The sequence below is a fragment of the Burkholderia sp. BCC1972 genome (assembly GCF_905339605.1).
Taxonomy (GTDB): domain Bacteria; phylum Pseudomonadota; class Gammaproteobacteria; order Burkholderiales; family Burkholderiaceae; genus Burkholderia.
Genome location: NZ_CAJPGH010000041.1, coordinates 1 through 44,077, shown reverse-complemented (window position 1 = coordinate 44,077; position 44,077 = coordinate 1). Strand labels below are relative to the sequence as shown.

The 44,077-nt window shown below is 61.7% G+C and carries 49 protein-coding genes, 4 tRNA genes and 1 pseudogene; 52 read left to right on the top strand and 2 right to left on the bottom strand.

Annotated elements, in window-relative coordinates; all coding sequences use genetic code 11:
• Positions 1–539 precede the first annotated feature (539 nt).
• The 49 genes from U5798_RS34920 (at position 540) to dsbD (ending at position 38,593) form a co-directional block, all read left to right on the top strand.
• Positions 540–625: transfer RNA gene (locus tag U5798_RS34920), tRNA-Tyr, on the top strand.
• 43 nt (positions 626–668) lie between these two features.
• Positions 669–742: transfer RNA gene (locus U5798_RS34915), tRNA-Gly, on the top strand.
• A gap of 24 nt (positions 743–766) precedes the next feature.
• Positions 767–841 (top strand) — tRNA-Thr (locus tag U5798_RS34910).
• Positions 842–907: 66 nt separating this feature from the next.
• Positions 908–2,098 (top strand): elongation factor Tu, encoded by a 1,191-nt coding sequence (gene tuf / locus U5798_RS34905; protein WP_011350666.1) that lies wholly within the window; start codon positions 908–910, stop codon positions 2,096–2,098.
• A 59-nt stretch (positions 2,099–2,157) separates the two neighbouring features.
• A tRNA-Trp gene (locus U5798_RS34900) sits at positions 2,158–2,233 on the top strand.
• Positions 2,234–2,276: 43 nt separating this feature from the next.
• Positions 2,277–2,657: a preprotein translocase subunit SecE gene (secE, locus tag U5798_RS34895; protein ID WP_006482892.1), complete on the top strand. Its 381-nt coding sequence runs from the start codon at positions 2,277–2,279 to the stop codon at positions 2,655–2,657.
• A 1-nt stretch (position 2,658) separates the two neighbouring features.
• The gene (gene nusG, locus U5798_RS34890) at positions 2,659–3,216 is read left to right on the top strand and encodes a transcription termination/antitermination protein NusG (RefSeq protein WP_006400672.1); all 558 of its coding nucleotides are present in this window, start codon (positions 2,659–2,661) and stop codon (positions 3,214–3,216) included.
• A 141-nt stretch (positions 3,217–3,357) separates the two neighbouring features.
• A complete protein-coding gene (gene rplK, locus U5798_RS34885; protein WP_006477201.1) occupies positions 3,358–3,789 on the top strand; it encodes a 50S ribosomal protein L11 in 432 nt (143 codons plus the stop codon).
• Positions 3,790–4,485, top strand: coding sequence for a 50S ribosomal protein L1 (gene rplA, locus U5798_RS34880; protein WP_124456905.1), 696 nt, complete (start codon positions 3,790–3,792; stop codon positions 4,483–4,485). It begins immediately after the preceding gene.
• Positions 4,486–4,793: 308 nt separating this feature from the next.
• Positions 4,794–5,291, top strand: a complete 498-nt coding sequence (rplJ, locus tag U5798_RS34875; RefSeq protein WP_059232621.1) for a 50S ribosomal protein L10 — start codon at positions 4,794–4,796, stop codon at positions 5,289–5,291.
• A 63-nt stretch (positions 5,292–5,354) separates the two neighbouring features.
• Positions 5,355–5,729: a 50S ribosomal protein L7/L12 gene (gene rplL, locus U5798_RS34870; protein ID WP_006477198.1), complete on the top strand. Its 375-nt coding sequence runs from the start codon at positions 5,355–5,357 to the stop codon at positions 5,727–5,729.
• A 380-nt stretch (positions 5,730–6,109) separates the two neighbouring features.
• The gene (gene rpoB / locus U5798_RS34865; protein ID WP_124456904.1) at positions 6,110–10,216 is read left to right on the top strand and encodes a DNA-directed RNA polymerase subunit beta; all 4,107 of its coding nucleotides are present in this window, start codon (positions 6,110–6,112) and stop codon (positions 10,214–10,216) included.
• A gap of 21 nt (positions 10,217–10,237) precedes the next feature.
• Positions 10,238–14,479 carry a DNA-directed RNA polymerase subunit beta' gene (gene rpoC, locus U5798_RS34860; RefSeq protein ID WP_322084668.1) on the top strand — a complete coding sequence of 1,414 codons (4,242 nt, stop codon included), beginning with the start codon at positions 10,238–10,240 and terminating at the stop codon, positions 14,477–14,479.
• Between the two features lie 267 nt (positions 14,480–14,746).
• Positions 14,747–16,594: a DNA helicase RecQ gene (gene recQ, locus U5798_RS34855; RefSeq protein ID WP_322084667.1), complete on the top strand. Its 1,848-nt coding sequence runs from the start codon at positions 14,747–14,749 to the stop codon at positions 16,592–16,594.
• Between the two features lie 227 nt (positions 16,595–16,821).
• Positions 16,822–17,202 (top strand): 30S ribosomal protein S12, encoded by a 381-nt coding sequence (gene rpsL / locus U5798_RS34850; protein WP_006400662.1) that lies wholly within the window; start codon positions 16,822–16,824, stop codon positions 17,200–17,202.
• Between the two features lie 172 nt (positions 17,203–17,374).
• Positions 17,375–17,845, top strand: a complete 471-nt coding sequence (rpsG, locus tag U5798_RS34845) for a 30S ribosomal protein S7 (RefSeq protein WP_006477195.1) — start codon at positions 17,375–17,377, stop codon at positions 17,843–17,845.
• Between the two features lie 123 nt (positions 17,846–17,968).
• A complete protein-coding gene (gene fusA, locus U5798_RS34840; protein WP_124456900.1) occupies positions 17,969–20,071 on the top strand; it encodes an elongation factor G in 2,103 nt (700 codons plus the stop codon).
• Positions 20,072–20,110: 39 nt separating this feature from the next.
• Positions 20,111–21,301 carry an elongation factor Tu gene (tuf, locus tag U5798_RS34835; protein WP_011350666.1) on the top strand — a complete coding sequence of 397 codons (1,191 nt, stop codon included), beginning with the start codon at positions 20,111–20,113 and terminating at the stop codon, positions 21,299–21,301.
• 287 nt (positions 21,302–21,588) lie between these two features.
• Entirely contained in the window at positions 21,589–21,900 is a 312-nt protein-coding gene (gene rpsJ / locus U5798_RS34830) for a 30S ribosomal protein S10 (RefSeq protein ID WP_004199280.1), read from the top strand.
• 178 nt (positions 21,901–22,078) lie between these two features.
• The gene (rplC, locus tag U5798_RS34825; RefSeq protein WP_006482922.1) at positions 22,079–22,729 is read left to right on the top strand and encodes a 50S ribosomal protein L3; all 651 of its coding nucleotides are present in this window, start codon (positions 22,079–22,081) and stop codon (positions 22,727–22,729) included.
• The gene (gene rplD / locus U5798_RS34820) at positions 22,729–23,349 is read left to right on the top strand and encodes a 50S ribosomal protein L4 (protein WP_011350675.1); all 621 of its coding nucleotides are present in this window, start codon (positions 22,729–22,731) and stop codon (positions 23,347–23,349) included. The genes rplC and rplD overlap by 1 nt, the downstream gene beginning before the upstream one ends.
• Positions 23,346–23,660 carry a 50S ribosomal protein L23 gene (rplW, locus tag U5798_RS34815; RefSeq protein ID WP_004199275.1) on the top strand — a complete coding sequence of 105 codons (315 nt, stop codon included), beginning with the start codon at positions 23,346–23,348 and terminating at the stop codon, positions 23,658–23,660. The genes rplD and rplW overlap by 4 nt, the downstream gene beginning before the upstream one ends.
• A 2-nt stretch (positions 23,661–23,662) precedes the next feature.
• Positions 23,663–24,490 carry a 50S ribosomal protein L2 gene (gene rplB, locus U5798_RS34810; RefSeq protein ID WP_124456899.1) on the top strand — a complete coding sequence of 276 codons (828 nt, stop codon included), beginning with the start codon at positions 23,663–23,665 and terminating at the stop codon, positions 24,488–24,490.
• A gap of 10 nt (positions 24,491–24,500) precedes the next feature.
• Positions 24,501–24,776, top strand: a complete 276-nt coding sequence (rpsS, locus tag U5798_RS34805; RefSeq protein WP_004199273.1) for a 30S ribosomal protein S19 — start codon at positions 24,501–24,503, stop codon at positions 24,774–24,776.
• Between the two features lie 12 nt (positions 24,777–24,788).
• Positions 24,789–25,118 (top strand): 50S ribosomal protein L22, encoded by a 330-nt coding sequence (rplV, locus tag U5798_RS34800; RefSeq protein ID WP_004199272.1) that lies wholly within the window; start codon positions 24,789–24,791, stop codon positions 25,116–25,118.
• A gap of 11 nt (positions 25,119–25,129) precedes the next feature.
• Complete coding sequence (rpsC, locus tag U5798_RS34795) at positions 25,130–25,930, top strand: 30S ribosomal protein S3 (protein WP_006482899.1); 801 nt, start codon at positions 25,130–25,132, stop codon at positions 25,928–25,930.
• Between the two features lie 2 nt (positions 25,931–25,932).
• Positions 25,933–26,349 (top strand): 50S ribosomal protein L16, encoded by a 417-nt coding sequence (gene rplP, locus U5798_RS34790; RefSeq protein WP_006752927.1) that lies wholly within the window; start codon positions 25,933–25,935, stop codon positions 26,347–26,349.
• Positions 26,350–26,358: 9 nt separating this feature from the next.
• Complete coding sequence (rpmC, locus tag U5798_RS34785; RefSeq protein WP_006400652.1) at positions 26,359–26,553, top strand: 50S ribosomal protein L29; 195 nt, start codon at positions 26,359–26,361, stop codon at positions 26,551–26,553.
• Positions 26,550–26,822, top strand: a complete 273-nt coding sequence (rpsQ, locus tag U5798_RS34780; RefSeq protein WP_006752928.1) for a 30S ribosomal protein S17 — start codon at positions 26,550–26,552, stop codon at positions 26,820–26,822. Before rpmC ends, rpsQ begins: the two co-directional genes overlap by 4 nt.
• Before the next feature lie 309 nt (positions 26,823–27,131).
• Positions 27,132–27,500 carry a 50S ribosomal protein L14 gene (gene rplN, locus U5798_RS34775; protein WP_006752929.1) on the top strand — a complete coding sequence of 123 codons (369 nt, stop codon included), beginning with the start codon at positions 27,132–27,134 and terminating at the stop codon, positions 27,498–27,500.
• A gap of 9 nt (positions 27,501–27,509) precedes the next feature.
• Positions 27,510–27,818, top strand: a complete 309-nt coding sequence (rplX, locus tag U5798_RS34770; protein WP_006477187.1) for a 50S ribosomal protein L24 — start codon at positions 27,510–27,512, stop codon at positions 27,816–27,818.
• 16 nt (positions 27,819–27,834) lie between these two features.
• Positions 27,835–28,374, top strand: a complete 540-nt coding sequence (gene rplE / locus U5798_RS34765; RefSeq protein ID WP_006477186.1) for a 50S ribosomal protein L5 — start codon at positions 27,835–27,837, stop codon at positions 28,372–28,374.
• Positions 28,375–28,381: 7 nt separating this feature from the next.
• On the top strand, positions 28,382–28,687 hold the full coding sequence (gene rpsN, locus U5798_RS34760; protein WP_006482884.1) for a 30S ribosomal protein S14: 306 nt from the start codon (positions 28,382–28,384) through the stop codon (positions 28,685–28,687).
• A gap of 14 nt (positions 28,688–28,701) precedes the next feature.
• Complete coding sequence (gene rpsH, locus U5798_RS34755; protein ID WP_006477185.1) at positions 28,702–29,097, top strand: 30S ribosomal protein S8; 396 nt, start codon at positions 28,702–28,704, stop codon at positions 29,095–29,097.
• Between the two features lie 18 nt (positions 29,098–29,115).
• Entirely contained in the window at positions 29,116–29,646 is a 531-nt protein-coding gene (rplF, locus tag U5798_RS34750; protein WP_006477184.1) for a 50S ribosomal protein L6, read from the top strand.
• 12 nt (positions 29,647–29,658) lie between these two features.
• Complete coding sequence (rplR, locus tag U5798_RS34745) at positions 29,659–30,024, top strand: 50S ribosomal protein L18 (protein ID WP_006477183.1); 366 nt, start codon at positions 29,659–29,661, stop codon at positions 30,022–30,024.
• Positions 30,025–30,038: 14 nt separating this feature from the next.
• Positions 30,039–30,557, top strand: a complete 519-nt coding sequence (gene rpsE, locus U5798_RS34740; protein WP_006752931.1) for a 30S ribosomal protein S5 — start codon at positions 30,039–30,041, stop codon at positions 30,555–30,557.
• 15 nt (positions 30,558–30,572) lie between these two features.
• Positions 30,573–30,755 (top strand): 50S ribosomal protein L30, encoded by a 183-nt coding sequence (gene rpmD, locus U5798_RS34735; RefSeq protein ID WP_006400644.1) that lies wholly within the window; start codon positions 30,573–30,575, stop codon positions 30,753–30,755.
• 26 nt (positions 30,756–30,781) lie between these two features.
• The gene (rplO, locus tag U5798_RS34730) at positions 30,782–31,216 is read left to right on the top strand and encodes a 50S ribosomal protein L15 (protein WP_006482880.1); all 435 of its coding nucleotides are present in this window, start codon (positions 30,782–30,784) and stop codon (positions 31,214–31,216) included.
• A gap of 42 nt (positions 31,217–31,258) precedes the next feature.
• Positions 31,259–32,608, top strand: coding sequence for a preprotein translocase subunit SecY (gene secY / locus U5798_RS34725; protein WP_006482915.1), 1,350 nt, complete (start codon positions 31,259–31,261; stop codon positions 32,606–32,608).
• 7 nt (positions 32,609–32,615) lie between these two features.
• On the top strand, positions 32,616–32,834 hold the full coding sequence (infA, locus tag U5798_RS34720) for a translation initiation factor IF-1 (protein ID WP_004521905.1): 219 nt from the start codon (positions 32,616–32,618) through the stop codon (positions 32,832–32,834).
• 20 nt (positions 32,835–32,854) lie between these two features.
• A complete protein-coding gene (gene rpmJ / locus U5798_RS34715; RefSeq protein WP_004199844.1) occupies positions 32,855–32,971 on the top strand; it encodes a 50S ribosomal protein L36 in 117 nt (38 codons plus the stop codon).
• Between the two features lie 38 nt (positions 32,972–33,009).
• Positions 33,010–33,375, top strand: coding sequence for a 30S ribosomal protein S13 (gene rpsM, locus U5798_RS34710; RefSeq protein WP_006477178.1), 366 nt, complete (start codon positions 33,010–33,012; stop codon positions 33,373–33,375).
• Between the two features lie 28 nt (positions 33,376–33,403).
• Complete coding sequence (rpsK, locus tag U5798_RS34705) at positions 33,404–33,805, top strand: 30S ribosomal protein S11 (RefSeq protein ID WP_004197937.1); 402 nt, start codon at positions 33,404–33,406, stop codon at positions 33,803–33,805.
• Between the two features lie 154 nt (positions 33,806–33,959).
• On the top strand, positions 33,960–34,583 hold the full coding sequence (rpsD, locus tag U5798_RS34700) for a 30S ribosomal protein S4 (RefSeq protein WP_047899585.1): 624 nt from the start codon (positions 33,960–33,962) through the stop codon (positions 34,581–34,583).
• 124 nt (positions 34,584–34,707) lie between these two features.
• A complete protein-coding gene (locus tag U5798_RS34695) occupies positions 34,708–35,685 on the top strand; it encodes a DNA-directed RNA polymerase subunit alpha (protein ID WP_006477176.1) in 978 nt (325 codons plus the stop codon).
• Between the two features lie 138 nt (positions 35,686–35,823).
• A complete protein-coding gene (rplQ, locus tag U5798_RS34690; RefSeq protein WP_006477175.1) occupies positions 35,824–36,219 on the top strand; it encodes a 50S ribosomal protein L17 in 396 nt (131 codons plus the stop codon).
• 201 nt (positions 36,220–36,420) lie between these two features.
• The gene (gene cutA, locus U5798_RS34685; protein ID WP_034189858.1) at positions 36,421–36,747 is read left to right on the top strand and encodes a divalent-cation tolerance protein CutA; all 327 of its coding nucleotides are present in this window, start codon (positions 36,421–36,423) and stop codon (positions 36,745–36,747) included.
• A complete protein-coding gene (dsbD, locus tag U5798_RS34680; protein WP_322084666.1) occupies positions 36,740–38,593 on the top strand; it encodes a protein-disulfide reductase DsbD in 1,854 nt (617 codons plus the stop codon). The genes cutA and dsbD overlap by 8 nt, the downstream gene beginning before the upstream one ends.
• A 105-nt stretch (positions 38,594–38,698) precedes the next feature.
• Here the strand turns inward: dsbD and hemB are convergent, their stop codons facing one another.
• Together hemB and yihA are read right to left on the bottom strand one after the other, a co-directional pair.
• Positions 38,699–39,697: a porphobilinogen synthase gene (gene hemB, locus U5798_RS34675; RefSeq protein WP_124456897.1), complete on the bottom strand. Its 999-nt coding sequence runs from the start codon at positions 39,695–39,697 to the stop codon at positions 38,699–38,701.
• A 252-nt stretch (positions 39,698–39,949) separates the two neighbouring features.
• Positions 39,950–40,609, bottom strand: a complete 660-nt coding sequence (gene yihA / locus U5798_RS34670; RefSeq protein ID WP_322084665.1) for a ribosome biogenesis GTP-binding protein YihA/YsxC — start codon at positions 40,607–40,609, stop codon at positions 39,950–39,952.
• 214 nt (positions 40,610–40,823) lie between these two features.
• On the opposite strand from yihA, the gene U5798_RS34665 reads away from it, so the two are divergent.
• The 3 genes and pseudogenes from U5798_RS34665 to U5798_RS34655 form a co-directional block, all read left to right on the top strand.
• Complete coding sequence (locus U5798_RS34665) at positions 40,824–41,477, top strand: c-type cytochrome (protein WP_322084664.1); 654 nt, start codon at positions 40,824–40,826, stop codon at positions 41,475–41,477.
• A 216-nt stretch (positions 41,478–41,693) separates the two neighbouring features.
• Positions 41,694–43,910: a cytochrome c biogenesis protein ResB gene (locus U5798_RS34660; RefSeq protein WP_322084663.1), complete on the top strand. Its 2,217-nt coding sequence runs from the start codon at positions 41,694–41,696 to the stop codon at positions 43,908–43,910.
• Positions 43,911–43,914: 4 nt separating this feature from the next.
• Positions 43,915–44,077 (top strand): annotated as a pseudogene (locus U5798_RS34655) (c-type cytochrome biogenesis protein CcsB); the annotation flags it as partial.

The window sequence follows — 44,077 nt, the reverse complement described above, 5'->3', positions numbered from 1 at the left end:
CGGCGACCGGCGACCGGCGACCGGCGACCGGCGACCGGCGACCGGCGTCGACAGGGACGGGGGAGGTTGGCCCACATCTCGCGCGGACGCGATGGCGCCATTACAGGGCCCAAACACCCGAAAGTTCGGATAGCGCAGCGCACGGTACAGCCGCGAGCTCGAGCGGGCAGCCGCGCGACGGGACGCGCGAAATCCCGATTTCCCGCAAGCGGCAGGGCGCCGAAGCCGCCGAAAAATGCCGCAGGCGGGGCCGGCGAAGTCGTCCGGCACGAAATTTGCGGAAATTTTGCTTCTACCCGCTTGGCATTGTGCGAAAGAGGTCGTATCATGGCGGTCTTTCGTTTTTAGCGCAGATGCAGATCGGCGCTAAGGGCGGAGTCTGACGAAGATGTGGCGCCGGTCGGCAGCATCTCGTGCTTGCCTTAGCCGGGCGGGCGCGGGGATCGGTGGTAAAGCAGGAGTCAGGAAGAGAATGAAAATAATCTTCCGGATGTGCTTGACACGAGTGCGATGCACCCCCATAATCGTCAGTTCTCTACGGAGGGGTGCCCGAGTGGCTAAAGGGGGCAGACTGTAAATCTGTTGGCTTACGCCTACGTTGGTTCGAATCCAACCTCCTCCACCAAGATATCAGCGCAGTGAGCGGTAAGGAATCGTTAGTGGCCCGTGCGGGTGTAGCTCAATGGTAGAGCAGAAGCCTTCCAAGCTTACGACGAGGGTTCGATTCCCTTCACCCGCTCCAGACCGCTAAGTTGAAGCGTAAAACGCCCATGTGGCTCAGTGGTAGAGCACTCCCTTGGTAAGGGAGAGGTCGGCAGTTCGATCCTGCCCATGGGCACCAGCAGTAAAAAGTCAGTGTCTTGTTTGCGCGCGGCGCAACCTGTGAAATTCCTTTTGGGAGTCGAAAATGGCCAAGGGTAAATTCGAGCGGACCAAGCCGCACGTGAACGTTGGTACGATTGGTCACGTTGACCACGGCAAGACGACGCTGACGGCAGCGATCACGACGGTTCTGACGAAGAAGTTCGGCGGCGAAGCGAAGGCATACGACCAGATCGACGCGGCACCGGAAGAAAAGGCGCGCGGCATCACGATCAACACGGCACACGTCGAGTACGAAACGGCCAACCGCCACTACGCACACGTCGACTGCCCGGGCCACGCTGACTATGTGAAGAACATGATCACGGGCGCAGCGCAGATGGACGGCGCGATCCTGGTTTGCTCGGCAGCTGACGGCCCGATGCCGCAGACGCGTGAGCACATCCTGCTGGCGCGCCAGGTTGGCGTTCCGTACATCATCGTGTTCCTGAACAAGTGCGACATGGTGGACGACGCAGAACTGCTCGAGCTGGTCGAGATGGAAGTTCGCGAACTCCTGTCGAAGTACGACTTCCCGGGCGACGACACGCCGATCGTGAAGGGTTCGGCAAAGCTGGCGCTGGAAGGCGACACGGGCGAGCTGGGCGAAGTGGCGATCATGAGCCTGGCCGATGCGCTGGACACGTACATCCCGACGCCGGAGCGTGCAGTTGACGGCGCGTTCCTGATGCCGGTGGAAGACGTGTTCTCGATCTCGGGCCGTGGTACGGTGGTGACGGGTCGTGTCGAGCGCGGCATCGTGAAGGTCGGCGAGGAAATCGAAATCGTCGGTATCAAGCCGACGGTGAAGACGACCTGCACGGGCGTTGAAATGTTCCGCAAGCTGCTGGACCAAGGTCAGGCAGGCGACAACGTTGGTATCCTGCTGCGCGGCACGAAGCGTGAAGACGTGGAGCGTGGCCAGGTTCTGGCGAAGCCGGGTTCGATCACGCCGCACACGCACTTCACGGCTGAAGTGTACGTGCTGAGCAAGGACGAAGGCGGCCGTCACACGCCGTTCTTCAACAACTACCGTCCGCAGTTCTACTTCCGTACGACGGACGTGACGGGCTCGATCGAGCTGCCGAAGGACAAGGAAATGGTGATGCCGGGCGACAACGTGTCGATCACGGTGAAGCTGATCGCTCCGATCGCGATGGAAGAAGGTCTGCGCTTCGCAATCCGCGAAGGCGGCCGTACCGTCGGCGCCGGCGTCGTCGCCAAGATCATCGAGTAAGCCAGTTATTCGTTGATCGACAGTTTTGGGGCTGGCAACAGCCGGCCCCAACATGGTTTAGGGGTATAGCTCAACTGGCAGAGCGTCGGTCTCCAAAACCGAAGGTTGGGGGTTCGATTCCCTCTGCCCCTGCCAAAAAATAGCCACGTGTCCTACGTGGCATTTGTTTTAAGGTGTTATGGCGAATCCATCCGTCGAAACTGTAAATACCTCCGGCGATAAGCTGATGCTGGCCCTGGGCGTATTGCTGGTCTTGGCCGGATTCGTGGGCTTCTTCTGGCTGGCCAATCAGCAGTGGTATGTCCGCGGTGCCGCGTTGGCGGTGGGTATCATCGCCGGCGTGGCCGTCGGACTGATGTCCGCTCCTGGCAAGAGCCTCATCGCCTTTGCCAAGGATTCGTACAAGGAAGTCCGGAAGGTCGTTTGGCCCACCCGCAAGGAAGCAACGCAAACCACACTCGTCGTGTTCGGTTTCGTGCTCGTGATGGCGATTTTCCTCTGGTTGAGTGACAAATCGATCGAATGGGTGATTTTCTCGGCGATTCTGGGTTGGAAATGATATGAGCGATACTCCGGCATCCCCGAGCGGAAAGCGTTGGTACGTCGTGCACGCCTACTCCGGTATGGAGAAGAGCGTGCAACGTGCGCTTCAGGAGCGCATCGAACGTGCTGGCATGCAGGACAAATTCGGTCAGATCCTGGTTCCGACCGAAGAAGTGGTCGAAGTCAAGGGCGGCCACAAGGCCGTGACCGAGCGTCGTTTCTTCCCCGGCTATGTGCTGGTGGAAATGGAAATGACGGACGAAACGTGGCACCTCGTGAAGAACACCGCGAAGGTCACCGGTTTCGTCGGCGGTGCGCGTAACCGCCCGACCCCGATTTCCCCGAAGGAAGTCGAGAAGATCATGTCGCAGATGCAGGAAGGCGTCGAAAAGCCGCGCCCGAAGACCCTGTTCGAAGTTGGCGAGATGGTGCGTGTCAAGGAAGGCCCGTTCACGGACTTCAACGGCACCGTCGAAGAAGTCAACTACGAAAAATCGCGCGTGCGTGTGTCGGTCACCATTTTTGGCCGATCCACCCCGGTCGAGCTCGAGTTCGGCCAGGTCGAAAAAGTTTGACCCCGATTCGGTGGGCAGCCTCGGCTGCCCACCTTCGCGCTTACGGCCCGCGTCATGGCCGTTGAGGAGCGTCAGTAGCCAGCGGCGAACGCGCGTTATTACTCACCGAACGCCCTTCCGGCGTTCCAATGAGGTTCACAAATGGCAAAGAAGATTATCGGCTTTATCAAGCTGCAGATCCCTGCAGGTAAAGCCAACCCGTCGCCGCCGGTCGGTCCGGCACTGGGCCAGCGCGGCCTGAACATCATGGAGTTCTGCAAGGCGTTCAACGCGCAGACTCAAGGCATGGAGCCGGGTCTGCCGGTGCCGGTGGTCATCACGGCATTCGCTGACAAGAGCTTCACGTTCGTGATGAAGACGCCGCCGGCAACCGTCCTGATCAAGAAGGCGGCCAAGGTGGACAAGGGCTCGAGCAAGCCGCACACCGACAAGGTCGGTTCGATCACGCGCGCTCAAGCTGAAGAAATCGCAAAGACCAAGATGCCGGACCTTACGGCAGCTGATCTGGACGCAGCCGTTCGCACCATCGCTGGTAGCGCACGCTCGATGGGCATCACTGTGGAGGGCGTGTAAATGGCTAAGATCTCCAAGCGCCGTCAGGCATTTGCCGCCAAGGTTGATCGTCAGAAGCTGTACGCGATCGAAGACGCACTGAGCCTCGTGAAGGAATGCGCGAGCGCGAAGTTCGACGAGTCGATCGACGTCGCGGTCCAGCTCGGCATCGATGCAAAGAAGTCGGACCAGGTCGTTCGTGGTTCGGTCGTTCTGCCGGCCGGTACGGGCAAGTCGGTTCGCGTTGCCGTGTTCGCGCAAGGCGAAAAGGCCGAGCAGGCTCGTGCAGCAGGCGCGGAAATCGTCGGTATGGAAGACCTGGCTGAGCAGATCAAGGCTGGCCAGATGGACTTCGACATCGTGATCGCTTCGCCGGACACGATGCGTATCGTCGGTACGCTCGGCCAGATCCTCGGCCCGCGCGGCCTGATGCCGAACCCGAAGGTCGGTACGGTCACGCCGGACGTCGCAACCGCCGTCAAGAACGCGAAGGCTGGTCAGGTGCAATTCCGTGTCGACAAGGCCGGTATCATCCACGCGACCATCGGCCGTGCATCGTTCGAACCGACCGCACTGCGTTCGAACCTGTCGGCGCTGATCGAAGCGCTGCAGAAGGCCAAGCCGGCAACGAGCAAGGGCGTGTACCTGCGCAAGATCGCACTGTCGAGCACGATGGGCGTCGGCGTGCGTGTCGACCAGGCTACGCTGGCAGCGTAAGAAAGTATTCGGGCCGCTTCGTTCGCGAAGCGGCCTACATGGGCTTTGGGCGGTTGTTCGTGCAGCATGGCGGGCAACCGGTTATCAAAGACCGTTGGTGGGACGCAGCAGGCAGGTGATCCCTTAATTCAAGCCAACGCAGATGGCGAACCCGAAAAAGTTTTGCAGTGGTGAAGCCGCAGGCCGTGAAGCGATTCGCGGCGTGAGGTGGAAATACTCCTAACGAGGTCGGACGCCGTTGTTGAACGAGGTACGTGAGGTTTTGGCCATATCGGCCGCGCCGAACGTATCGTTTCTGGAGGCTAACCGTGCCGCTTAATAGAGAAGACAAGCAAGCCGTCGTCGCTGAGGTTTCCGCGCAAGTCGCGAAGGCCCAGACCGTTGTGCTGGCTGAGTATCGTGGAATTGCGGTTGGCGATCTGACCAAGCTGCGCGCGCAAGCGCGTGAGCAAAAGGTTTACCTGCGCGTGTTGAAGAACACGCTGGCGCGTCGCGCCGTTGAAGGTACGCCGTTTGCTCCGCTGGCAGAGCAGATGACTGGTCCGCTGATCTACGGCATCTCGGAAGATGCAATTGCTGCTGCTAAGGTCGTCAACGACTTCGGCAAGAGCAACGACAAGTTGATCATCAAGGCTGGTTCGTTCGATGGCAAGGTGATGGACAAGGCTGGCGTGCAAGCGCTGGCAAGCATCCCGAGCCGCGAAGAACTGCTCTCGAAGCTGCTGTTCGTTATGCAATCGCCTGTTTCGGGCTTCGCGCGTGCTCTGGCAGCGCTGGCCGAGAAGAAGCAAGCGGAAGCTGCGTAAGCGAACGTGCATCAGCGTCATTGATCGCTGGCTGTATCCGAATTCAATTTAGGAGTATTTCAAATGGCAATCGCAAAAGAAGACATCCTGGCAGCAGTCGAAGGGATGACCGTTCTGGAACTGAACGAACTGGTCAAGGCATTCGAAGAGAAGTTTGGCGTGTCGGCAGCTGCAGTGGCAGTCGCTGGCCCGGCAGGCGGCGGCGCTGCTGCTGCTGCAGAAGAAAAGACCGAATTCACGGTCGTGCTGGCTGAAGCCGGCGCCAACAAGGTTTCGGTCATCAAGGCCGTTCGCGAACTGACGGGCCTGGGCCTGAAGGAAGCGAAGGACCTGGTTGACGGTGCACCGAAGCCCGTCAAGGAAGGCGTCGACAAGGCTGCTGCTGAAGAAGCCAAGAAGAAGCTGGAAGAAGCAGGCGCGAAGGTCGAAGTCAAGTAAGTTTCGACGCGCTGTGCGAAGGCTGGCGGTATTTTCACCGCCGGCCTTTTTGTGCTTTGTGGGATCGTTATTCTGGCACTCATTCGGGAGCCCGAATAATCGGTCCCAGAAGCCAAAGAAAACCGCCTCATCGTTGTGAAAGGTCACGCACGATTGGCGGTTCTCTTTGTCTTCTGAAGCGACTGCAGAAGGCAAGTTTGGTCGGGTAGCGGGCAACACAGGCATCCGCTGCCGTCAGCCAGCGGTTGGTAGCGGCCAACCACCAAGCTTCTCGGCTCGTTCAAGCCGTCAACGGCCATCGGGTCTCAGTCGGTGAACACTCGGGTTTGAAACGTCCAGGTATTCCGCCTCGATAGCACCCGCCGTGATTCGGAGATCGTATGCAATATTCCTTCACCGAGAAGAAGCGCATTCGCAAGAGTTTCGCGAAGCGCCCCATCGTTCACCAAGTTCCGTTCTTGCTGGCTACCCAGCTTGAATCATTCAGCACGTTTCTGCAAGCCGATGTGCCGGCGACGCAACGCAAGCCTGAAGGTTTGCAGGCCGCGTTCACATCGGTATTTCCCATTGTTTCGCACAACGGTTTCGCGCGCCTCGAGTTCGTGAGCTATGCGCTGTCCTCGCCGGCATTCAACATCAAGGAATGCCAGCAGCGGGGCCTGACGTACTGCTCCGCGCTGCGCGCGAAGGTCCGCCTTGTCATCCTCGACAAGGAATCGCCGAACAAGCCGGTCGTCAAGGAAGTGAAGGAGCAGGAAGTGTACATGGGCGAAATTCCGCTCATGACGCCGACGGGCTCGTTCGTCATCAACGGCACCGAGCGTGTCATCGTCTCGCAGCTGCACCGTTCGCCGGGCGTGTTCTTCGAACACGACAAGGGCAAGACGCACAGCTCGGGCAAGCTGCTGTTCTCGGCACGGATCATTCCGTACCGCGGCTCGTGGCTCGACTTCGAATTCGATCCGAAGGACATCCTGTACTTCCGCGTTGACCGTCGCCGCAAGATGCCGGTCACGATCCTGCTGAAGGCCATCGGCCTGACGCCGGAACAGATCCTCGCGAACTTCTTCGTGTTCGACAACTTCACGCTGATGGACGAAGGCGCGCAACTCGAGTTCGTGCCCGAGCGCCTGCGTGGTGAAGTCGCGCGTTTCGACATCACGGATCGCGATGGCAAGGTCATTGTCCAGAAGGACAAGCGGATCAACGCGAAGCACATTCGCGACCTCGAAGCCGCGAAGACCAAGTTCATCTCGGTGCCGGAAGACTATCTGCTCGGCCGCGTGCTGGCGAAGAACGTCGTCGACGGCGACACCGGCGAAGTGATCGCGAGCGCGAACGACGAAGTCACGGAAAGCGTGCTCGAGAAGCTGCGCGAAGCGGGCATCAAGGACATCCAGACGCTCTACACGAACGACCTGGACCAGGGCCCGTACATCTCGTCGACGCTGCGTGTCGACGAAACGACCGATCGTACGGCCGCGCGCATCGCGATCTACCGCATGATGCGTCCGGGCGAGCCGCCGACCGAAGAAGCGGTCGAGGCACTGTTCAACCGTCTGTTCTACAGCGAAGAAGCGTACGACCTGTCGAAGGTCGGCCGCATGAAGTTCAACCGCCGCGTCGGCCGTGACGAGATCGTCGGCCCGATGACGCTGCAGGACGACGACATCCTCGCGACGATCAAGATCCTCGTCGAGCTGCGCAACGGCAAGGGCGAAGTGGACGACATCGACCACCTCGGCAACCGTCGTGTGCGTTGCGTCGGCGAACTGGCGGAGAACCAGTTCCGCGCCGGTCTCGTGCGTGTCGAACGCGCGGTCAAGGAACGCCTCGGCCAGGCCGAAAGCGAAAACCTGATGCCGCACGACCTGATCAACTCGAAGCCGATTTCGTCGGCGATTCGCGAGTTCTTCGGTTCGTCGCAGCTGTCGCAGTTCATGGACCAGACCAACCCGCTGTCGGAAATCACGCACAAGCGCCGTGTTTCCGCACTGGGCCCGGGCGGTCTGACGCGCGAACGCGCAGGCTTCGAAGTCCGCGACGTGCACCCGACCCACTATGGCCGCGTGTGCCCGATCGAAACGCCGGAAGGTCCGAACATCGGCCTGATCAACTCGCTCGCACTGTACGCGCACCTGAACGAATACGGCTTCCTCGAGACGCCGTACCGCAAGGTCGTGGACAGCAAGGTGACCGACCAGATCGACTACCTGTCGGCGATCGAGGAAGGCCGCTACATGATCGCGCAGGCAAACGCCGCGATCGACGAGAACGGCCAGCTGATCGACGAACTCGTGTCGTCGCGTGAAGCCGGCGAAACGATGATGGTCACGCCGGACCGTATCCAGTACATGGACGTCGCGCCGTCGCAGATCGTGTCGGTTGCAGCTTCGCTGATTCCGTTCCTCGAGCACGATGACGCGAACCGTGCACTGATGGGTTCGAACATGCAGCGTCAGGCCGTGCCGTGTCTGCGTCCGGAAAAGCCGGTCGTCGGGACGGGTATCGAGCGCACCTGTGCGGTCGACTCGGGTACGACGGTTCAGGCGTTCCGTGGCGGCGTCGTCGACTATGTCGACGCAGGCCGTATCGTGATTCGCGTGAACGACGAAGAAGCGGTCGCAGGTGAAGTCGGTGTCGACATCTACAACCTGATCAAGTACACGCGTTCGAACCAGAACACGAACATCAACCAGCGTCCGATCGTGAAGATGGGCGACAAGGTCTCGCGCGGCGACGTGCTGGCCGACGGCGCCTCGACGGACCTGGGCGAGCTCGCGCTCGGCCAGAACATGCTGATCGCGTTCATGCCGTGGAACGGCTACAACTTCGAGGATTCGATCCTGATCTCGGAGAAGGTCGTTGCGGACGATCGCTACACGTCGATCCACATCGAAGAGCTGAACGTCGTTGCACGCGACACGAAGCTCGGGCCGGAAGAAATCACGCGCGACATCTCGAACCTGGCGGAAGTCCAGCTCGGCCGTCTCGACGAATCGGGCATCGTGTACATCGGTGCGGAAGTCGAAGCAGGCGACGTGCTGGTCGGCAAGGTCACGCCGAAGGGCGAGACCCAGCTGACGCCGGAAGAGAAGCTGCTGCGCGCGATCTTCGGCGAGAAGGCTTCGGACGTGAAGGACACGTCGCTGCGCGTGCCGTCGGGCATGAGCGGCACCGTGATCGACGTCCAGGTGTTCACGCGTGAAGGCATCCAGCGCGACAAGCGTGCGCAACAGATCATCGACGACGAACTGAAGCGCTATCGTCTCGACCTGAACGACCAGCTGCGCATCGTGGAAGGCGACGCGTTCCAGCGTCTCGCACGCATGCTCGTGGGCAAGGTCGCGAACGGCGGTCCGAAGAAGCTCGCGAAGGGTACGAAGATCGACCAGGCTTACCTGGAAGACCTCGACCACTACCACTGGTTCGACATCCGCCTCGCGGACGACGAAGCAGCGGCGCAGCTCGAAGCGATCAAGAACTCGATCGAAGAAAAGCGTCACCAGTTCGACCTCGCGTTCGAAGAGAAGCGCAAGAAGCTCACGCAAGGCGACGAACTGCCGCCGGGCGTGCTGAAGATGGTCAAGGTGTACCTCGCGGTGAAGCGCCGTCTGCAGCCTGGCGACAAGATGGCAGGCCGTCACGGTAACAAGGGTGTCGTGTCGAAGATCGTCCCGATCGAAGACATGCCGTACATGGCCGACGGCCGTCCGGCAGACGTCGTGCTGAACCCGCTCGGCGTGCCGTCGCGGATGAACGTGGGCCAGGTTCTGGAAGTGCACCTCGGCTGGGCCGCGAAGGGTCTCGGCTGGCGTATCGGCGAGATGCTGCAGCGTCAGGCGAAGATCGAGGAACTGCGCGTGTTCCTGACGAAGATCTACAACGAGTCGGGCCGCCAGGAAGATCTGGAAAGCTTCACCGACGACGAGATCCTCGAACTCGCGAAGAACCTGCGCGAAGGCGTGCCGTTCGCGACGCCGGTGTTCGACGGTGCGACCGAGGAAGAAATGGGCAAGATGCTCGACCTCGCGTTCCCGGACGACATCGCTGAACAGCTCGGCATGAACCCGTCGAAGAACCAGGTCCGTCTGTACGACGGCCGCACGGGTGAAATGTTCGAACGTCGCGTGACGCTCGGCTACATGCACTACCTGAAGCTGCACCACTTGGTCGACGACAAGATGCACGCGCGTTCGACCGGTCCGTACTCGCTCGTCACGCAGCAGCCGCTGGGTGGTAAGGCGCAGTTCGGTGGCCAGCGTTTCGGTGAAATGGAAGTGTGGGCACTCGAAGCGTACGGCGCGTCCTACGTGCTGCAGGAAATGCTGACGGTGAAGTCGGACGACGTGAACGGCCGGACCAAGGTCTATGAGAACCTGGTCAAGGGCGATCACGTGATCGATGCAGGCATGCCGGAATCCTTCAACGTGCTCGTGAAGGAAATCCGCTCGCTCGGTATCGATATCGATCTCGACCGCAATTAATCGGACTACGGAGAGAAAGCAATGAAAGCTCTGCTCGATCTATTCAAGCAAGTCCAACAGGAAGAAGTTTTCGACGCGATCAAGATCGGTCTGGCCTCGCCGGACAAGATCCGTTCGTGGTCGTTCGGCGAAGTCAAGAAGCCGGAGACCATCAACTACCGTACGTTCAAGCCGGAACGCGATGGTCTCTTCTGCGCGAAGATCTTCGGGCCGATCAAGGACTACGAGTGCCTGTGCGGCAAGTACAAGCGTCTGAAGCACCGCGGCGTGATCTGCGAGAAGTGCGGCGTCGAAGTGACGCTGGCGAAGGTGCGTCGCGAACGGATGGGCCACATCGAGCTGGCCTCGCCGGTCGCGCACATCTGGTTCCTGAAGTCGCTGCCGTCGCGTCTGGGCATGGTGCTCGACATGACGCTGCGCGACATCGAACGCGTGCTGTACTTCGAAGCCTACGTGGTGATCGAACCGGGCATGACGCCGCTGAAGGCGCGGCAGATCATGACCGAAGAGGATTACTACAACAAGGTCGAGGAATACGGCGACGAATTCCGTGCCGAGATGGGCGCGGAAGGCGTGCGTGAACTGCTGCGCGCGATCAACATCGACGAGCAGGTCGAGACGCTGCGCACCGAGCTGAAGAACACCGGCTCGGAAGCGAAGATCAAGAAGTACGCGAAGCGCCTGAAGGTCCTCGAGGCATTCCAGCGTTCGGGCATCAAGCCCGAGTGGATGATTCTCGAAGTGCTGCCGGTGCTGCCGCCGGAACTGCGTCCGCTCGTGCCGCTGGATGGCGGCCGTTTCGCGACGTCGGACCTGAACGACCTGTATCGCCGCGTGATCAACCGTAACAACCGGTTGAAGCGTCTGCTCGAGCTGAAGGCACCTGAAATCATCGTCCGCAACGAAAAGCGGATGCTGCAGGAAGCCGTCGACTCGCTGCTCGACAACGGTCGTCGCGGCAAGGCGATGACGGGCGCGAACAAGCGTCCGCTGAAGTCGCTCGCCGACATGATCAAGGGCAAGGGCGGTCGTTTCCGTCAGAACCTGCTGGGCAAGCGCGTCGACTACTCGGGCCGTTCGGTCATCGTGGTCGGCCCGACGCTGAAGCTGCACCAGTGCGGCCTGCCGAAGCTGATGGCGCTCGAGCTGTTCAAGCCGTTCATCTTCAACAAGCTGGAAGTGATGGGCGTCGCGACGACCATCAAGGCTGCGAAGAAGGAAGTCGAGAACCAGACGCCGGTGGTGTGGGACATCCTCGAAGAGGTGATCCGCGAGCATCCGGTGATGCTGAACCGTGCGCCGACGCTGCACCGTCTCGGTATCCAGGCGTTCGAGCCGGTGCTGATCGAAGGCAAGGCGATTCAGCTGCACCCGCTCGTCTGCGCGGCGTTCAACGCCGACTTCGACGGTGACCAGATGGCCGTTCACGTGCCGCTGTCGCTCGAAGCGCAGATGGAAGCGCGTACGCTGATGCTGGCGTCGAACAACGTGCTGTTCCCGGCCAACGGCGATCCGTCGATCGTGCCGTCGCAGGATATCGTGCTGGGTCTGTACTACGCGACCCGCGAAGCCGTCAACGCGAAGGGCGAAGGCCTGTCGTTCACGGGCGTGTCGGAAGTGATCCGCGCGTACGAGAACAAGGAAGTCGAGCTGGCCTCGCGCGTCAACGTGCGGATCACCGAAATGGTCCGCAACGAAGACATGTCGGAAGGCGCGCCGGAATTCGTGCCGAAGATCTCGCTGTACGCGACGACCGTCGGCCGCGCGATCCTGTCGGAGATCCTGCCGCACGGCCTGCCGTTCTCGGTGCTGAACAAGCCGCTGAAGAAGAAGGAAATCTCGCGCCTGATCAACACGGCGTTCCGCAAGTGCGGTCTGCGCGCGACGGTGGTGTTCGCCGACCAGCTGATGCAGTCGGGTTTCCGTCTCGCGACGCGCGCCGGCATTTCGATCTGCGTGGACGACATGCTCGTGCCGCCGCAGAAGGAAACGATCGTCGGCGACGCCGCGAAGAAGGTGAAGGAGTACGACCGCCAGTACATGTCGGGTCTCGTCACCGCGCAGGAACGCTACAACAACGTGGTCGACATCTGGTCGGCAACGTCGGAAGCGGTCGGCAAGGCGATGATGGAGCAGCTGTCGACGGAGCCGGTGACGGACCGCGACGGCAAGGAAACGCGCCAGGAATCGTTCAACTCGATCTACATGATGGCCGACTCGGGCGCCCGGGGTTCGGCGGTTCAGATTCGTCAGCTGGCCGGTATGCGAGGCCTGATGGCGAAGCCGGACGGCTCGATTATCGAGACGCCGATTACCGCGAACTTCCGCGAAGGTCTGAACGTGTTGCAGTACTTCATCTCGACCCACGGTGCACGTAAGGGTCTGGCTGATACGGCACTGAAGACCGCGAACTCGGGTTACCTGACGCGTCGTCTCGTCGACGTCACGCAGGATCTGGTCGTGGTGGAAGACGATTGCGGCACGTCGAACGGCGTCGCGATGAAGGCGCTGGTCGAAGGCGGTGAAGTCGTCGAAGCGCTGCGCGACCGTATCCTCGGCCGCGTCGCGGTCGCGGACGTCGTGAACCCGGAAACGCAGGAAACGGTGTACGAATCGGGCATGCTGCTCGACGAAACGGCGGTCGAGGAAATCGAACGCCTCGGCATCGACGAAGTGCGCGTGCGCACGCCGCTGACCTGCGAAACGCGTTACGGCCTGTGCGCGGCCTGCTACGGCCGTGACCTCGGCCGCGGCTCGCTCGTGAACGTCGGCGAAGCAGTCGGCGTGATCGCGGCGCAGTCGATCGGTGAACCGGGCACGCAGCTGACGATGCGTACGTTCCACATCGGTGGTGCGGCATCGCGTGCGGCAGTGGCTTCGTCGGTCGAAGCGAAGAGCAACGGTATCGTGCGCTTCACGGCGACGATGCGCTACGTCACGAACGCGAAGGGCGAGCAGATCGTCATTTCCCGTTCGGGCGAAGCGATGATCACCGACGACTTCGGTCGCGAGCGCGAGCGTCACAAAGTGCCGTACGGCGCGACGCTGCTGCAGCTCGACGGCGCGACGATCAAGGCCGGCACGCAGCTCGCCACGTGGGATCCGCTGACGCGTCCGATCATCACCGAGTACGGTGGTACGGTGAAGTTCGAGAACGTCGAGGAAGGCGTGACCGTCGCGAAGCAGATCGACGACGTGACCGGCCTGTCGACGCTGGTCGTGATCGACGTGAAGCGTCGCGGTTCGCAGGCGTCGAAGAGCGTGCGTCCGCAGGTGAAGCTGCTCGACGCGAACGGCGAAGAAGTGAAGATTCCGGGCACCGAGCACGCAGTGCAGATCGGCTTCCAGGTTGGCGCACTGATCACCGTGAAGGATGGCCAGCAGGTGCAGGTCGGTGAAGTGCTCGCACGTATCCCGACCGAAGCGCAGAAGACGCGTGACATTACCGGCGGTCTGCCGCGGGTGGCGGAACTGTTCGAAGCGCGTTCGCCGAAGGATGCCGGCATTCTCGCGGAAGTCACCGGTACGACGTCGTTCGGCAAGGACACGAAGGGCAAGCAGCGTCTCGTCATCACGGATCTCGAGGGCAACCAGCACGAGTTCCTGATCGCGAAGGAAAAGCAGGTTCTGGTTCACGATGCACAGGTCGTCAACAAGGGCGAAATGATCGTGGACGGTCCGGCCGATCCGCACGACATCCTGCGTCTGCAGGGTATCGAGGCGCTGTCGCGCTACATCGTCGACGAAGTGCAGGACGTGTATCGTCTGCAGGGCGTGAAGATCAACGACAAGCACATCGAGGTGATCGTTCGCCAGATGCTGCGTCGTGTGCAGATCACCGACAACGGTGATACGCGCTTCATCCCGGGCGAACAGGTCGAGCGTTCCGACATGCTGGACGAGAACGATCGCATGATCGCCGAGGACAAGCGCCCGGCTTCGTACGACAACGTGCTGCTCGGTATCACGAAGGCGTCGCTGTCGACCGACTCGTTCATCTCCGCGGCATCGTTCCAGGAAACGACCCGCGTGCTGACCGAAGCGGCGATCATGGGCAAGCGCGACGATCTGCGTGGCCTGAAGGAAAACGTGATCGTCGGCCGTCTGATTCCGGCCGGTACGGGTCTCGCGTTCCACAAGGCACGCAAGGCGAAGGAATCGTCGGATCGTGAGCGTTTCGACCAGATCGCAGCGGAAGAGGCATTCGACTTCGGCACGCCGAGCGCGCCGGCAGAAGAGCCGCAACACCCGGCAGCCGAGTAAGTGCGGGCGGCGCGAGCCGCCTCACCTCGTTGTCACCGAAACCGCCCGGTTCCGCCGGGCGGTTTTTTTTCATCCGTCGTTCACGTGCATGACGTGCCTGCGCAGTGCCCGCGCGTGCCCCGCCATCATTGGCCGCGCAGCCGGGGCAGGCCCGTCATGCACGCGAACGAACCCTGACCGAATGGCCAACGTCGCACGATTCGCCACGCGCCGAGCGAGCGGGTTGTTAAAATCGCGGTCATCGTTTAGCCGTCCTTGTTCTCATTCATGTCCCGCGCCCTCGAAATTCTCGACGAAGTCTTTGGTTATTCCGCCTTTCGCGGCCAGCAGGGCGAGATCGTCGAGCACGTCGCCGGCGGCGGCGATTGTCTCGTGCTGATGCCGACGGGCGGCGGCAAGTCGCTGTGCTACCAGATCCCCGCGCTGCTGCGCCGCGAGACCGGGCAGGGCGCCGGCATCGTCGTGTCGCCCCTGATCGCGCTGATGCAGGACCAGGTCGCCGCGCTGCGCGAAGTCGGCGTGCGAGCGGCCTACCTGAATTCGACGCTGTCGGGCGCCGAGGCCGCGGCCACCGAGCGCGCGCTGCGCGAAGGCGAAATCGACCTGCTGTACGTCGCGCCGGAGCGGTTGATGACGGGGCGCTTCCTCGACCTGCTCGAGCGCGCGAAGATCGGCCTGTTCGCGATCGACGAAGCGCACTGCGTGTCGCAATGGGGGCACGATTTCCGCCCGGAATACATCCAGCTGTCGGTGCTGCACGAGCGGTTCCCGTCGGTGCCGCGCATCGCGCTGACGGCCACGGCCGACGCGATCACGCGCGACGAGATCATCCATCGCCTCGCGCTCGACGATGCACGCGTGTTCGTGTCGAGCTTCGATCGCCCGAACATCCGCTACCGGATCGTCGAGAAGGACAACGCGCGCTCGCAGCTGCTCGATTTCATCCGCGCCGAACACACGAATGCAGACGGCACGACGGACGCCGGCGTCGTCTATTGCCTGTCGCGCCGCAAGGTCGAGGAAACGGCCGAGTGGCTGAAGGCGCAGGGCGTGCGCGCGCTGCCGTATCACGCGGGAATGGAGTTCGAGGTGCGGCAGAAGCACCAGGAAATGTTCCAGCGGGAAGAGGGCATCGTGATGTGCGCGACGATCGCGTTCGGCATGGGCATCGACAAACCCGACGTGCGCTTCGTTGCGCACCTGGACCTGCCGAAGAGCGTCGAAGGCTACTACCAGGAAACCGGCCGCGCGGGCCGCGACGGGATGCCCGCGAATGCGTGGATGGCATACGGCCTCGGCGACGTCGTCCAGCAGCGCAAGATGATCGACGAGTCCGACGCGGACGACGCACACAAGCGCGTGCAGACGTCGAAGCTCGATGCGCTGCTCGGGCTGTGCGAGACGATCTCGTGCCGCCGCGTGCGGCTGCTGAACTATTTCGGCGAAGAGAGCCGGCCGTGCGGCAACTGCGACACGTGCCTCGAGCCGCCCGCATCGTGGGATGCCACGCGCGAGGCGCAGATGGCGCTGTCGTGCGTGTTCCGCGCGCAGCGCGCGAGCGGCTTCAATTTCGGCTCGAGCCACCTGATCGAGATCCTGCGCGGCGGGCGCACCGAGAAAGTGTTGCAGCGCGGCCACGACCAGCTCACGACGTTCGGGATCGGCGCATCGCTGTCCGAGCCCGAATGGCGCGCGATTTTCCGGCAGCTCGTCGCGTACGGCTACCTGGCCGTCGATCATGGCGGCTTCGGCGCGCTCGTGCTGACCGAGGCAGCGAAGCCCGTCCTGAAGAACGAGGAGAAGGTCACGCTGCGCCGCTACGTGAAGCCGCAGCGCACGCGGCAGTCGTCGGGCCGCAGCGGCACGCGCGTCGACCCGACGGCCGGCATGGATGCGCGCGAGCGCGCGCGGTGGGATGCGCTGCGTGCGTGGCGCGCGGAAACCGCCAAGACCGACGGCGTGCCGGCCTACGTGATCTTCCACGACGCGACGCTCGCGGAAATCGCGCGCAACGCGCCGGAGTCGATCGACGACCTGCGCCACATTCCCGGCATGGGCGTACGCAAGCTCGAGCGCTTCGGCGACGAGATCATCGACGTCGTCGAATCGGCCTGACACAGGTGTTCCGACCCTTCCGGTAAACCACGCGGTCGACGGGAAAATCACGCAAGCCGTTGACTTAGTTGGTATTTCCGGAATATGATGCTGGGTTCCGGTATTCGGTGGGCCGTGTCGCGTTCGAAAGCTCGCACCCGATTCGCCGGTTCGGAAGTCAACTGTGCGCCGATTCTCGCTTTGCCCGAAATCGGTGTGCAGATTTTGTTCAATTTCAGGAATAAACAATGCCAACCATCAACCAACTGGTTCGCAAAGGCCGTCAGTCGGAAACGACGAAGAGCAAGAGCCCGGCCCTGCAGGACTGCCCCCAGCGTCGCGGCGTGTGCACCCGTGTGTACACGACGACGCCGAAGAAGCCGAACTCGGCACTCCGTAAGGTCGCCAAGGTTCGTCTGACGAACGGCTTCGAAGTGATTTCGTACATCGGCGGTGAAGGCCACAACCTGCAGGAACACTCGGTTGTGCTGATCCGCGGCGGCCGTGTGAAGGACTTGCCGGGTGTGCGTTACCACATGGTTCGCGGCTCGCTGGATACCCAGGGCGTCAAGGACCGTAAGCAAGCGCGCTCGAAGTACGGCGCGAAGCGTGCAAAGGCTGCCAAGTAAGCAGTTTTTGATCAGGGATCGCCGCAGGGCGGTCAAGGCGGGAGTGCCGGATTGCCGGTGCTGTCGAGTAAGTGGTCACCCGGCCAAGCTGGTTAGTCGTGAAGATGTGATCGGGTTTGTTGGTGGCCGCGGAGCTGGAACCAGCTCCAACTGAACAAGTAAAGGAAGAATCATGCCGCGTCGTCGCGAAGTCCCCAAGCGGGAAGTGTTGCCGGATCCGAAGTTCGGTAACGTTGATGTTGCCAAGTTCATGAACATGCTGATGCTGTCCGGCAAGAAGTCGGTCGCAGAGCGCATCGTTTATGGCGCATTCGAACAGATCCAGACCAAGGGTGGCAAGGACCCGCTGGAAGTGTTCACGGTTGCGCTCAACAACGTGAAGCCGGTGGTTGAAGTGAAGAGCCGTCGCGTTGGTGGTGCCAACTATCAAGTTCCGGTCGAAGTGCGCCCGTCGCGTCGTATGGCATTGGCGATGCGCTGGCTGCGTGAGGCTGCGAAGAAGCGTAGCGAGAAGTCGATGGCCCTGCGCCTGGCAGGTGAACTCTCCGAAGCGGCCGAAGGCCGTGGCGGCGCGATGAAGAAGCGCGACGAAGTTCACCGCATGGCAGAAGCCAACCGCGCGTTCTCGCATTTCCGTTTCTAAGCGCCTGGCTGGGCTGTTAGCGGAAATAAATTCCGGGCGGGTGCGCTTTTCAGGCGCCTCGCCCGTTTGTGTTGAAGCATGATGCAGCTGGGCTGCATCGTGTCATCCCAGTAGAGGATCAAAGTGGCTCGCAAGACTCCTATCGAGCGCTACCGCAATATCGGTATTAGCGCTCACATCGACGCCGGCAAAACGACGACGACCGAGCGCATTCTGTTTTACACCGGTGTGAACCACAAGATCGGTGAAGTCCACGACGGCGCAGCCACGATGGACTGGATGGAGCAGGAACAGGAGCGTGGCATCACGATCACGTCCGCTGCTACCACGGCCTTCTGGAAGGGCATGGGCGGCAACTATCCGGAACACCGCATCAACATCATCGACACCCCGGGCCACGTCGACTTCACGATTGAAGTCGAGCGCTCGATGCGCGTGCTCGACGGCGCGTGCATGGTGTACTGCGCAGTGGGCGGCGTGCAGCCGCAGTCGGAAACGGTGTGGCGCCAGGCGAACAAGTACAAGGTGCCGCGTCTCGCGTTCGTCAACAAGATGGACCGTACCGGCGCGAACTTCTTCAAGGTCTATGACCAGCTCCGTCTGCGCCTGAAGGCGAACCCGGTTCCGGTCGTGGTGCCGATCGGCGCGGAAGAAAACTTCAAGGGCGTCGTCGACCTGATCAAGATGAAGGCGATCGTGTGGGACGAAGCGTCGCAAGGCACGAAGTTCGACTACGTCGACATCCCGGCCGAGCTCGCGGAAACCTGCAAGGAATGGCGCGAAAAGATGGTCGAGGCGGCTGCTGAAGCCAACGAAGACCTGATGAACAAGTACCTGGAAGAAGGCGATCTGCCGGAAGCCGACATCGTCAAGGCGCTGCGTGATCGTACGATCGCGTGCGAAATCCAGCCGATGCTGTGCGGTACCGCGTTCAAGAACAAGGGCGTGCAGCGTATGCTCGACGCCGTGATCGACTTCCTGCCGTCGCCGGTCGACATCCCGCCGGTCAAGGGCGAACTCGAAAACGGCGAGTCGGCAGAGCGCCGCGCGTCGGACGACGAGAAGTTCTCGGCACTCGCGTTCAAGATCATGACCGACCCGTTCGTCGGCCAGCTGATCTTCTTCCGCGTGTACTCGGGCGTCGTGAATTCGGGCGACACGCTGCTGAACTCGACGAAGGACAAGAAGGAACGCCTGGGTCGTATTCTGCAAATGCACGCGAACCAGCGCGAAGAAATCAAGGAAGTTCGCGCAGGCGACATCGCTGCTGCGGTCGGCCTGAAGGAAGCGACCACGGGCGACACGCTGTGCGACCCGGCGAACCCGATCATCCTCGAGCGCATGGTGTTCCCGGAGCCGGTGATTTCGCAGGCAGTCGAGCCGAAGACCAAGGCTGACCAGGAAAAGATGGGCCTCGCACTGAACCGTCTGGCTCAGGAAGATCCGTCGTTCCGCGTGCAGACCGACGAAGAGTCGGGCCAGACCATCATTTCGGGCATGGGCGAGCTCCACCTCGAAATTCTGGTCGACCGGATGAAGCGTGAATTCGGCGTGGAAGCAACCGTCGGCAAGCCGCAGGTTGCGTACCGCGAAACGATCCGTTCGACGGCGAAGGATGTCGACGGCAAGTTCGTCAAGCAGTCGGGCGGTCGCGGCCAGTACGGTCACGCGGTCATCACGCTCGAGCCGAACGAACAAGGCAAGGGCTACGAGTTCTTCGACGAGATCAAGGGTGGTGTGATTCCGCGTGAATACATCCCGGCGGTCGACAAGGGTATCCAGGACACGCTGAAGTCGGGCGTGCTGGCTGGCTTCCCGGTCGTCGACGTGAAGGTTCACCTGACGTTCGGTTCGTACCACGACGTTGACTCGAACGAAAACGCGTTCCGCATGGCCGGTTCGATGGCGTTCAAGGAAGCGATGCGCAAGGCGAACCCGGTCGTCCTCGAGCCGATGATGGCTGTCGAAGTCGAGACGCCGGAAGACTACATGGGCAACGTGATGGGCGACCTGTCGGGCCGTCGCGGTATCGTCCAGGGCATGGAAGACATGGTCGGCGGCGGCAAGATCGTTCGCGCCGAAGTGCCGCTGTCGGAAATGTTCGGTTACTCGACGTCGCTGCGTTCGCTGACGCAAGGTCGTGCAACGTACACGATGGAGTTCAAGCACTACGCTGAAGCTCCGCGCAACGTTGCTGACGCGATCATCAGCGCGAAGTCGAAGTAATTCGTTATCTCAATCGATAATTTTTGAAAGAAGAGAATCATGGCAAAAGGTAAATTCGAGCGGACCAAGCCGCACGTGAACGTTGGTACGATTGGTCACGTTGACCACGGCAAGACGACGCTGACGGCAGCGATCACGACGGTTCTGACGAAGAAGTTCGGCGGCGAAGCGAAGGCATACGACCAGATCGACGCGGCACCGGAAGAAAAGGCGCGCGGCATCACGATCAACACGGCACACGTCGAGTACGAAACGGCCAACCGCCACTACGCACACGTCGACTGCCCGGGCCACGCTGACTATGTGAAGAACATGATCACGGGCGCAGCGCAGATGGACGGCGCGATCCTGGTTTGCTCGGCAGCTGACGGCCCGATGCCGCAGACGCGTGAGCACATCCTGCTGGCGCGCCAGGTTGGCGTTCCGTACATCATCGTGTTCCTGAACAAGTGCGACATGGTGGACGACGCAGAACTGCTCGAGCTGGTCGAGATGGAAGTTCGCGAACTCCTGTCGAAGTACGACTTCCCGGGCGACGACACGCCGATCGTGAAGGGTTCGGCAAAGCTGGCGCTGGAAGGCGACACGGGCGAGCTGGGCGAAGTGGCGATCATGAGCCTGGCCGATGCGCTGGACACGTACATCCCGACGCCGGAGCGTGCAGTTGACGGCGCGTTCCTGATGCCGGTGGAAGACGTGTTCTCGATCTCGGGCCGTGGTACGGTGGTGACGGGTCGTGTCGAGCGCGGCATCGTGAAGGTCGGCGAGGAAATCGAAATCGTCGGTATCAAGCCGACGGTGAAGACGACCTGCACGGGCGTTGAAATGTTCCGCAAGCTGCTGGACCAAGGTCAGGCAGGCGACAACGTTGGTATCCTGCTGCGCGGCACGAAGCGTGAAGACGTGGAGCGTGGCCAGGTTCTGGCGAAGCCGGGTTCGATCACGCCGCACACGCACTTCACGGCTGAAGTGTACGTGCTGAGCAAGGACGAAGGCGGCCGTCACACGCCGTTCTTCAACAACTACCGTCCGCAGTTCTACTTCCGTACGACGGACGTGACGGGCTCGATCGAGCTGCCGAAGGACAAGGAAATGGTGATGCCGGGCGACAACGTGTCGATCACGGTGAAGCTGATCGCTCCGATCGCGATGGAAGAAGGTCTGCGCTTCGCAATCCGCGAAGGCGGCCGTACCGTCGGCGCCGGCGTCGTCGCCAAGATCATCGAGTAACATCGACGATCCGCGGATCCCGGCGGGGTCCGCGATTCCCGCGGTATGCAGTTGTACCGTCGAAACCGGGTGTCCAGCTTGCGCTGGCACCCGGTTTTGTTTTTCCGGCGGCGCGTTGCGCGGGCCGAGAAATGCACGCCACGGTTTCGAAATTTCGTGTAGAATCGCGGGCTTAGCAGTGGAAGTACCGTCAGGAACGTGATGTCTCGCTCCCCGCAGGCGTCATGTTTCACGTTCTTTTAGTGTCCGGCGATGCAACATCGCCTCGCTCTTTTCAAGGAATCGTCATGCAGCAACAGAAAATCCGCATTCGCCTGAAGGCATTCGACTATCGTCTGATCGATCAATCGGCTGCCGAGATCGTCGATACCGCGAAGCGGACTGGCGCAATCGTCCGTGGCCCGGTACCGCTGCCGACGCGCATTCAGCGTTTTGACATCCTGCGTTCGCCGCACGTCAACAAGACGTCGCGCGATCAGCTCGAAATCCGCACCCACCAGCGCCTGATGGATATCGTCGACCCGACGGACAAGACCGTTGACGCGCTGATGAAGCTCGACCTGCCGGCTGGCGTCGACGTGGAAATCAAGCTGCAGTAAGGCTTCCAGCGCCGGTCGGCTCGCCGGGCGGTGCTAAGTCTTTGTATTGCTTGCGGAAATCGGGAAGTCGGGCTATACTGCTTGGCTTTTCGCGTATTCGCGTAAAAAAGTTGGGCCTTGCGTGCCCGGCATTTTGTAAATCAGCCCCGACCAATCGCAGTCGGGAATGGAGAAAATGATGAGCCTTGGACTCGTAGGTCGCAAGGTTGGCATGACCCGTATCTTCACGGCTGAAGGGGATTCGATTCCCGTCACCGTGCTGGACGTGTCGGACAACCGCGTGACGCAGATCAAGACTGTTGAAACCGACGGCTACACGGCCGTGCAGGTTGCATTCGGCTCCCGTCGTGCATCGCGCGTGACGAAGCCGCTGGCAGGTCATCTCGCCAAAGCCGGTGTCGAAGCCGGTGAAATCCTCAAGGAATTCCGCATTGACGCGGCCAAGGCAGCTGAGCTGTCGAATGGTGCCGTGGTCGGTGCTGATCTTTTCGAAGTGGGCCAGAAGGTCGACGTGCAAGGCGTGTCGATCGGTAAGGGCTACGCCGGTACGATCAAGCGTTACAACTTCTCCTCCGGCCGTGCCACGCACGGTAACTCGCGCTCGCACAACGTGCCGGGCTCGATCGGTATGGCGCAGGATCCGGGTCGTGTTTTCCCGGGTAAACGCATGACGGGTCACATGGGTGACGTGACGGTGACGGTGCAGAACCTCGAAATCGCTCGTATCGACGCAGAGCGCAAGCTGCTGCTCGTGAAGGGTGCGATTCCGGGCGCGAAGGGCGGCAAGGTCTTCGTGACGCCGGCCGTCAAGACCAAGGGGGCGAAATAATGGAACTCAAGCTCCTGAACGAAAATGGTCAGGAAGGTGCAGTGGTCAACGCATCGGACGTCGTGTTCGGTCGTGACTACAACGAAGCGCTGATCCACCAGGTCGTCGTCGCTTACCAGGCGAATGCTCGCCAGGGTAACCGCGCGCAGAAGGACCGTGAGCAAGTCAAGCACACGACGAAGAAGCCGTGGCGCCAGAAGGGTACGGGCCGCGCTCGTGCCGGTATGTCGTCGAGCCCGTTGTGGCGTGGCGGTGGTCGTATCTTCCCGAATTCGCCGGAAGAAAACTTCTCGCACAAGGTCAACAAGAAGATGCATCGCGCAGGTCTCTGCTCGATCTTCTCGCAGCTGGCCCGTGAAGGCCGTCTGTCGGTCGTCGAGGACATCATCCTCGAAGCGCCGAAGACCAAGCTGCTGGCCGAAAAATTCAAGACCATGGGTCTCGACTCCGTCCTGATCATTACGGATACGGTCGACGAGAACCTGTACCTGGCTTCGCGCAACCTGCCGCACGTGGCGATTGTCGAGCCGCGCTACGCTGACCCGCTGTCGCTGATCTACTTCAAGAAAGTGCTGGTCACGAAGGCTGCGGTCGCCCAGATCGAGGAGTTGCTGTCATGAGCGAGATTCGCAAGAACGATCATCGTTTGATGCAGGTCCTGCTCGCACCGGTGATCTCGGAAAAGGCGACGCTGGTTGCCGACAAGAACGAGCAAGTCGTGTTCGAAGTCGCTCCGGATGCCACGAAGCAGGAAGTGAAGGCGGCTGTCGAGCTGCTGTTCAAGGTTGAAGTTGATTCCGTCAACGTGCTGGTTCAGAAGGGCAAGCAAAAGCGCTTTGGCCGTTCGATGGGCCGCCGCAAGGACGTGAAGAAGGCATACGTCTGCCTGAAGCCCGGCCAGGAAATCAACTTTGAAGCGGAGGCCAAGTAATCATGGCAATCGTTAAAGTTAAGCCGACATCGCCGGGTCGCCGCGCGATGGTCAAGGTGGTCAACAAGAACCTGCACCAGGGCAAGCCGTTCGCGGCACTGCTCGACACGCAGAGCTCGACCGCCGGCCGTAACAACAACGGTCGTATCACCACGCGTCACAAGGGTGGTGGTCACAAGCAGCACTACCGTATCGTCGATTTCCGTCGCACGAAGGATGGCATCCCGGCAAAGGTCGAGCGTCTCGAGTACGACCCGAACCGCAGCGCGAACATCGCGCTGGTGCTCTACGCAGACGGCGAGCGTCGCTACATCATCGCCCCGAAGGGTCTGACGGTCGGCCAGCAGCTGATGTCGGGTTCGGAAGCGCCGATCCGTGCAGGCAACACGCTGCCGATCCGCAACATTCCGGTCGGTACGACGATCCACTGCATCGAGATGCTGCCGGGCAAGGGCGCGCAAATGGCGCGTTCGGCTGGCACGTCGGCCATGCTGCTGGCACGTGAAGGCGTCTACGCGCAGGTTCGTCTGCGTTCGGGCGAAATCCGCCGCGTGCACATCGAGTGCCGTGCAACGATCGGTGAAGTCGGTAACGAAGAGCATAGCCTGCGCCAGATCGGCAAGGCTGGCGCGAACCGCTGGCGCGGTATCCGCCCGACGGTGCGTGGCGTTGCGATGAACCCGGTTGATCACCCGCACGGTGGTGGTGAGGGCAAGACGGCTGCAGGTCGCGATCCGGTGAGCCCGTGGGGTACGCCGGCTAAGGGTTACCGCACCCGCAGCAACAAGCGCACGACGACGATGATCGTCCAGCGCCGTCACAAGCGTTAAGGAGTAGGCAATGGCACGTTCTGTTAAAAAAGGTCCGTTCTGCGACGCCCATTTGCTGAAGAAAGTTGAGGCGGCTGCAGCTTCGCGCGACAAAAAGCCGATCAAGACCTGGTCGCGTCGCTCGACGATTCTGCCGGATTTCATCGGCCTGACGATCGCTGTTCACAACGGCCGTCAACACGTTCCGGTGTACATCTCGGAAAACATGGTCGGCCACAAGCTTGGCGAGTTCGCACTGACCCGTACGTTCAAGGGTCACGCAGCCGACAAGAAGGCCAAGAAATAAGGGGCAATCAAGATGGAAGTGAAAGCAATTCATCGCGGTGCCCGCATCTCGGCGCAGAAAACGCGCCTTGTGGCTGACCAGATCCGCGGTTTGCCGGTCGACAAGGCGCTGAACGTTCTGACGTTCTCGCCGAAGAAGGCGGCTGGCATCGTGAAGAAGGTTGTGCTGTCGGCAATCGCGAATGCGGAGCACAACGAAGGCGCTGATATCGACGAGCTCAAGATCAAGAGCATCTACGTCGACAAGGCTGCATCGCTCAAGCGTTTCACCGCGCGCGCCAAGGGCCGCGGTAACCGCATCGAGAAGCAATCCTGTCACATCACTGTGACGGTCGGGAATTAAGGAGCCATACGATGGGACAGAAAATTCATCCGACTGGCTTCCGCCTGGCTGTCAGCCGCAATTGGGCTTCGCGTTGGTACGCGAACAACAACAATTTCGCGGCGATGCTGCAGGAAGACATCGGTGTTCGTGAATACCTGAAGAAGAAGCTGAAGAACGCTTCGGTCGGTCGGGTCGTCATCGAGCGTCCGGCGAAGAACGCGCGCATCACGATTTACAGCTCGCGTCCGGGTGTGGTCATCGGCAAGAAGGGCGAGGATATCGAGCAGCTGAAGACGGAACTGCAACGCCGCATGGGCGTTCCGGTTCACGTCAACATCGAAGAAATCCGCAAGCCGGAAACCGATGCTCAGCTGATCGCTGACTCGATCACGCAACAGCTCGAGCGCCGGATCATGTTCCGTCGCGCGATGAAGCGTGCGATGCAGAACGCGATGCGTCTGGGTGCTCAAGGCATCAAGATCATGAGCGCGGGCCGTCTGAACGGTATCGAAATCGCTCGTACGGAGTGGTATCGCGAAGGTCGCGTGCCGCTTCACACGCTGCGTGCTGATATCGACTACGCGACTTCGGAAGCGAAGACGACTTACGGGATCATCGGCGTCAAGGTGTGGGTCTACAAGGGCGATACGCTCGGCCGCAACGACGCACCGGTGGTGGAAGAAGTAGCCGAAGACAAGCGTCCGCGTCGCAATGCGCGTCCGGGCGACCGTCGTCCGCGCCGTGATGGCGAAGGCGGCGCTCCGGGTGCTCGCCGTGGCGCACCGCGCCGTGGCGCCGGCAAGCCCGAAGACGGCAAGACTGGAGAATAACGATGCTGCAACCGAAACGCAGAAAGTATCGTAAAGAGCAGAAGGGTCGTAACACCGGCAAGGCGACGCGCGGCAACGCAGTGTCGTTCGGTGACTTCGGCCTGAAGGCTATCGGTCGCGGTCGTCTGACCGCCCGCCAGATTGAAGCGGCACGTCGTGCAATGACGCGTCACATCAAGCGTGGCGGCCGCATCTGGATCCGGATCTTCCCGGACAAGCCGATTTCGCAGAAGCCGGCCGAAGTGCGTATGGGTAACGGTAAGGGTAACCCGGAGTACTACGTCGCCGAGATTCAGCCGGGCAAGATGCTCTATGAAATGGACGGCGTAACCGAAGAACTGGCACGCGAAGCGTTCCGTCTGGCTGCAGCCAAGCTGCCGCTGAAGACGGCATTCATCGTGCGCCAGCTCGGCGCCTAAGGAGAAAACATGAAGGCTTCCGAACTTCTCCAGAAAGACCAGGCCGCGCTCAACAAGGAGCTGGCGGACCTGCTGAAGGCGCAATTCGGCCTGCGCATGCAACTCGCGACCCAGCAGCTCACGAACACGAGCCAGCTGAAGAAGGTTCGTCGCGACATCGCACGTGTGCGGACCGTCATGACTCAGAAGGCGAACCAGAAATGAACGATAGCGTGAAAACCTCGCTGAAGCGGACGCTGGTCGGTCGGGTCGTCAGCAACAAGATGGACAAGACCGTCACCGTGCTGATCGAGCACCGCGTCAAGCACCCGATCTACGGCAAGTATGTCGTGCGCTCGAAGAAGTACCACGCGCATGATGAAGCGAACACCTGCAACGAAGGCGATCTCGTCGAAATCCAGGAAACTCGTCCTGTTTCGAAGACGAAGGCCTGGACGGTGTCGCGCCTCGTCGAAGCAGCTCGCGTCATCTAAGCGGGCAGCGCAGTAGGCAGTAACAGGCACTTCTCCTCGAAGTGCTTGAAATCGCAAAGTTTTTGCTTGCGTGACCAGGATTATTTGTTATAATCCTGGTCTTCCCTCTTTATGGGAGCCCCGTCGCGGGCGAAGTTGGTGGGGGAAGCGGACTGGCGCCTGCCTGTCCGAAAGATTCACCGAATTGCGATGGCGGGTTTCGTTTGCCGTCGCTGCTGTTCCAACCCAAGCAGCCGATTGGCTGACGGGACCAAGACTGACCGAATGCATCATGGTGGTGCATCCGGATTAAGTTGGGAAAGACAAACCATGATCCAGACCGAATCTCGGCTCGAAGTAGCCGACAACACGGGTGCACGTGAAGTCATGTGCATCAAGGTGCTCGGCGGCTCGAAGCGTCGTTATGCCGGCATTGGCGACATCATCAAGGTGACCGTCAAAGAGGCAACGCCGCGCGGGCGCGTGAAGAAAGGCGAAATTTACAACGCCGTGGTGGTCCGCACCGCCAAGGGCGTGCGCCGTCAAGACGGCTCGCTGATCAAGTTCGACGGCAACGCCGCTGTGCTTTTGAATAACAAGCTCGAGCCGATCGGCACCCGTATCTTCGGGCCGGTGACGCGTGAGCTGCGTAGCGAACGATTCATGAAGATCGTTTCGCTGGCGCCGGAAGTGCTGTAAGGAGTCGCGATGAACAAGATTCGCAAAGGTGACGAAGTTATCGTCGTTACTGGCAAGGACAAGGGCAAGCGCGGCGTCGTGCTGGCTGTCGGTGCTGAACATGTGACGGTTGAAGGTATCAACCTCGTCAAGAAGCATGTGAAGCCGAACCCGATGAAGGGTACGACGGGCGGCGTGGAAGCGAAGACGATGCCCCTGCATATTTCGAACGTCGCACTGGTCGACGCGAATGGCAAGGCGTCGCGTGTTGGCATCAAGGTCGAGGAAGGCAAGAAGGTTCGCTTCCTGAAGACGACCGGTGCCGTACTGAGCGCCTGACGCAGCGGAGTAAAAAATGGCTCGTTTTCAAGAGTTTTACAAAGAAAAGGTTGTGCCCGGCCTGATCGAGAAGTTCGGTTACAAGTCGGTCATGGAAGTGCCGCGCATCACCAAGATCACGCTGAACATGGGTCTTGGCGAAGCGATCGCTGACAAGAAGATCATCGAGAACGCCGTTGGCGACCTCACGAAGATCGCCGGCCAGAAGCCGGTCGTCACGAAGGCTCGCAAGGCAATCGCAGGCTTCAAGATCCGCCAGGGTTACCCGATCGGCGCGATGGTGACGCTGCGTGGCCAGGCGATGTACGAATTCCTCGACCGTTTCGTGACGGTTGCCCTGCCCCGCGTGCGAGATTTCCGCGGTGTGTCGGGTCGTGCTTTCGATGGCCGTGGCAACTACAACATCGGTGTGAAAGAGCAGATCATTTTCCCCGAAATCGACTACGACAAGATCGACGCACTGCGTGGGCTGAACATCAGCATCACGACGACTGCGAAGACCGACGACGAAGCAAAGGCTCTGCTCGCCAGCTTCAAGTTCCCGTTCAGAAACTGAGGTTACCGTGGCTAAACTGGCACTGATCGAACGTGAAAAGAAGCGCGCCCGCCTGGTCGCGAAGTTCGCAGCAAAGCGCGAAGCGCTGAAGGCGATCGTCGAAGACCAAAGCAAGTCGGAAGAAGAGCGCTACGAAGCACGCCTTGAGCTGCAGCAACTGCCCCGCAACGCAAACCCGACCCGCCAGCGTAACCGCTGCGCGATCACGGGCCGTCCGCGTGGCACGTTCCGTAAATTCGGCCTCGCGCGTAACAAGATTCGTGAAATCGCATTCCGTGGCGAGATTCCTGGCCTGACCAAGGCGAGCTGGTAATAGGAGAAACGTAAATGAGCATGAGTGATCCTATCGCCGATATGCTGACTCGCATCCGCAACGCGCAGATGGTCGAGAAGGTATCGGTTGCGATGCCCTCGTCGAAGGTCAAGGTTGCAATCGCGCAAGTCCTCAAGGACGAAGGTTATATCGACGATTTCGCCGTGAAGGCGGAAGGTGCGAAGTCCGAACTGAATATCGCGCTGAAGTACTACGCAGGTCGCCCGGTCATCGAACGCCTCGAGCGCGTGTCGAAGCCTGGTCTGCGCGTGTACCGCGGCCGTAACGACATTCCGCAGGTCATGAACGGCCTCGGCGTGGCTATCGTGTCGACGCCGAAGGGCGTGATGACCGACCGCAAGGCGCGCGCTACCGGCGTCGGCGGCGAAGTCATCTGCTACGTCGCTTAAAGCCGAGGAGAGAGAAACATGTCTCGAGTAGGTAAGAGCCCGATCGCGCTGCAAGGCGCGGAAGTCAAGCTGGCCGACGGTGCTATCACCGTCAAGGGTCCGCTGGGCACCATCACGCAAGCGATCAATCCGCTCGTGAACGTGGCGAACAACGACGGCACGCTGAATCTGTCGCCGGTCGACGAAAGCCGCGAAGCAAATGCACTGTCGGGCACGATGCGCGCGATCATCGCGAATGCCGTGCACGGCGTGACCAAGGGTTTCGAGCGCAAGCTGACGCTGGTTGGCGTCGGTTACCGTGCGCAAGCGCAAGGCGACAAGCTGAATCTGTCGCTGGGTTTCTCGCACCCGGTGGTGCACCAGATGCCGGAAGGCGTCAAGGCTGAAACCCCGACGCAAACCGAAATCGTGATCAAGGGGATCAACAAGCAACAAGTCGGTCAAGTGGCTGCGGAAGTCCGCGGTTACCGTCCGCCGGAGCCCTACAAGGGCAAGGGCGTGCGCTATGCCGACGAGGTTGTGATCCTCAAAGAAACGAAGAAGAAGTAAGGGTGCGCAATCATGGATAAGACTCAATCTCGCCTGCGCCGCGCTCGCCAGACGCGTATCAAGATCGCTGAGCTGCAGGTCGCGCGTCTCGCCGTGCATCGCACGAACACGCACATCTACGCTCAAGTGTTCTCGCCGTGCGGCACCAAGGTGCTCGCTAGCGCATCGACGCTCGAGGCAGAAGTGCGCGCAGAACTGGCCGACAAGTCGGGCAAGGGCGGCAACGTCAATGCCGCGACGCTGATCGGCAAGCGTATTGCCGAAAAGGCAAAGGCTGCCGGCATCGAATCCGTCGCCTTCGACCGCTCGGGCTTCCGCTACCACGGCCGCGTCAAGGCGCTGGCTGAGGCAGCTCGCGAAGCTGGGCTCAAGTTCTAAGGAAGGAATTCGTCATGGCAAAGATGCAAGCGAAAGTTCAGGCTGACGAGCGCGACGACGGCCTTCGTGAAAAGATGATTTCGGTCAATCGCGTGACCAAGGTCGTGAAGGGTGGCCGTATTCTCGGCTTCGCCGCACTGACCGTGGTTGGCGACGGTGATGGCCGCATCGGTATGGGCAAGGGCAAGGCGAAGGAAGTGCCGGTCGCTGTCCAGAAGGCAATGGAACAAGCTCGCCGCAACATGTTCAAGGTGCCGCTCAAGAACGGCACGCTGCAACACGAAGTGCACGGCAAGCACGGCGCATCCGCTGTCCTCCTCGCTCCGGCGAAGGCAGGTACGGGCGTGATCGCTGGCGGCCCGATGCGCGCAGTGTTCGACGTGATGGGCGTTCAGAACGTCGTGGCAAAGAGCCACGGTTCGACGAACCCGTACAACCTCGTTCGCGCCACGCTGGACGGCCTGCGCAAGCAGTCCACCCCGGCAGACATCGCGGCGAAGCGCGGCAAGTCCGTCGAAGATATTTTGGGCTAAGCCCGGGTGGTCACCATGTCTGAAAAAACTGTCAAGGTTCAGCTCGTTAAGAGCCTGATCGGGACCCGCGAATCGCACCGCGCGACCGTGCGTGGCCTGGGCCTGCGCCGACTCAACTCGGTCAGCGAGCTCCAGGACACGCCGGCGGTCCGCGGCATGATCAACAAGGTCTCGTACCTCGTTAAGGTCATCGCGTAAGCGGCCCTACGGATCAAGGAGTTGATATGGAATTGAATAACCTGAAGCCGGCCGCTGGCGCCAAGCACGCCAAGCGTCGCGTCGGTCGTGGCATCGGTTCGGGCCTCGGCAAGACGGCTGGCCGTGGTCACAAGGGTCAGAAATCGCGTTCGGGCGGCTTCCACAAAGTCGGTTTCGAAGGCGGTCAGATGCCGCTGCAACGTCGTCTGCCGAAGCGCGGCTTCACGTCGCTGACGAAGGAATTCGTCGGTGAAGTGCGCCTGGGCGACCTCGAGAAGCTGCCGGTCGACGAGATCGATCTGCTCGCACTGAAGCAAGCCGGCCTGGTCGGCGAGCTGACGAAGAGCGCAAAGATCATCGCGACGGGCGAACTGAAGCGCAAGATCGTCGTGAAGGGTCTCGGTGCCACCAAGGGTGCGCGCGCTGCGATCGAAGCGGCTGGCGGTTCGTTCGCCGAGTGACACGCGTAGCGCGTCGTCACTTGCATTCATCGGAGAAGGTACTTGGCTAACAGCCCGAGTCTTGCAAAACCCGGTCGAAGCACGGCGAAATTCGGCGATCTGCGCCGGCGAGCGATGTTCCTGCTCCTGGCGCTGATCGTCTATCGCATCGGCGCGCACATTCCCGTGCCGGGCATCGATCCGGATCAACTGGCTAAGCTGTTCCAGAGCCAGGCGGGCGGCATCCTTGGCATGTTCAACATGTTCTCGGGTGGCGCGCTTTCCCGCTTCACGATCTTTGCGCTGGGGATCATGCCGTACATCTCGGCGTCGATCATCATGCAGTTGCTGGCGATCGTATCGCCGCAACTCGAGGCGCTGAAGAAGGAAGGGCAGGCAGGGCAACGGAAGATCACGCAGTACACGCGGTATTTCACCGTGGTGCTCGCGACCTTCCAGGCGTTCGGTATCGCGGCTGCGCTGGAAAACCAGCCTGGCCTCGTCACCGATCCCGGCATGCTGTTCCGTCTGACGACGGTCGTGACGCTGGTTACCGGTACGATGTTCCTGATGTGGCTCGGCGAGCAGATTACCGAGCGTGGTCTGGGCAACGGTATCTCGATCATCATCTTCGGCGGGATCGCAGCAGGGTTCCCGAATGCCGTGGGTGGGTTGTTCGAGCTGGTGCGTACGGGTTCGATGAGCATCATTTCGGCGATCATCATCGTCGTCCTGATTGCCGCGGTGACTTACCTGGTCGTGTTCATCGAACGCGGTCAGCGCAAGATCCTCGTGAACTACGCGAAACGCCAGGTCGGCAACAAGATCTACGGTGGGCAGTCGTCGCATCTGCCGCTGAAGTTGAACATGTCGGGCGTGATTCCGCCGATCTTTGCATCGTCGATCATTCTGTTCCCGGCAACGATTCTCGGCTGGTTCAGTACCGGTCAGCCGACGGGAAGCTGGATTTCCAATACGTTGCATAACGTAGCGGAAGCGCTGAAGCCGGGCCAGCCGGTCTATGTGCTGCTGTACACGCTGGCGATCGTGTTTTTCTGCTTCTTCTACACCGCACTGGTGTTCAACAGCAGGGAAACCGCGGACAACCTGAAGAAGAGCGGCGCGTTTGTTCCGGGCATCCGTCCGGGCGATCAGACCGCACGATATATCGACCGCATCCTCACGCGTCTGACGCTGGCCGGTGCGATCTACATCGTCTTCGTGTGTCTGCTGCCGGAATTTCTGGTGCTGCGCTGGAACGTGCCGTTTTATTTTGGTGGAACGTCGCTGCTGATCATTGTCGTCGTCACGATGGACTTTATGGCGCAGGTGCAGTCGTACGTTATGTCGCAACAGTATGAGTCACTGCTCAAGAAGGCAAACTTCAAGGGCGGCAACATCCCGATGCGTTGAAAGGACTATGGCCAAAGACGATGTAATCCAGATGCAGGGCGAGGTGATTGAAAACCTCCCGAATGCGACCTTCCGTGTGAAGCTGGAAAACGGCCATGTCGTGTTGGGGCATATTTCCGGAAAGATGCGGATGCACTACATCCGCATCCTGCCGGGCGACAAGGTGACGGTTGAGTTGACGCCTTACGATCTGTCTCGTGCGCGGATCGTGTTCCGGGCGAAGTGATTTGAAAAAAGGGTATTATCATGAAAGTGATGGCATCGGTTAAGCGCATTTGCCGCAATTGCAAGATCATCAAGCGCAAAGGCGTCGTTCGCGTGATCTGCAGCTCGGATCCGCGCCACAAGCAGCGCCAAGGCTGACCGCGCGTTTGTTTGCGCTTTTTGTTTGAGGAAAAACAATGGCTCGTATCGCAGGGGTTAACATCCCGAATCACCAGCACACCGAGATTGGCCTGACGGCTATCTTTGGTGTCGGCCGCACCCGTTCGCGCAGCATCTGCGTGGCAGCTGGCGTCGATTTTTCGAAGAAGGTCAAGGATCTGACCGACGCAGACCTGGAAAAGCTGCGTGAAGAAGTGGGCAAGTTTGTCGTCGAAGGCGATCTGCGCCGTGAAGTGACGATGAACATCAAGCGTCTGATGGACCTCGGTTGCTACCGTGGCGTCCGTCATCGCAAGGGCCTGCCGATGCGCGGTCAGCGTACGCGTACGAACGCACGTACCCGTAAGGGTCCGCGTCGTGCAGCGCAAGCGCTGAAGAAGTAAGCGGAACTGACAGTTACAGGAAAACGTAATGGCTAAGGCTTCGAATACCGCGGCGCAACGCGTTCGCAAAAAGGTTAAGAAGAACGTCGCTGAAGGCGTGGTTCACGTTCACGCGTCGTTCAACAACACGATCATCACGATCACCGATCGCCAAGGCAACGCGCTGGCATGGGCGACGTCGGGCGGTCAGGGCTTCAAGGGCTCGCGCAAATCGACGCCGTTCGCTGCCCAGGTCGCAGCCGAGTCGGCTGGCCGCGTCGCGATGGAATACGGTGTGAAGAATCTGGAAGTGCGGATCAAGGGCCCGGGCCCGGGTCGTGAGTCGGCAGTGCGCGCACTGCACGGCCTCGGCATCAAGATCACCGCGATTTCGGACGTCACCCCGATTCCGCACAACGGCTGCCGCCCGCCGAAGCGTCGTCGTATCTAAGGATGTGCTGGCACGTTCGTGCTAGCGCATTGCCTGTCGCCGCTCAGCGTCGACGGGCGTTGCTTTTTTGATTGACTAAGCCCACCGTTCGCCCCAAAGGGAGCGGACTAGCGCGGATTTCGATCCGCGTGACTGATTGATAAAGGAATGCAAAGTGGCACGTTATATCGGCCCCAAAGCCAAGCTGTCCCGCCGTGAAGGCACCGACCTGTTCCTGAAGAGCGCACGCCGCTCGCTCGCCGACAAGTGCAAGCTCGACAGCAAGCCGGGTCAGCACGGCCGTACCTCGGGCGCACGTACGTCCGACTACGGTACGCAGCTGCGTGAAAAGCAGAAGGTCAAGCGCATCTACGGCGTGCTGGAGCGTCAGTTCCGCCGCTACTTCGCCGAAGCCGATCGCCGCAAGGGCAACACGGGTGAAAACCTGCTGCAACTGCTCGAGTCGCGCCTCGACAACGTCGTGTATCGCATGGGCTTCGGTTCGACCCGCGCTGAAGCGCGTCAGCTGGTGAGCCACAAGTCGATCACCGTGAACGGCGTCGTCGCAAACGTCCCGTCGCAGCAAGTGAAGGCAGGTGACGTCGTCGCGATCCGCGAAAAGGCGAAGAAGCAAGCGCGTATCGTCGAAGCGCTGTCGCTGGCCGAGCAAGGCGGCATGCCGAGCTGGGTTGCAGTCGATGCGAAGAAGTTCGAAGGCACGTTCAAGCAAATGCCGGAACGCGTCGAGATCGCAGGCGACATCAACGAAAGCCTGATCGTCGAATTGTATTCGCGTTAATCCGATTGACGGCCGAGGTACCCCGATTGCGTTGCGCAAGGAGGGGCCTCGGCTGTTTATTTTCTGGTTGTTACCGGTCAGCCTTATCGGTGTAACGAGCCGAGGGTATTGAAAAGGAAAGCCCATGCAAACCAGTTTGCTGAAACCCAAGATCATCGCCGTGGAATCGCTGGGCGAGAACCACGCGAGGGTGGTCATGGAACCGTTCGAACGCGGTTACGGCCATACCTTGGGCAATGCGCTTCGCCGCGTGCTGCTGTCGTCGATGGTTGGCTACGCGCCGACCGAAGTCACGATCGCAGGCGTGGTGCACGAGTACTCGACGCTGGATGGCGTGCAGGAAGACGTCGTCAACCTGCTGCTGAACCTGAAGGGCGTGGTGTTCAAGCTGCATAACCGTGACGAAGTGACGGTTACGCTGCGCAAGGAAGGTGAAGGCGTTGTCACGGCCGGCGATATCGAGCTGGCCCACGATTGCGAAGTCATCAACCCGAATCACGTGATTGCGCACCTGTCGAAGGGCGGCAAGCTCGACGTTCAGATCAAGATCGAAAAGGGTCGCGGCTATGTGCCCGGCAACGTCCGTCGCTACGGCGAAGACACGGCCAAGATCATCGGCCGCATCGTCCTCGACGCATCGTTCTCGCCGGTTCGCCGCGTGAGCTACGCTGTCGAAAGCGCACGTGTCGAGCAGCGTACCGACCTCGACAAGCTCGTGATGAACATCGAGACGAGCGGTGTGATCACGCCGGAAGAAGCGATCCGTCAATCGGCCCGCATCCTGGTCGACCAGCTGTCCGTGTTCGCGGCGCTGGAAGGCACGGAAACGGCAGCCGAAGCGCCGTCGCGTGCTCCGCAGATCGACCCGATCCTGCTGCGTCCGGTGGACGATCTCGAACTGACGGTTCGTTCGGCGAACTGCCTGAAGGCCGAGAACATCTACTACATCGGCGACCTGATCCAGCGCACGGAAAACGAGCTGCTGAAGACGCCGAACCTCGGTCGCAAGTCGCTCAACGAGATCAAGGAAGTGCTCGCTTCGCGCGGTCTCACGCTGGGCATGAAGCTCGAGAACTGGCCGCCGGCTGGTCTCGACAAGTAAGCCCGGTTGTTGCTGTAGTTGGCAAAGATGCGGATTTTCCTTTAAAATCCGCATCTTGCTTTTTTTCGTTACCGGCCCGTGCACCCTCTGAGGTGCGATAGAAGAGCTGGACCAAAACTTTGAATCAAGGAAACTGAAATGCGCCATCGTCATGGTCTGCGGAAACTGAACCGCACGAGCAGCCACCGTCTGGCTATGCTCCGTAACATGTCCAACTCGCTGATCGAGCACGAAGTCATCAAGACGACGCTGCCGAAGGCGAAGGAACTCCGTAAAGTCGTCGAGCCGCTGATCACGCTCGGCAAGAAGCCGTCGCTGGCAAACCGTCGCCTGGCGTTCAACCGCCTGCGCGATCGTGACTCGGTCGCGAAGCTGTTCGACGTCCTCGGTCCGCGTTTCGCGAACCGTCCGGGCGGCTACCTGCGCGTGCTGAAGTTCGGCTTCCGCGTGGGCGACAACGCACCGATGGCACTGGTCGAACTGCTCGACCGTCCGGAAGTCGACGAAACGGAAAACGTGCAAGAAGCCGAGTAAGCTTCCGGTACGCTGCAGTATCTGAAAAGGGCCGAGCGATTGCTTGGCCCTTTTTGTTTTTGAGACGCCGGCTGCGATCGATTGTCGCAGGCCGGCGCCGGCAGCATTGCGCGGGCTGCGCTACGATACGGGCAGCCGGTGTGATCCGAGGATAGGCGATCCGCGCCGGCAGGAGCCGCCAGACCAGCCAGGAGGGCGCGGATGATAGTGGTGCTGATGTTGACGACGGTGCCGGATGCGGCGACGGCCGCGGCGCTGTCCGACGGTGCGCTCGACGCGCGGCTGGCCGCGTGCGTGTCCGAGCTCGGTGCGATCAAGTCGCGTTATCACTGGCAGGGCAAGGTCGAAACGGCCGACGAGATCCAGTTGCTGTTCAAGACGAGCCCCGTGCGGGCGCTCGAACTGGAGCGATTTATTCTCGCGCATCATCCGTACGAGACGCCCGAAATCGTCTCGTGGCAAACGACGGCATCGGCCGCGTACGGCCAGTGGGTGACCAGCGAAACTCAACGTCTATTTCATGTTTAACGGTATGGCGCTTTCCGTGTGCGTGCGCGCGCTGCGGTTCCTTGCAGTCCTGGTGTCGTTCGCGGTCATGCTGCTGGGCGGCCTGTCGGTCGCGCGCGCGGCCGACGATTTCCTCGATCCGTCGGTCGCGTTCAAATTCAGCGCGAGCGAATCGCCGGGACAGGTGGACGTTCGCTTCAAGGTCGCCAACGGCTACTACATGTACCGCGAGCGGTTCGCGTTCGCGGTGAAGAGCGGGCAGGCGACGCTCGGCGAACCGCAATTCCCGGCCGGTCACGTGAAGTTCGACCAGACGTTCCAGAAGAACGTCGAGACCTATCGCGACGAAGTCATCATCCACGTGCCGGTGAAGCAGGCGGCCGGGCCGTTCGAGCTCGCGGTGACGTCGCAGGGGTGCGCGGACGAAGGGATCTGCTATCCGCCGGCCGAGCACGTGATGAAGGTCGACGGCGCCGCGCTCGGCGCCGCAACGTCGTCCGGCGGCGACACGGCAGCCGCGGGCAGCTGGTTCGACAAGGTCACGAGCGCCGATTTCGCGCAGTCGCTGCTCGAAGGGCACGGCTTCTTCACGATCATCGCGCTGTATTTCGTCGCGGGCGTCGTGCTGAGCCTCCTGCCCTGCTCGTACCCGATGATTCCGATCGTGTCCGCGATCATCATCGGCCAGGGCACGCGCGCGACCCATGCACGCGGTTTCGCACTGTCGCTGACCTATGTGGTCGGCATGGCGCTCGTCTACACGGTGCTCGGCATCGCCGCGGCGCTGGTCGGCCAGAGCCTCGGCGCGTGGCTGCAGAACCCGTGGGTGCTCGGCGCGTTCGGCGTGCTGCTGACCGCGTTCGCGGTGTCGCTGATCTCAGGCAAGGACATCGCGTTGCCGGCACGCTGGCAAAACGGCGCGGCCGAAGCATCGAGCACGCGCCAGGGCGGCCACTTCGTCGCGGTCGCGGCGATGGGTGCGTTGTCCGCGCTGGTCGTCGGCGCATGCATGACGGCGCCGCTGTTCGCGGTGCTCGCCTTCATCGCGCATACCGGCAATGCACTGCTCGGCGGTGCGGCGCTGTTCGCAATGGGGTTGGGGCTCGGCGTACCGCTGCTGGTCGTCGGCGTCGGTGCCGGGACAGTCCTGCCGCGCGCAGGCGCATGGATGGACGGCGTGAAGGTGTTCTTCGGCATCGTGCTGCTCGCGGCCGCGCTGTGGATCGTGTGGCCGGTGCTGGCGGGCGGCCTGAAGATGGTGCTCGCCGCACTGTGGCTGCTGATCGCCGCCGCGGCGCTCGGCCTGTTCACGCCGAATGCCGGCGCCGCTTCGATCTGGCGCCGCCTGGGCCGAGGCGTGGGTGCCGCGCTCACGATCTGGGCCGCGACACTGCTCGTCGGCCTGGCTGCCGGCTCGACGGATCCCGTGAAGCCGCTGGCCGTGCTGGCCGCGCGCACGGTGGCCGCCGGCGGGGCTGGGACGGCCGGCACAGCCGGCGCGCAGGACGGCCCTGCGTTTGCAGCGGTGCGCTCGAGCGGTGAGCTCGACACGCTGCTGAAGACGTCGGGCCAGCCCGTGATGCTCGATTTCTACGCCGACTGGTGTGTGAGCTGCAAGGAGATGGAGCACCTGACGTTCACCGATGCCCGTGTGCAGGCGCGCCTCGCGAAGCTTCACCTCGTGCGCGCGGACGTCACGGCGAACAATCCGGACGACCAGGCGCTGCTCAAGCGCTTCAACCTGTTCGGGCCGCCGGGCATCATCTTCTTCGATCGCAGCGGCAACGAGATCGGGCGCGTCGTCGGCTACCAGGCGGCCGAGACGTTCCTGCGCAGCCTCGATCGCGCTGCCGTCCCGACGGTATGAGCTGACGAAGGCCCGGGGCTAGACGACCCCGATCGGCGGTAAACGTAAAAACGGCGGAACACCGAGGTGTCCCGCCGTTTTGCGTTCGAGCCTGCCGGCGCGCGATCAGCGCTGCGCTTTCAGCAGGCGCGCGGCGTCGAGCGCGAAGTACGTGAGCACGCCGTCGGCGCCCGCCCGCTTGAACGCGAGCAGCGATTCGAGCACGACCTTGTCGTGGTCGAGCCAGCCGTTCATCGCAGCGGCCTTCAGCATCGCGTATTCGCCGCTGACCTGGTACACGTAGGTCGGGAAGCGGAATTCGTCCTTCACGCGGCGCACGATGTCGAGATACGGCATGCCGGGCTTGACCATCACCATGTCGGCGCCTTCGTCGATGTCGAGGCGCACTTCGCGCAGCGCTTCGTCGCTGTTCGCCGGGTCCATCTGGTAGGTCATCTTGTTGCCCTTGCCCAGGTTGGATGCCGAGCCGACCGCGTCACGGAACGGACCGTAGAATGCCGACGCGAACTTCGCCGAGTAGGCCATGATCCGCGTGTGGATGTGGCCGTCGCTTTCCAGCATTTCTCGAATCGCGCCGATACGGCCGTCCATCATGTCCGACGGCGCGACGATGTCGACGCCGGCTTCTGCCTGCGCGCGCGCCTGATCGATCAGGATCTCGATCGTGTCGTCGTTGATCACGTAGCCGTTCTCGTCGAGCACGCCGTCCTGGCCGTGGCTCGTGTACGGATCGAGTGCGACGTCGGTCAACACGCCGAGCTCGGGGAAGCGCTTCTTCAGCTCGCGCACCGCGCGCGGAATCAGGCCTTCCGGATTGGCTGCCTCGCGGCCGTCGGGCGTCTTCACCGACGGGTCGATCGCCGGGAACAGCGACAGCACGGGCACGCCGAGTTCGACGCATTGTTCGGCGACGTGCATCAGCAGATCGACCGATACGCGCTCGACGCCGGGCATCGACGGCACTGGCTGCCGCTGGTTGGTGCCTTCGACGACGAACACCGGATAGATCAGGTCGTCGGTGGTCAGGCGGTTTTCGCGCATCAGGCGGCGGGAGAAGTCGTCTCGGCGCATCCGGCGCGGACGATGAAGCGGATGGAAGCTCATGGCGATTTGGCAGAAATCAGGGCGGTAAGACCTTACGGAACCCTTAGGTGATTTTTGGGAGCGTTGGTATATGATAGCGATCGAGCGGCACGCCTCGCGTGCAACTCCCCGCTTCTCCTCCCTGAGCGGGTGCCTGTCGTTTTTCGATTAGGCTGTTTGACCCGCCGTTCAACGGCGGGTTTTTTTATGAGCCGGCCGAATCCGCAGGCGCCGTCAGGTGCGCGCCGCCGATCCCGGCCGCGCGTTGCCCGATCATTGTGCTCCAGGCTCGCTTTTTTCGTCGGCGACCGACGGCCGCAGCCAGCTCTCGATCAGCTCGTGCGCTTCATCCAGCCCCGTGCGCTTCAGCGCGGAGAACAACTGGACCGTCAGCTTTCCCTGGACGCCTTGGTCGCGATACGCATCGAGCCCCTTTTGCGTGGTCCGCAGCGCATTGATGCTTTCCTGGCGCGTCAATTTGTCGCACTTGGTCAGCAGGGTATGGATCGGCTTGCCGGTCGGCGCGAACCACTCGATCATGCGGCGATCGAGGTCGGTCAGCGGACGGCGTGAATCCATCATCAGGATCAGGCCGCAGAGCTGCGAACGCGTCGCGAGGTAGGACGACAGCAGCATCTCCCAGTGCGCCTTGGCGGCGCCGGGCACTTCCGCGTAGCCGTAGCCGGGCAGGTCGACGAGGTTCGCGACGGGCTCGGCGGCCGGGCCGACGGAGAAGTAGTTGATGTGCTGCGTGCGGCCGGGCGTCTTCGACGCGAAGGCCAGCCGCTTCTGGTTGCACAGCACGTTGATCGCCGTCGACTTGCCGGCATTCGAGCGGCCCGCGAACGCGATTTCCGGCTGGACCGTCGGCGGCAGGTCGCGCAGATGGTTGACGGTCGTGTAGAAGCGGGCTTGATGGAGCAGAAAGGCCATGGGAACCGGAAGGACGGGCGGCGCGAGCCGCTTGGTGGAGGCGGGGTAGCCCCGATAGGCGCGGGAGCTTTCAACACGATATTGTACAATACGGCGGTTTTACCGAAGGCCACGCGGCGCCTGCCTCGCGCTTTTATGTGGCTTCTGCGGTAGACTGGTCGCCGTCGTTTTTTGCAGAACCTCAAATTCCCACAAGACGAAACAGGGTGTGCGAATGAATCGACTGTGCAAGTCTCTGATGGTGCTTCAGGTTGCAGCAGGGTTCGTAGGTTTCGTAGCGGAGGCAAACGCGGCGGATGCGGCAAAGCCGGATCTCGATCGCGGCAAGGCGATTGCCGGGCAGGTCTGCGCGTCGTGTCACGGCGCCGACGGCAATAGCGCGTCGGGCAGTTTCCCGAAGCTGGCCGGCCAGCATCCCGAATATCTGGTCAAGCAGTTGAACGACTTCAAGGCGCAGCCGGGCGCGAGGGGGCCGGTGCGCAACAACGCGGTGATGGTCGGATTCGCGAGCGCGCTGAGCGCGGACGACATGCGCAACGTCGCCGCGTACTACGGGTCGCAGACGACGAAGCTCGGTACCGCACGCGATGCGGCGACCGTGCCGGTCGGCCAGAAGATCTATCGCGGCGGCATCGCGGAGAAGGGCGTCCCTGCCTGCGCGAGCTGCCACGGGCCGACGGGCCAGGGGATGCCGGTCCAGTATCCGCGTCTGTCGGGGCAGTGGGCCGATTACACGGTCGCGCAGTTGACCGCGTTCCAGCAGGGTGCCGGCGCGCGCAACAACAACGAGGCGATGCATCAGATCGCCACGCGCCTGTCGGACAACGAGATCAAGGCCGTCGCGGATTACATCGCGGGCCTGCGTTGACCAACCGGTCGCGAATGGCATGACCGGTCGCCCCAAGGGCGGCCGGAGTCAGAACAAGAAAAGGGTGGGGCGCCGCACCGTTGCGGCCGCCTTGCCCTTTTTTGTTGGCACTCGCCGGGGCGAGCCGGGATGAAGAGGCTTGCAGGCGATGGGGGGCTGCGCCCCCCGAACGAATATAGTGAGTGCGGGGGCTGTTTCCCCTTAGTCGGAGTTTGAATGAGCGTTACCACGTCGGGGTTGCAGTCGAAGTCGGGTCAGGGTGCGTCGAAGCGAGCGGTCGAGCTGCTGAGCTCGATGCGCTTCGCCATTGCGCTGCTGGTAGTGCTGTCGATCGCGAGCATCATCGGCACGGTCCTGACCCAGGACGATCCGTATCCGAACTACGTGAACCAGTTCGGGCCGTTCTGGGCGGACATCTTCCGCTCGCTCAGCCTGTACACCGTGTACAGCGCGTGGTGGTTCATGCTGATCCTGATCTTCCTCGTCGTGTCGATCTCGCTGTGCGTGATCCGCAACGCGCCGAAGATGCTCGCCGATGCGAAGAGCTGGAAGGACAAAGTCCGCGAAGGCAGCCTGCGCGCGTTCCATCACAAGGCCGAGTACGCGGCTTCCGGCACGCGTGCGACCGTCGCGGCGACGCTCGCCGCGTTCGTCACCAAGGCCGGCTACAAGCACGTCGTGCGAGAAACCGACGGCGCGACGCTGATCTCCGCGAAGCGCGGCGCGATGACCAAGTGGGGCTACATCTCCGCCCACCTCGCGATCGTCGTGATCTGTATCGGCGGCCTGCTCGACAGCAACCTGCCGATCAAATTCCAGATGTGGATGTTCGGCAAGAGCCCGGTCAACACGAGCGCGACGATCAGCGAGATCTCGCCCGACCATCGCCTGTCCGCGTCGAACCCGACGTTCCGCGGCTACGCGTGGGTGCCCGAGGGCCAGTTCGTGTCGACCGCGATCCTGAACCAGCCGAGCGGCTCGCTGATCCAGGACCTGCCGTTCTCGATCCAGCTCGACAAGTTCATCGTCGACTACTACACGACGGGCATGCCGAAGCTGTTCGCGAGCGACATCGTCGTGATCGATCGCGAGACCGGCAGGAAGATCCCGGCGCGCGTCGAGGTCAACAAGCCGTTCACGTACAAGGGCGTGTCGATCTACCAGTCGAGCTTCCAGGACGGCGGCTCGCAGATGCAGATGACGGCCTACCCGATGACGGGCGGTAATGCGACGACCGTCCCCGTGAAGGGCACGATCGGCAGTTCGGCGCCGCTGCAGGTGCCGGGCGCCGACGGCGACACGATTGAGTTCTCCGATTTCCGTGCGATCAACGTCGAGAACATGGCCGACGCGAACGGCAAGCCGGACGTGCGCGGCGTCGCGACGACGAGCTCGCTGAAGGAAGCGTTCGACGAGCGGCTCGGCTCGGGCGCGAAGACGTCGAAGCCGACGCAGCTCCACAACATCGGCCCGTCGGTGCAGTACAAGATCCGCGGCAAGGACGGCCAGGCGCGCGAATTCAACAACTACATGCTGCCCGTCGACATGAACGGCGAGCGCGTGTTCCTCGCCGGCGTGCGCGCGAGTCCGAACGATCCGTTCCGCTACATGCGGATCCCGGCCGACAGCCAGGATTCGATCGGCGAATGGATGCGCCTGCGCGCCGCGCTGCAGGATCCGGCCGTACGCGTCGAGGCCGCCGCGCGCTTCGCGCAGCGTTCGCTGCCGGGCACAGACGCGTCGCTGCGCCCCCGCCTGCAGGACAGTGCATCGAAGGTGCTGACCCTTTTTGCCGCGAGCGACGACAGCGTCGGCCGCGGCGCCGACGGCCAGCCGGTCGGCGGCTTCCAGGCGGTGGCGACGTTCATCGACCGCTCGGTGCCGAAGGCCGAGCAGGAGAAGGCGGCGAGCCTACTGCTGCGCATGCTCGAAGGCTCGATGTGGGAAGTTTGGCAGATCGCGCGCGAGCGCGCCGGCGAGCCGGCCGCCCAGCAGGGCGCCGAAACGATCCGCTTCGTGCAGAACGCGATCAATGCGCTATCCGACAGCTTTTTGTATGGATCGCCGGTCTATTTGCAGCTTGACTCCTTCAAGCAGGTGCAAGCTTCGGTATTTCAGTTGACGCGCGCGCCCGGCAAGAATCTGGTGTATCTTGGCAGCCTGCTGCTGGTCGCCGGCATCTTCTCGATGTTCTACGTGCGCGAGCGGCGCCTCTGGTTCTGGCTGAAGGACGCCGGTTCGGGCGTCAATGTGGTGATGGCAATGTCCACGGCCCGCAAGACCTTCGATTTCGAGAAAGAATTCGTGCAGACGCGCGACGCGGCCGGCGTCGCCTTGCGCGCCGCACCTCGCGACGCCGCACCCGCAGGTGCGGCTTCGACGGCCCGCCCGCCTGCCGGCAGCGGTTCCGATTCCGAGAATTCCACCCGGTAACATCATGGATCTCACGCAAGTTTCCTCTTCCCGTGCGGCGTCGGCCCAGGCGCCGGTTTCGTCGCCGTTGTTCGACGAGCGTCCGTTCCTCGCGCGCCTGTCGCTGTTCGACTGGCTGTTCGCACTGGCGCTCGTGGCGGGCGCGGGCTATGCGCTCGTGCACTACA

Bases quoted from the DNA above. Each gene is read 5' to 3' on its own strand.
- tuf (WP_011350666.1), top strand. From the start codon at position 908: ATGGCCAAGGGTAAATTCGAGCGGACCAAGCCGCACGTGAACGTTGGT.
- secE (WP_006482892.1), top strand. From the start codon at position 2,277: ATGGCGAATCCATCCGTCGAAACTGTAAATACCTCCGGCGATAAGCTG.
- nusG (WP_006400672.1), top strand. From the start codon at position 2,659: ATGAGCGATACTCCGGCATCCCCGAGCGGAAAGCGTTGGTACGTCGTG.
- rplK (WP_006477201.1), top strand. From the start codon at position 3,358: ATGGCAAAGAAGATTATCGGCTTTATCAAGCTGCAGATCCCTGCAGGT.
- rplA (WP_124456905.1), top strand. From the start codon at position 3,790: ATGGCTAAGATCTCCAAGCGCCGTCAGGCATTTGCCGCCAAGGTTGAT.
- rplL (WP_006477198.1), top strand. From the start codon at position 5,355: ATGGCAATCGCAAAAGAAGACATCCTGGCAGCAGTCGAAGGGATGACC.
- rpoB (WP_124456904.1), top strand. From the start codon at position 6,110: ATGCAATATTCCTTCACCGAGAAGAAGCGCATTCGCAAGAGTTTCGCG.
- rpoC (WP_322084668.1), top strand. From the start codon at position 10,238: ATGAAAGCTCTGCTCGATCTATTCAAGCAAGTCCAACAGGAAGAAGTT.
- recQ (WP_322084667.1), top strand. From the start codon at position 14,747: ATGTCCCGCGCCCTCGAAATTCTCGACGAAGTCTTTGGTTATTCCGCC.
- rpsL (WP_006400662.1), top strand. From the start codon at position 16,822: ATGCCAACCATCAACCAACTGGTTCGCAAAGGCCGTCAGTCGGAAACG.
- rpsG (WP_006477195.1), top strand. From the start codon at position 17,375: ATGCCGCGTCGTCGCGAAGTCCCCAAGCGGGAAGTGTTGCCGGATCCG.
- tuf (WP_011350666.1), top strand. From the start codon at position 20,111: ATGGCAAAAGGTAAATTCGAGCGGACCAAGCCGCACGTGAACGTTGGT.
- rpsJ (WP_004199280.1), top strand. From the start codon at position 21,589: ATGCAGCAACAGAAAATCCGCATTCGCCTGAAGGCATTCGACTATCGT.
- rplC (WP_006482922.1), top strand. From the start codon at position 22,079: ATGAGCCTTGGACTCGTAGGTCGCAAGGTTGGCATGACCCGTATCTTC.
- rplD (WP_011350675.1), top strand. From the start codon at position 22,729: ATGGAACTCAAGCTCCTGAACGAAAATGGTCAGGAAGGTGCAGTGGTC.
- rplW (WP_004199275.1), top strand. From the start codon at position 23,346: ATGAGCGAGATTCGCAAGAACGATCATCGTTTGATGCAGGTCCTGCTC.
- rplB (WP_124456899.1), top strand. From the start codon at position 23,663: ATGGCAATCGTTAAAGTTAAGCCGACATCGCCGGGTCGCCGCGCGATG.
- rpsS (WP_004199273.1), top strand. From the start codon at position 24,501: ATGGCACGTTCTGTTAAAAAAGGTCCGTTCTGCGACGCCCATTTGCTG.
- rplV (WP_004199272.1), top strand. From the start codon at position 24,789: ATGGAAGTGAAAGCAATTCATCGCGGTGCCCGCATCTCGGCGCAGAAA.
- rpsC (WP_006482899.1), top strand. From the start codon at position 25,130: ATGGGACAGAAAATTCATCCGACTGGCTTCCGCCTGGCTGTCAGCCGC.
- rplP (WP_006752927.1), top strand. From the start codon at position 25,933: ATGCTGCAACCGAAACGCAGAAAGTATCGTAAAGAGCAGAAGGGTCGT.
- rpmC (WP_006400652.1), top strand. From the start codon at position 26,359: ATGAAGGCTTCCGAACTTCTCCAGAAAGACCAGGCCGCGCTCAACAAG.
- rpsQ (WP_006752928.1), top strand. From the start codon at position 26,550: ATGAACGATAGCGTGAAAACCTCGCTGAAGCGGACGCTGGTCGGTCGG.
- rplN (WP_006752929.1), top strand. From the start codon at position 27,132: ATGATCCAGACCGAATCTCGGCTCGAAGTAGCCGACAACACGGGTGCA.
- rplX (WP_006477187.1), top strand. From the start codon at position 27,510: ATGAACAAGATTCGCAAAGGTGACGAAGTTATCGTCGTTACTGGCAAG.
- rplE (WP_006477186.1), top strand. From the start codon at position 27,835: ATGGCTCGTTTTCAAGAGTTTTACAAAGAAAAGGTTGTGCCCGGCCTG.
- rpsH (WP_006477185.1), top strand. From the start codon at position 28,702: ATGAGCATGAGTGATCCTATCGCCGATATGCTGACTCGCATCCGCAAC.
- rplF (WP_006477184.1), top strand. From the start codon at position 29,116: ATGTCTCGAGTAGGTAAGAGCCCGATCGCGCTGCAAGGCGCGGAAGTC.
- rplR (WP_006477183.1), top strand. From the start codon at position 29,659: ATGGATAAGACTCAATCTCGCCTGCGCCGCGCTCGCCAGACGCGTATC.
- rpsE (WP_006752931.1), top strand. From the start codon at position 30,039: ATGGCAAAGATGCAAGCGAAAGTTCAGGCTGACGAGCGCGACGACGGC.
- rpmD (WP_006400644.1), top strand. From the start codon at position 30,573: ATGTCTGAAAAAACTGTCAAGGTTCAGCTCGTTAAGAGCCTGATCGGG.
- rplO (WP_006482880.1), top strand. From the start codon at position 30,782: ATGGAATTGAATAACCTGAAGCCGGCCGCTGGCGCCAAGCACGCCAAG.
- infA (WP_004521905.1), top strand. From the start codon at position 32,616: ATGGCCAAAGACGATGTAATCCAGATGCAGGGCGAGGTGATTGAAAAC.
- rpmJ (WP_004199844.1), top strand. From the start codon at position 32,855: ATGAAAGTGATGGCATCGGTTAAGCGCATTTGCCGCAATTGCAAGATC.
- rpsM (WP_006477178.1), top strand. From the start codon at position 33,010: ATGGCTCGTATCGCAGGGGTTAACATCCCGAATCACCAGCACACCGAG.
- rpsK (WP_004197937.1), top strand. From the start codon at position 33,404: ATGGCTAAGGCTTCGAATACCGCGGCGCAACGCGTTCGCAAAAAGGTT.
- U5798_RS34695 (WP_006477176.1), top strand. From the start codon at position 34,708: ATGCAAACCAGTTTGCTGAAACCCAAGATCATCGCCGTGGAATCGCTG.
- rplQ (WP_006477175.1), top strand. From the start codon at position 35,824: ATGCGCCATCGTCATGGTCTGCGGAAACTGAACCGCACGAGCAGCCAC.
- cutA (WP_034189858.1), top strand. From the start codon at position 36,421: ATGATAGTGGTGCTGATGTTGACGACGGTGCCGGATGCGGCGACGGCC.
- dsbD (WP_322084666.1), top strand. From the start codon at position 36,740: ATGTTTAACGGTATGGCGCTTTCCGTGTGCGTGCGCGCGCTGCGGTTC.
- hemB (WP_124456897.1), bottom strand. From the start codon at position 39,697: ATGAGCTTCCATCCGCTTCATCGTCCGCGCCGGATGCGCCGAGACGAC.
- yihA (WP_322084665.1), bottom strand. From the start codon at position 40,609: ATGGCCTTTCTGCTCCATCAAGCCCGCTTCTACACGACCGTCAACCAT.
- U5798_RS34665 (WP_322084664.1), top strand. From the start codon at position 40,824: ATGAATCGACTGTGCAAGTCTCTGATGGTGCTTCAGGTTGCAGCAGGG.
- U5798_RS34660 (WP_322084663.1), top strand. From the start codon at position 41,694: ATGAGCGTTACCACGTCGGGGTTGCAGTCGAAGTCGGGTCAGGGTGCG.